This window comes from Delftia sp. S65 (assembly GCF_016516495.1).
GTDB classification, from domain to species: domain Bacteria; phylum Pseudomonadota; class Gammaproteobacteria; order Burkholderiales; family Burkholderiaceae_C; genus Comamonas; species Comamonas acidovorans.
The window spans coordinates 1-44,709 of record NZ_JACVUR010000049.1 but is presented as its reverse complement, the minus strand read 5'-3'; the positions used below and the strand labels follow the sequence as shown (position 1 = coordinate 44,709).

Below are 44,709 nucleotides of genomic sequence, written 5' to 3'. Positions count from 1 at the left end.
ATCCTGCTTGGCATAGGTCTCTTCGACCTGGCGCTGCATCTCGGGCGTGAACGCAGAGCCGAGCTTGCGCTTCCATTCCTCGACTTCCAGCGCAGCTTTCTGCGCCGCCGTGCCATATTTCTTGATCCAGTCTTCTGACTGGCCCAGCGGGATCTGCGTGCTGTTGGCAGCAGCTGCCACACCGGCAACCTGGTTAGCCACCTCCTCAACAGCTGGCTTTGCCGCGCCGGCGGCAGTTCGCAAGACATCCAGATGGTTCTTGATGCCGGCAATGCGCTCTTCGAGCTTGGCCGTCATCTGCCCCTTGGGGCCACCAGCGCGCGCAAGCAATGCCTCGGCCTGTGCCAGGCGCTCGGTCTGGAACTCAATTTCCTTGCTGAGCCGGTCGCCCACAGGGTCGCCCAGGTTCGACGCAATGGCCGCGCCCGTGGCCGCACCAATGCCCAGCAGCACCAGGGTGGCCGGGTTCGCCGCGAGGGCCAGGCTCAGCGCGATCACCGCGCCGCGCACCTTGGTCAATGCCCCCCAGACGCCGCCAGCGGCGCCGATGGCATTGGCAACCTGCAGCGCCCCGGCAGCCGTGGCCGTGCCGGCGATCATGCCCAGCACCACACCAATCTCGCCCTTGTGCTCAGCCACTGCCTGGCCCAGCTTGACGATGCCCGCCATGCTGCTGGCGGCAAAGCTGCCCACGTCGATCAGCCCGCTGATCAGCGTCTGGAAGCCGTTGCGCACGTCATCGCTGTTGAGCGTGTTGTTAAGCCCTTCGACGCTATCGCGCAGGCCTGGCAGGCTCGCGCTGTCCGCCGTCATGAGGCTGTTGATGGTGTTGCCGACTGCCGTCAGCGAACCGCCCAGCGTGTCGCGCGCCGCCTTGGCCGCGCCGCCATAGCTGGACTCCAGGGCCTGCAGGATGATGTCCTGCGCCTTGGCGGTCTGGCCCGTGCGCTCGAATTGCTTGACCAGCTCCTTTTGCGCATCGGTGAACCGAAAGCCCTGCTTTGACAGCGCCGTCAGCCCTTCGCTGGGCACGTCCAGCGCCTTGCCGATGGTCTCGGCCGAGGCCGTGACCTCGTAGCCCATGCGCTCGGACATATCGATCACGGCCTGCATGGCACGCGGGAACTGATCGCCCACCACGCCCGCATAGCTGAGCATGCGGGTCTGCGCCTGGTTGATCTGACCGGCACTGAAAGTGCTGGTTTTCTCCATGCTGTCGGCCATGGCGTTGAGCCGTTCAACGCTCCAGCCAGCCGCGCCACCTGTGGACTTGATCGCGGCCGCGAGCTGGGTCTGCTCCTTTTCGGCGTCGATGGTTTCCTGCTTGATCTTGGCGATGGCCGAGGTGATCCCGACCACGCTGATCGCGCCGCCGATGGCGCCCAGCACAGCGCCCTTGAGGCTGTCCATGCGGGCCGACACACCGGCGGCCATGTTGTCATAGGCATCCTGCACGCGCTTGGCGTGCTGCTTCACGTCCTGCTCAGAGGACTGCAGCCCCTGGCTGAATTGCGCGTACTCCAGCGCGAGCTTGACGACCAGCGATCCCAATGCAGACATTGCTAGTCCTCCTTGCTTTGTTCTCGGATTTCATTCAGGGCCGCGAGCGCGCCGCGCTCCATGACCATCAGGCCCACCATGACCTTGCGGCGCTGCCGCTGGGGCACGAACATGTCCAGCCAGGCAGAGGCGCAGCCGTAGTGCAGGCCCATGCGGGTGCCATCCATGCCCGCGAAATGCCACTGCGTTTCCAGCGCTCGCCAGGCCGTGACAACGGGCCAGTTATCCCGGTAGATCCCGAATTCCTCGGGGGGCTGCTCGACGGCCGCGCGCTGGTCGGCAATAGCCTGTGCCACGCGCTCGATGTCCCCTGCCGGCGCCCCCATCGCGCGCATGGCCTCCAGCATGGATTCCTGCGGCGCGAAGGGATCGACAGCCTGCGGGCGTATGCCCGCCCACCAGCGCGCGGCCTCAATCAGTTTTTTTCTTTGGCGCCCGCGTTGGTGCGCAGGTACGTGATGGCCGTTTCACGCACGGCGGCAGGGATCTGCAGAAACGCGGCCTTGTTCTCGGGCGTGAATCCCACGGGTTTGCGCTCCAGGTCCACCATGTCCCAGCCCACCAGGACTTCATCCACGACCTCGCCGAACGGCTTGTTGTGCAGTTCCTGGCGGCGCTCTTCTGCCGTGCGCTTGAAAACGGCGGTGAAGGACTCTTCGCGCCACAGGCCGCTTTCGGTCTTGGTCTGGATCTTGACGGTTTCCTTGAATGTTTCCGAGGGGGTGAGGTTGAACATGGATTAACTCCTGATGAGATGGGACAGAAAAAGAAAAAGGCCGCATAGAGCGGCCTCAGGTGAGGGAAAAAAGGGACTGGTCAGCGCACGATCAGCACCAATTCGTCATCGCCGACGATGGGCACCAGGTCGAAGGGCAAGGCCATCATTGCCACGCCCTGGTCATCGCTGAGCGTGAACGGGCCGGGCTGGATGTTGGGCATCTGCAGCTCAACGATGTTGCCGGGGTCTACACCGTGGACGATCACGGCAGCGCCGCGCTCGCTGTTGCGCACGATCTCGGTCCAGTCCTTTGTCGTGACCTTCGGAAACTCCATCGTGATGGAGCCCGTGGGCTGGCGGTCGGGGCTGGCGGCGCCTGCGCAGTTGATCAGCTCGCGCCAGTTCAACTGATTGGCCAGGTTGACCGAAAACGCGCTGGTGCAGGCGCTGTGCCCGAAGATCGTGAGCGTGGGCGTGTTGGTCTTGCCAACCACCTTGGGCTGCATGAACTTCGAGTAATCCACGCCTGTGGGCATGGCGCCCTCCTCCGGCTTGGAGTAAGCGCCCAGGAACTCGAATTTCATGACGGGGATGCCCTTGGGGTTCAGCTCGAAGCTGACCGTACCCTTGGCGTCCACGATCTTGAACAGTGTGCCATCCAGATAGCCATACAGCGTCAGCAGCGGCTCACCGCCGCTCACCAGCGTGTACTGCACATCGGTGCCGGCCGTGACGGTCTCCGCAAAGCCACAGGCCTGCAGCAGGTCGCCATAGGCAGGCGCCACGCCTGGCGTGCCGCTCCCGGCGATTTCCACTTCGCACGACAGTTTGCGATGCTCGCCGGCCGTGAGCTTGCCGCTGTTGCCCTTGTAGGGGCGGATCAGATCGCGCGCCACCTGGTCGGCCGTGATGGGCTCGGGCATCAGCGCGCGGCACAGGATGGCATTGGCCGCCGCCGTGGGCGTGGCCGCTGCGCCTGCCGCCGTCTGGACCATGGCCAGCAGCAGCATCTGTTTCATGGACTTTGCCATGGGGGTTCCTTTCAGAGGTTGAGGGATAGGGCCTGCTTTCAGTCCTGCGGCACCCGCAGGCCGGTGGCGGGGTCGCGCACGTAGCGGCCCGCCTTGCCGTGAAACTCATCCCGGGGCGGCAGCGCGGTGGCCTGGTGGTGCGCGGGCTTGGCCGGCTTGGCGTTCTGAGGGGCCGGTGCAGACGTGTGCACTGCCTCGTCCTTGTCTTTCTTTGCCGTCATGGCGTGTCCTTTGCTGTGATGAATCGGGGCGTGCGCAAGCGCACGATCAGGGCGCGGGCATAGACCTGCGGATCGTCTTCATAGTCCGCGTCCTCGCAGCCCACTTCCCATTGGTAGTGCTCCATGGCTTCGACAGCCGCGCGCACGCTGCCGCCGCCGCTGGTTGGCAGCAGGGTGTCCAGCTCGACCGCGCTGCGGCTGAGCACGATCACCGTCGCGTCATGGGCGTCATAGCCGCCGCCGGCGCACCATCCTGGCTCCGGTGCCGTCTCGACGCTGAAAACAGCCGCTGGCCAGGTCGGGTCTGCAGGAAGCTCTTTCCACCATGTATCCAGCGCCGTTTCCAGCACAGGCTGCAAGCGCTGGTGAATGCTTGGAGCTGCCGTCATGCGCCTCCCTTCTTTCTTTCGCTGGCCAGGTAGCGCTGCAGCGCCCGTTCCATGGCCGTGATGGCGTTGTCACGCTCCTGCTGCAGCGCGGGCTCGATGAACGGTTTGCGGCCGACCACGCCCTGCGATGCAGCACGCCGGCGAGCACGCAGACTTGAGGCCTCGTACTTGCGCGAGCGCACCACGACGCGGCCATTGCGCAGCCGCTGGGTGTACGTGGTGACGCCGGACTTGACCGAAGAGGGCACCACACGGCGGCCCGTCTCGACCCACTTCCAGTAAAACGGGTCGTTGTCGCGCCGCACCTTGATGCGTCCTCGGCTCACGACCAGGCGCTTTTGCCCCTTGGCCTGTACGCGCTTGCTCTGGTCGCGGCCGTGGCGCACCCCGATGTGGTACTGCGCCGTTCCGTCCGGGGCGTTGGGCTCACGCTTGATGGAGATGTTCTCGACCATGGCGCCGGTGATCACTGATCCGTTCGCCTTGGCAATCGCCTTCGCACGGTTGGTGATGACCTTGCCGCCGGCGACCACCATACGGCGCGAGACCTTCTGCGCCATGTCCTCGCGGACTTCGCGGAAGGCTGCGGTCAGGTCGGGAACGCCTGTGACATCGGGTTTGTTAGCCATCACGCACCCCCGTTTCGCAGGTCAGGATCAGCGTTTCATGGCGATCCGCCAGATCTTTGACATGTCGAATCTGGTAGTACAGACCACGACTGACCACGCGCATGCCGGCCTTGATGCCATCGCGCCACCGGAGTGTGAACACCTCCGAAGACACGGGCACCTCGCCCCCCGCTGCCTTCGTGGCGGGGCGCACTGTGCCCGAATCGCTGGTGTGCCCGGCATAGATGCCATCGGTCGGCGTGACCGGAGTCCACGCCCGCACAATGCCGCCTGATCCGTCTTTGCCCTGCTGGAGAGCCTCGATCACGATAAGGCGCCTGAGCCTTCCTGATTGCAGCATGGGCCACCTTTCAGAATCGGGGCGGCACGGCGATCTCCGCCAACATGCTGCCCAGGAATTTCAAGGGAAGTTCCGAAACAATGGTTCCGGTCACCAAGGCTTCCCGCTGCTGATACAGCGTCCCCGCCTGCAGCAGCAGCCAGGCGCGTACCGATGGATATGCGTCAAGATCGACCCCGGCCACGTACTCGATACGCAGACGACCAGGCGGTCGGCCACCCGCGAAAATGAGGCGGCCGACACGCTGATCTACCTCCAGCTCGAAGCCCTCAACCGGGATCGGATCTGCCCCAGCGCGCAGCACGTTCACGCTGCTGACGGCCCGCACCTGGCCGACATCCAGCACATTGCCCAAACGGTCTTGCGACCAGTCTTCGACATACTCCGCCGTACGGATGGCCGCCCCGGTTTCCGCCTCGCACATCTGCGTCACGCCCGGCACGATGATGTTTTCCACCAGCGAGCGCTGCAGGTCATCGATGTGCTCGCGGCACCATTGCGCGACCTCGGCGGCAGTCAGCACGGGATCGCCTGCGTAACGCTTGCGCCGGGCCATGGTCAGGGCCGGTCAGCGTTGAGGTTGCCCGTAGCGCCCGCGCCCGGCCCCGCCTCTGCGTTGGCAGTAGCAGCAGTTGCCGCTGCTGCAGAGGCAGCCGGAGTACCGTTACCCCCGCTTTCGCCGTCCGCCGTTTGGGCCGTGTCACGCGCTGCGGACTTGCCACCGCCACGGCCCGCCGCGCCGCGTGCACCCCGCCCGCTGGTTACCGCACCGCTCGCAGTGCCCGATTTCTCGGCCACCTCGCCCGCTTCCAGGCGGTCCGCCTGGTCCGCCGGGAATGCGGCGGTTTCGCCCGGGTTGTAGCCGCGCCAGTGCTTCAGGAACACCACCGCAACGATCTCTTGTTTGCCTGCCTCTTGCTTGCTCATCGCCTTGTCCTTTCGATTGGTTGCGCCCCGGCGCCTGCCGGGGCGTCATCTCACATGCCCGCGCCCCACTTCACCTTGGCGCCGACCGCAACGGACTCGACATGGCGCACGCCGAAATCGTTGTGCGCGATCACACGCACCAGGGTCTGATCTCGCTGGAAGGCGGACACCATGTTTCCGCCCGCGTCCTTGTAGGAGGCCTCGGTGCTGTAGGCGATGGACAGCTGCCCCGTTTCGCCGATGTAGCAATCGGAGAAGTCCACGAAGTAGATTTCCGACTCATCGCCGCCGGCGCCCAGGTTCACCGGGATCTGCGTGGACAGGCCGAAGCGGTAGCCCTTGAGCTGGCCCTGATCGATCTCGGGATAGGCCTTGTTGCCGTTGCCGTCGCGCAGCGACTGGAGCCAGCGGATGGTGCGCGGATGCATCAGCCAGCCGCAGTTGGCCATCGCGGCATTGGCGGCTTCCAGGCGCAGCATCAGGCCGCCCAGGAACAGGTCGATGGCCTTGAGGTCCGGATCGATGGGCGCGTCCACCACGTTGCCCGGCAGCGCCCAATATCGCAGGCCTTTGGGCAGCAGCGCACTGCCCGCAGAACGGATGTAGTGCAGATCCTCGGCCAGGCCGGTGCTGATCAGCAGGTCATTGGCCACGATGCTGTCCACGCGCGGATTGATGCCAGCAAACGACAGCAGGTCATTGCTGATCGGCACCAGGGCGCCCATCTTCTTGGCCTGCAGCTTCATGTCCGCGAAGGTCATGTCGGTCACCGGGATATCGGTTTCGGTGCCGATGTAGCCCACCACCGTGGAGTCCTTGATGCGCGGCAGCGTCATGTTGCCGTTGACCAGGGGCAGGCTGACCGCCCCCATGGACCGCACGACAGAACGAGGGCGCAGCGCCTCGATCACCGAGGCGGCCATGTTGGCGGGGATCAGCACGCCACCCGCACCTGGAGTGACCGTGCTCAGGGTCTGCACGATGTCTTGCCCGAAACCGCCCTCTTGCGCCATCTGGGCCGCATGCTGCTGGTTGCCACCAGCAGCGGCCAGCAGCCGGGCCACCTGGGCGACGGATGCGCCCGGCGGGGCGTTGTCGGTGACAGTGACGTGGGCGCCGGCAGGCGGGCCGTTGATGCCGCGCGCACTTTCGTTGACGGGCACCGCCGCTGCAGCATTGAGCCGCTCGGCGGATTCAGCGCGTGCAATCTTGGCGGACAGCTCGCCGATTTGGGTTTCCAGCGATGTGAACTGCTGCAGCTCTTCTGCAGACAGTTGCTCGCCGGCGGCATCCTTCTTTGCGAGGGCCTGCAGCGTTTCATTGAGCTGGGCGCGTTCGCTACGCAGTTGGGTCACAAGGGACATGGTTTTGCTTCCTAAAGAGCAATGAAAAAAGCCCGCCGAGGCGGGCCGGAAAACTGCCGCGAACGCGGTCAGATCTGGGCTTGCAGGTGGGCTGCAGCAGCACGCACAGCCAACCGGCCAGGCGCGGGGCGATTGGCGCGGCTTTCGGCCACGGCGCGGGTGATACCGTCCAGGGCATCGGTAGGGGTCTGCAGCCGGTCGGCCAGGCCGGCGGAGATAGCGGCCTGGCCACGGTAAAGACCGGCCTCGGTGGCGCGCACGACAGAGGCGCTCAGGCCCCGGTACTCGGCCACGGCATTCACGAACATGTCATAGCCTTCGTTGACCAGTTCCTGCAGGAACTTCATGGACTGTTCTGTCAGCGGCTCATGCGGCGACAGGTCGTTTTTATGCGCGCCGGCATACACGGTCGTGACCTTGATCCCTTCGCGCTCCAGCATGGCCGAGCGGTCCATGTGCTTGGCGATCACTCCGATGCTGCCCACGCCGCTGGTGCGGCTTACCACCAGTTCGGTACAGGCCGCGCCGATCAGGTAGCCGCCGCTGTAGGCCGAGAAATTGACCAGGCCGATGATTTGCTTTTGCGAAGCCATGGACCGCAGATCCGCCGCCAGCTCAAATGCGCCGGTGGCAGCGCCGCCAGGGCTGTCGATGTCCAGCACGATGCGCTCGACCAGGGGATCAGCCACCGCCTGGCGCAGCTGGCTGCGCAGATCCTCATAGCTGGTCATGGTTTCGCAGACATTGAGGTGCGCCGCACGGCTGACCAGCAGCCCATGGACCGGGATCACCTGCACGCCCGTGGCCTGCAGGTTGGCCCGGCGCCGTTCTTCCTCGCGGGCAATGCGCGACTCATAGTCGTCATCGTCGTGCCACATGCGGGGCTCGGCCACCGGCGCCATGTTGATGATGTTGAGGCTCATCACCTGATTGGCCCAGCGCACCGCCATATCCATGGCATCCGGGGTAGTGAGCAGCGGCTGATTGAACAGCAGGCCCGCTGCGCGAAGATAGCTTTTCATTGGGTCAGGAGCCTTTCGATTTCTTGCCGCTGGATCTCCAGCTGAGCCCGCACTGCGGGATTCTTCGGATCGGGCGCCGCAGCACCCGCCGCAACCATGTTGAGCGGCTGCAGGTAGGTATCGCCCCCGGCCACTGGCGGCAGGTTCTCCAGGCGCCGGATGTCGTTGACAGAGAGCCAGCCCCATTGCCGCCCGATGGCGTAGGCCTCATAGCGGCTCTTCTGATCACCCCGCATGAGGCCCGACAGGTTGAATTCGATGAAGTAGCGCGGCCGCTCATCGTCCAGCAGAAAGTCGCGCATCATGGCCTGCTCATGCCGCTTGGCCCAGGGCAACAGTGCGAACACCACGAAGTGAATCAGCAGTTGCTCAATCGTGTTGTAGTTGGCCTTGTCCAGGTCGTTGACCATGGGCAGTGGCACCTTGTAGATGCGCGCCGCATCCACGCCCGACAGCTTCAGGATGGCCGCCACATCCGCGTCCACATTGCTCATGGACACCGGCTTGAACGTCATGCCCTCCTGCAGCAATGCCACCTTCTTGGCGTTGTCCACGCCGCTGAATTTGCTGCCCCACTGGTTCACGATGGAGTCAATGGTGCCCTGCTCCTTGATCGCGGCCACCTCCTTCGGCCGCTCGATGACCCCTGACAGCGTGACGCCATTGGCGAACGATTTGCCGGTGTATTGGCGTACCGCCTGAGCCAGGCCGATGGAGTCGGCGTGCAGCTCGATAGGCGACAGCCCGACATAGCCATTGTGGGAATGCCATCGAACGTGATGGACCAAGCGCATAGGCAGAGGATCGGACACGCCGGCCACCTGGTAATACGGCAGCATGTCAGGCCCCTTGAGCACAGTCACCTTTGCCGTATCCAGGGGCCACAGCTGCGCCACCTGGCCGTCCTGCCCACGCTCGATGAACGTGTACGAATTGCCGCGCAGGCCTGCTGACATCTGCGACAGCTCCACCCGGTCATACGGTGTCTGGAACGGGTTGGGCGTGTAGCGCAGCACCCGATACAGCGGATGGCTGCTCGCCGACTCACGTTGCCCGCCGCCCTTGCGCTCATACAACTCCAGCGGCAACTGCGCCAGGCTTTCGGCCAGCAGCGTGACGCAGTTCTGAATGATCGGCAGGGCCAGCGCAGTTTCTGGCGTCACACGCATGCCGGAGCTGCTGCGAGCGGCCCCGATCAGTCCACGCCAAAAGCCGTTGGAGCCGTCAGAGACCAGGCCCTCATTGGCGCCAACCAAGGAAGAAAAGAACATGTCCTATCCCTCCCCTCGCGCAGCCGCCAACGCAGCCAAGCCAGATGCGGCGCGGTCAACTCGCCAAGCGTAAGCAACCAGGGCCACGCCCGCCACCACCATGGCCGTTGGCGGGTGCATGCGCCAGATGCCCGCCACCACCAAGCCGAAGCCCAGCAGGCCGCACAGCAGCGACAGCAGCACCAGTGCCACCCGAGAACTCGGCAGCTGAAACTTCATATCTTTATCCCCTTGTCATAGACGGATGGGCCGCCCAACTTGCGACCCTTTCCGCTGATGCCACAGGCCATGATCGAGGCCACAACGCCGTCAATCCGGCCCACGGACTTGGCTTTGTCCACCTTGCGGTTATTGGCCGGGTCATGGGTCAACACCGCATTGGCAGCGTTCCATGTCAGCACCGGGTTGCCGTCATGGCGCAGTTGCTCCACTTCGGCAAGCGGCTCGGCCGGCTCGTCTGGACCTCCCGAATCCACCGGCGCCCCCAGCAGCCGGCGTTCAAACTCATCGACGGCCGGCCCGAAAGACTCATAGCCCTGACCGAAGCCAATCAGGGGCGGCAGTGTTATCCCGTGCTCGGCCATCAGCTGAATCACGTCTTCGATTCGCCAGCGGTCGAAAGCGATGCGCTCCAGCCCCGTGAAATAGGTGCTGATGGCCTGCAGCCGCCGCAGCACAAACAACCGGCTCACCGCTCGGCCTGGCGTGGTCTCCAGCCAGCGCTCGGCAATCCACTGCCGGTAGGGCACCTTGTCGCGCTTCTCCCGCTCGTCCAGGTCGTGATCTGGAATCCAGAAGTACGGCATCAGCCGCCAATAAGGATCTTCCAGCGTCGGAAAGAACAGCAGCACGAATGCCGTCAAGTCGGTCGTACTGGACAGGTCCAGCGCGCCCACCGCCTTGCGATGTCGCAGCAGCTCCAGCGGCACCTTCCCCTCGGCCGCCGCCCATATCTCCCAGTCGAGCCATGGCGATTCGGCCTGCGTCCATACACAGAAATTGAGGCGCAAGACCTTGGCCAGCTTCGCCGGCATGCCGCGCGCGTTCTGCACCTGGGCACGCAGATACGGATACCCCGGGATGCCCTCGCGCTGCCCTGCCAGGCGAAAGCGCAGCGACGGGTTGACCTTCGGCCAACACCGTTCGTCTTTGAACGGGTCATCGCCTTTGTCCAGCGAGCAGATGAAGCCAAAGAAATGGTCATCCTGTGCACGCCCCGTGCACACGTCTGCACCGTAGTCGTGGTACTGGCCGCACGGCGTCGTCTTGTCGCTTCCGCTGTTAGTGATCATCACCACCATGGCACGCCGGCGGCTCTTCATGCCGGCCACCATCATGTCAATCACCGTCGCCGTCTTGTGCTCGTGCACCTCATCGATCAGCCCGACATGGGGACGCGGGCCAGACTGCCCTTCATCTGCAGAGATGCATTTGAAGAAACTGTTCGTCTCTGCATAGAAGAGGTTCCAAACCTTCTCATCACGCCCCGACTGCACCAGGCGCGATTGCAGATGCGGCGACTGGTTGACCATCGCCACGGCATCGCGGAACAGGATCTGTGCCTGGTCTTTCTTTGTCGCGGCAGCGTAGATCTCGGCGCGCTGTTCTTTGTCGGCCGTCAGCCCGTACAACCCGATTCCAGCGACAAGCGGGCTTTTGCCCGACCCCTTGCCGGTCTCGATGTAGACAACGCGGAAGCGCCGGTATCCATCCGCCGTGTACCAGCCATACAGGCTGCCCACGATGAAAGCCTGCCAGGGGGCCAGCAGGAAAGGCCTGCCTTCGTATTCGCCACCGTTGAGCTTGAGCACATCCTCGAAAAATCCGATGGCTCGATCTGCTGCCGACTGATCCCACACCAGGCCACGCTTGTGCCCCTGCTTCAGGTCCTGCAAATGGCGCTTGCACGCGGCCCGCACATACGGCCCCGCAATGATTCGCCCCTGCAGCACGCGGCGGGCGAACTTCTTCACTCGGCAGTCAGAAGTAGCGAGCGGCAGCATCCTTTTCGTCATTGCCGAACAACTCCCCTTGCGGCGCCGCTTGGGCCTTCATGTTTCGCCGCGCCAGGGGCGACATTCCGAACAACGCACCGGCGGCGTTTGCCCGCTTCTCGGCATCGTTGGCGAGTTGCCGCCACACGCTGATTTGCTTGGCGCCCGTCGCATAGGTCTGCACATCGCCGGCCTCGGCCTGCTCTGCATTCTTCTTGACGATCAGCGCGCGAAAGCGCCGCCAGTCCGCCACTGCCTCGCAGTACGACGAAAGCGCCATGACATCGATACGGTGCACCCAGCCCAGCAGCAGCAAGTCGGGCATCACGCGCTGCCACTCTTCACGGGCTTCCGGCGTGAGCACCTCGGGCATGTCAGGCTCGCTGGCGGAAACCGTGTTGGCCTCCTGCTCGCGCAGCAGTGCAGCCGCGTCTTTTTTTCCGGGGTTGCCACCCGCCAGATGCAGGAACGGCGGTTTTGCACTGCGCCCGGAATTGGCGTTTCCAGCCATTGGGGTGCCTCCTGTCGTATACCCCCCCCTCCCCATATTTCCCGCATTTTGCGTACGGAGAGGAACGGTCGGTCTCTTGCTAAAAAGGGCGAAAGTTTTTCACCCCCCTACCCCCTCGGAGCCAGTTTTGGGCCGGATCGGGCCAAAAACGCCGAAATCGTCGATGCGGCGGGCCGATTCCACGGGTGACGCGGGTCCAGCGGCCGACCATCAGGTGCACAGCCGGCAATGCGCCCGGACTTCTCAAGGCGCTGCTTGTCAGAGTCGTGGCACAGCTTGCACAGTGGCTGCCAGTTGGACCGACTCCAGAAAAGCCGCTGCGCTTCGCCCATACGCTCCGGGTCTCCAGATTCCCGGGCTTCAGCAAGGCGAGGCGCGACGATGTGATCCACGACCTGGGCCGGGATCGACTCGCCACGCTTTCCGTGCTCAGCACACAGCGGGTGATCCCGCAAGAACTGGTTCCGAGCAGCGCGCCATGCGGCACCGTAGCCACGCGACGAAGCGGAGCCTCGCCGCTCATCGTGGTCCTGGCGGCTGATGGCTCGGCGGGTCTCCGGCGTCATAGATGCTCCGAGGGGGACAAAAAGAAAGCCCCGCCGGGTCTGCACCGGGCGGGGCTGGCATGTGTTCAGCGGTTAGGGGCACTGAGCACTAGCTTGCCGCAAATGTAGCCCAACTCTCTATGGTGGAAAACTCCCCGCGCGTCGCATGTACTCACGGCCACGGGCCAGCGCCTCGCGCTCCTCCCTGATGCGCTGCTGCTCCTGCAGCCAGCGGTCAATGAACTGGTCGGCCTGGCCAAGTTGGGCATGGATGGTGCTCGGTCCCTTCCCCATGTTGCGGGCAATCTCCGACACACCCAGATCCAGCAGGTAGTAGTCGCAAACCGTTGCATAGAGATGGCGCTTTGCCTGCTCCATTTCCTGCACAGCCTTGTCCACCTCTTCGGCCTCCTGGTCGATGTGTGGAATCTGGCAACCGCCGTAGCTGTTGCGGCCCCAGACATCGACGGCCAGCACGCTGACCGAATGGAACCCGAGGCCAGTGCTGTTGAGCCGGGATTTCCACAACGCCCAGTTGTCCAGCTTGCGCTTGATGTGCTCGATGCGTGCCATCAATTCGCCCCCAGATCACCATGGCCGGCGATGATGCAGACGTGTGCACAGCCCATTCGCGAGATGAGGCGCGAGACCTCGACAGTCCGGCTCAGCTTGGTGAAGGGCGTACCTGCCACCTGCCCCGCCTCTGTGGCCCAAAAGCAGCCAGGCCGGCCAGCCAACCCCATCCGCACCAGACGCCACACCCTGGCGTCTTTCTCTGCATAGCGCTGGATTGTCCTGTAGACCTCGGGCATGAAGGACTTGATGCGCTGCTGCCCCGCTGCAATCAAGGCCTTCTCCTGCTCCGTCCATTCAGTCTGACCGCTCCCATTTGCTGCGGCCCCACCTGTCTTGTTCATCTGTTCACCCTGTTCAGTCAAGTAGATAGAGGGATTGCGAGTGGACTTGCGCACGCGCGCGCCAGCGCCCAGGTGCGCCCACCTACGCACATCCGGGCTTTGGGGTGAACGGTCAATGACCAGGCAATGCAGCGGCTTCAACCCTTGAAATCAAGGTTTGCTATTGCTGTAAGGCCCCAGGGGAAAGCCTGAACACCCTGAACAACTGAACAGATCAGCTCATGGGGGCATGGCAGGCCATCCCCGCCACTGCACCGCAGGCCGGGCGCACTGTCGCCCTGGCCACTGCATGGACGCGAATCACGCCTCCAGCCATGCAGGCAGTGCAGCGCGTTTCAGGCGCTGCCGTGTGGTTGCGAACGAAATCAGAAGGGCTCATCGTCACCCGGCCATGCGGAAGGCTGCTCGCCCAACCCATCGGGCAGGGGCGGCAGATCGCTGGGGCGCGGCCCCTCTGGCTCCGGCCTGGCATCGTCTTGCCGGGTCCAGTCTTCGGCCACTGTCTCCAGCTCAGGCGGCCAGACCTCAGGGCGGAAGTACACGCCCGACTCCAGCGCACCATGGACACGCTGCCTGCCCTTGAACTCCCACCCGTTGCTCTCAAGCCAGGCCTCAACTTGGCCCTTGAGCGCGGGCGTGACCTTGCCGATATCCACGCCAAGGGCCTTGATCAGTGCGTTGATCGGCACACGCTCTGCATTGACGTTGATGAACTGGGCATGCATCCCGGCTTCCCGGGTCAGCAGCTTGAACAGCTCACCATCCACTGCAGACTCCTGCAGGCGGCTTTCCTGCATGGGCACGAACAGGCGCTTTTCCTCGTCCTCGGACGGCGTGTAGACGATCCCGCCCTGCTGATACAGCGCATAGGCCTCGGCCATCAGCTGGCCCCGCATGCGCTCAAGCCATTCCGTCTTGATGACGTGACGCACGGGGATGGGCCAGAACCGGCGATTGCCCGTGCGGTCGCGCAGGTACTTCTTGTCATTGGTCGAGCCCACAAGCACGCACTGCCGGGGGAAGGCCTGCGCCTGCTCCCCGTAGGCCACACGGTAGTTATCGGTCTTGGACGAGATAAAGGCCTTGATGTCGTTGACATCCGCCTTGGAAAAACTCGACAACTCGCCCAGCTCGTACACCCATTTGCCGCGCACCTGCTCATATGCATCCTTGCCTCGGCTCAAGTCGAACTTGGTATCGCTGTACCACTCAGGGCGCACGGCCAGCACTTCCACCATGGTGGACTTGCGCAAGCCGCCCTTGCCCTCCAGCACCGGGCAATAGTCGAACTTGCAACCTGGCTGCATCACCCGCCAGATCATCCCCAACACCCAGTAGCGGCCGACGAGCTTGAGGTACTCGGCCATCGACGGAGACAGCGTTTCCGGGGACTCGCCCAGCACATGGATCAGCCACTTGTCCAGGCGCGGCTCCTGGTCCCACTCCTGCTCCTGCAGCCACTCCCGCACGGGATGGAAACGCTCGGTATAGGCCACCGTCGCAATGCCGTCTTTGATGTTCTGCGTTGACACGTCACCCACCTTGTAAACATCGTTGAGATACAAGCCGAGCAGCAGGGTGCTGTCGGCCTCCAGTTCGCCCGCTTGGGCATGAGCCCAGGGCCAGGCCTTGCGCACCTGAGTGCCCTTGGTCATTTCGTTGTAGGCAACGCATCCCTGCAGCTTGGGGTCGTTCTGCAGCGCGGCCACCACCAAGCTCCGGCGCAGATCCCAGCGCCGCTTTTTCTTGTCGTAGAACGGCCAAAGCCAACCCTGGTCCCCGGGCTCCTCGTCGGCCATTGGCGGGTCCAGTGGCGGCATCACCCCACCGCCGCCCGTGCCAACCGGGTCAAGGGGTTTGGGCGGCTTGTCGTCGCCAGCTGCAGCCCCTACAGGAGCGTCATCCGCCTGAGCCGCCGAGGCGGGCAAAGGCTGCGCGCGTCCGAAGAACGCGAGCACGTCCTCTGCCGTCCATCCGTCCTCGACAATCGCATCCTTGCAGTCCCAGCCGCTCACCTTCTCGCCCGGCTTGGGAATGGGGAGCAGTTGCACCGTGCATGCGTGCTCATCGCGCAGGATCTGGCCGATGCCCAGCATGGCTTTCATGCCTGGCTGCTTTTCCTCCGGGAGCAGGGGCTTGCGGGCCTGCAGCGCCTCCTTTGCGGCGTCGTCACCCTTGACGCTCTCCTGCTCCGCCCGCGTCAACCGCTCGCGCTGCGCATCACAGTCAGGCCACAGCAGCACCGTGCACCCGGCAAGCCAGACCCACAGGGCCTTCTGCCAGGCCTTGCTGCCACCGGGCCAGCTGGCAACGCAATAGATGCCCGGCGCCACCTGGTCGAGCAGTTGCTGCAGTACCTCGGCCTTTACCTCGCCCTCGACCAGCACCACGGTGCGGCCGCCTGGCAGCGCATGCCCAGGCAAGTACAGCGGGCGTGGCTCGTCCCACTGCTTCCATTTCCACTGCCCAGCACCATCGCGGGCTGACTGGCAGAACGTGTAGGGGAGCGTGTCCTTACCGCCAGCGCTGGTCATGAAACGCGCGACATAGCCGTGTCGCTCATCGCCGAGCCGGTAATCGGCCACATGCACCAGGTCGTCAGGCTGCCGGTGGTAGTGCTGAAACGTTGCAGCGGGCGCATAAGCGGGCACGGGCACCACAGTGCTCCATCCCTCCTGCTCCTTCTGGGGCTTGGGCGCCGGCTGCGGTCGTGGATTCGCAGCCGGCACAACCGCTGCCCCTGCAGCCGTCTTGACCAATCCCGCGATACTCTCAAGCCGCTCTTCACGCGCCACCTGCACCGCCGCCCTGGCGTTGCTCAGGCCATGGATTGCCGCATAGAGGCTGATGAGGTCTCGGCCCTGCTCATCCGATGCGGCGAAATCCGCCCATTGCCCGGTGATGAGATTGACGCTGCAGCTGTCGCCCCGACCTCCGCTCAGGTCCGCGCACTTGTACTCATGGCCGAGCACAGTCCCGCCTGGCAGCCAGCGCGGCACCAGGTTGTGAACATCCCTCAGAAGCGCCTCGGCCAGCGCCTCGAAATTGATGGGGGGCAGTGGTTCCCGGTGCTGGGTCATGCAGCACCCCACGCGCCCGCGAGCGGACCAAACACGCCGGCGTCCCTAACACCAGCGACGTGCACAAACTTCATTGACTATCCCCAGAGCTGCAGGGCCTGCGTGAGGCCGAAATTCGATTCATTGGCGGCGTGGACCTGGTGCGGCAGCGCATACTCGGCTGCAGGCCGATTGCGGCCCGGCACGGAGCGCTCACCACAGATGGCAAGCCGGTGATACCGGCGCATGTCCTTGATGGTTCGACTGGCGGCTGCCACACCCACACCAGCCGCCTCGGCGATCTCGCGCATGGTTGGCCCTTTGCCAGGAGTCCACAGACGTTCCACTGCCTGCAGCAAGGCCTTGCTGACTTCCCCCGCCGGCCTCATGTGAAGTCCTCCGACCGGCCAGCGGCGCGGCGAGCGTTGCGGCGCAGTCGAAACACCAGCTCGATGATTTCCATGCAGCCCGCTTCCAGCTCATCGCACTCACGGCTGTCGATCTGGTTGTCTTCCGTCACGCGGGAACAGATCTCGGCAAGCAAACCGTTTTTCGCTGTGATCTGCATGACCTTCTGCCTGATGGCCGAGGCCTCGCAGGCCCAGCCACCTTCAGGCGGGGGCGGCAGGTACGCCGCAGCCATCGAGAATCGCGCGTTGAAAGACTGGAGCCAGCGCCGGGCGTCAGGCCTGCCCATGTCGATCAGCCACTCGCTCAGCAGCTCAAGCATCTCGGTGCTAAGAGACTCGCCATCGGCGCCACGCAGGCGGCGGCGAAGGTCTTCCGGGTGAATGGCCTTCTCGCGCCGGTCCGTGAGAAACGCGGCCGCAGCAGTCACGCCCCCCGGCGCCTCGCGCACAGCGTTGTAGAAGATGTCACGCCAATCGGCAGTGGAATAGCGACGGGTCATCCCTGCCCCCTTTGGAAACTAAGAAACGCAGATAGATGCACGGCGTGGCCTTGGATACGATGGAGACCTCTCAGCCCATCACCGAATGCACACATGAACGAAGCAGACCTCAAACAGCTCTTCGCCGAGCTGATCAATGCACAAGGCGAGGCAATGGCGCTGCTCGTGACCGCCGCCTGCCAGCAGTTGGATGCAAAGCAGCTGCGAGACGACTTGAAAGCAGCGGCCCAGGCACAGAAGCGGCTCCCCAGCAGCAGCCCTTTGGCCGCTCGGCTCGCGGCGCACGCCGTGGCAGCAGCTGATGCGCAATGCGCGCTACAGGTCAACGCTCTGCCCGAACGGCCCACACTTGCTTGGCGCGCAGCGCGAATGCGGCACAAGCAAGCGGCTACAGATCTAGCCCTTGATGCGCTCATAGGGGTGCTGGCACCAGAGGTGCAGAAAAACTGGTGCTCAAACCTACGCACGCTTGCCCTCACTCAGAAGGCTGCCAATGAGGAGCTTGCCGACCTCTCGACGGATGACCAGCAGGAGGCAGAGGACACGCATGCAGCGGCTGTGGCCCGGTGGCATCGTCTGATTCGCAATCGCACCGACTCTCCAGAGTGAGACCACACCAATCTGCCAAGCGCGGCACTCCATCCCAGTCATCAAGGCCATAACTCGCAGACATACGCGCTCCCCTTGAGCAGTTGAAATTTCAGGATGGCGACAAGCCGCAGTGCGCAAGACACTGCGGGCATGACGAAAAGAAAGACCCACTCCAGCCAGCAACGCAAGCCGCACACGCCTTCCCGCGCGTGCGGCACCAAGTTGGGGAAGGAGACGAATCCCGGGCGACGTTGCCGGTTTGCTGGAGGGGGAAAAACGGCTATGCATTGGTATCCCCTGCAGCATCAGCACCACGGCGCAGCAGGACATCCCAACGGACTCTCGGCCTCAATTGCTCACAAAGAACACCCGTGCCCTCCTCAATGAGGGGGCAATACTCAGCCGGGACACCGTTCCCAGAGTCCAGCCAATAGGACACATGCCCCTGCTTCTTGCCAATAAGACGAGCAAGCGCGGCTTGACCGCCCGCCTTCTTGATGGCAGCAAGCAGAGCATCGTGAGGATTCAAAGCAGTTTGTCGAGTCATAACAAGCTGCTTTGTATCTTACTACAAAGAATTTTGCAACCAATAAAACAAAGAAATTTGTAGCATCACCCTCATGCCAGAACACAGCCCACAACTCGCAGAGCGCATCCGCATCGCCATGGAACTTGCACGCATGAGCAGCCAAAGCGAACTGGCGCGTGCCGTGGGCATCAAGCCGCAAGCAATCCAGTACTTGCTCGATCCAAAGAACAACGCCACTGGCAGCAAACATCTTGTGAAGATCGCTGAAGCGCTTCGCGTTAGCGCTGTCTGGCTTGCTACTGGCATCGGCAGGCCAACAGACATCACCACCCCCGCCAATGTGGAACCCGGCCCGGACATCAGACAAGGCGCCCTGTATCCGTTGATCACCTGGGTGCAAGCCGGGGCTTGGAACGGCAACTGCGAAGCCTTCACGCCCTACCAGGCCGAGCATTGGTACATGAGCCCGCATAACCTGGGGCCAAGGGGATATGTGCTGCGAGTGCGCGGCGAATCCATGACCAATCCACAGGGGCGTTACTCCTTCCCGGAGGGCATGCTGCTGTTCGTCAACCCCGACAAAGATCCCACGCCCGGCCAGTTCGTGATCGCACGAAGGGAAGCCGATAACGAAGCAACCTTCAAGCGCTACACGGTCATTGATGGGAAACCCTACCTTGAAGCCATCAATCCTGACTGGCCGCACAAGTACCTAGAAATGAAAGCCGGAGACACGTTCACCGGAATCGTCGTGGACGCCTCTTTCGGGACACTCCCTTGATCTACAAAGCACCTTGTTGACACAACCAACAAACTGATTTGTAATCCGCCTGCCTGAGTCATCGCTCAGGCGGGCGCACCGGCATGCAGGCCGAGCGCCCTCCACAGCACAGGAGGCCCGGCATGCAATGCAGCAGTACAGCAGACAGTGCACACGTCTGCACCCTCTCTCTCGCCGTAGACACGACGCCGCTGCAGCGGCAAATCCAGCAGCCTGAGTGCCTGCTCTGGCCGCATCGGCTCGCTGCCATGTGTGACGCCGCGCATGCACGGGTGCAGCAGGACATCCTGCAGTCCGCCAGCGCGGCATACATCGCCCTCGACGTCACGCCCCCGGACAGCCACGTCATCGACGTACTGATGTCCATCCCCGGCCTGGCAGGCGTCAAGCTGACGGCCGATGTAAGGGGCGAGCGATGACCCTCTACACCGTCACCTGCGGCCGGACTCGCCACACGATCCGCGCCACGGGCGCAGCGGATGCCATCGCCCGCGCCATGGTCCTCTTCGGCAACAGCCGCCCGATCAGCGCGAGGGCCGCACGATGAGCCGCCCACCGTTCGAGATGGATGGTCCCTACCGTCCGCGCCGCGTCCGCCGCACCGTGCTGCGCTGGCTGGTCCTGGCTATGTTCGGCGCCCTCGTTGCCATCAAGTTCGGGGGCGCGCCATGGCTCTGATCCTCATCACCGGCACCCTGGTGCAAGACGCCGAGGTACGCACGCTGCCCCAGGGCGTGGACAGCACACCCATGCCAGTCCTGTGCTTGCTGATCGACAGCGACGGCCCCGGCCAATTACCTGTCAAAGCCGAGCAGGTCTACCCGCCAGCAGCCCGCGCGCAAGCCCAGCAGCGCGCCAAGTCATTCAAGCGCGGCATGCGTGTGTCCATCACCGCGCCCGTCCACCAAATCCGCCACACCCTGGGCCACTGCAGCGACATCCAGCCCCTGCATGAGCCCGCCCCCGTCCAACCCCAAATGCAACTCCTGGAGGCCGCTCATGGCTAAAGCAATCGTCATCGAAATCAAGCATGTCGGCCCCGGTGCCGTCCAGGTCGAGTCGGATCTGCGCACACCCCGCGTGGGTGCGCCTCTGGCGCCCCAGGAATCCGCAGCACTGGAAATGATCCAGCACATCCAGCGGCAACCGGCCTGCCGGCGCGTGATCTATGACAGCCCCCGCGTCGATCCCGACACAGCCGCCTGCGTCGCCCTGGTGCGCGATCTGCTGGACCCGGAGGAGTTCGGCCACAGCGTCACAGCCGAGGTCCGCAACGCAGCGCGCCGCGCCTTTGGCATCAAGGGCCAGCAGGAGGGACTTGCAGCATGACCAGCACACACGACACCCAGACCGCCGCCATGCCCACCCCTGGCGCAGGCGCCCTGATGCTGCATGTGCCCGTCATGAGCATCGCCCGCAGCCTGCGCAACCCGCGCAAGCACTTCGACCAGGCCAAGCTGCAGGAGCTGGCCGAATCTATCAGGGCTACCGGCGTGCATCAGCCCATACTGCTGCGTCCGCTGCCCGAATCTCGCATTGCCGATGAGCAGGCATGGGCAAAGGCCGAAAAGCGCGAGCGCGCGCAGTATGAGCTGGTCGCGGGCGAGCGCCGGTGGCGCGCCAGCCAGATTGCTGGCATGGCAGAGATCCCCGCGATGATTCGCCCGATGTCCGACGCGGAGGCTTTGCGGGCCGCTGTCATAGAGAACCTGCAGCGCGAGGACGTGACAAAGCTGGAGGAAGCCGAGGGCTACCGCGAACTGCTGGATCTGGGCGAGACCACCGCCGAAAAAATCGCCGAGGACGTGGGTAAGAGCCGCACCTATATTTTTAACGTGATGAAGGTGCTCGACCTGTGCGAGGAAGGCCGTGATGCGCTGCGCCAGGGCAAGATCGATTTCAGCAAGGCGCAGTTGATCGCTCGCATTCCCGACGAGGGGCTGCAGCTCAAGGCGCTGAGCTACTGCACGGAGACCAACTACAGGGGCGACACCCCCAGCTATCGCTCCTGCGCCGAGCATGTCCAGCAAAACTACATGCTCAATCTGCACAGTGCCACGTTCAAGATGACGGATGAGGCACTGCTACCGGCGGCAGGAAGCTGCAAGGCCTGCCCCAAACGCACCGGCGCGAATCCCGACCTCTTCAACGATGTCAGTGCAGACATATGCACCGACCCCAAGTGCTACCGCGAGAAGGAAGAGGCCCACGCCATCGCCATCAAGCGCACAGCGGTAGTGCGCGGGCAGCACATCATCGAAGGCCGCGAAGCCAAGACCCTGATGCCAAGCGCCTGGTCCGGCGAAGTGGCCGGCTATCTGCGCCTCGATGACAAGCGCGACAGCCCCACCGAAAAGCCCCTGCGCAAGTTGATCGGCAAGGCCATGGAAAGGCAGGGCATCCTGCCAACCCTGATCGCAAACCCCCACAAGAACGGGGAACTGGTCGCGGTGATCACAGCAGACCAGGCACAACTACTGCTCAAGGAGGCGCAGCAGGAAGAGGCTGCCGCGAAGATCCAGCAAGAAGCCCAGCGCGAGCAGCAGCAAGCCAAGTATGCCGCCGACCAGAAGCGAAAGAGCGACTACGAAACCCAATGGCGCTGGGACGTGCTCACCGAAACCTGGACCGCGCTCAGCGAACTCGGCGGCGCACCGGTGTCCGATGAATTGCTGCGCTACTGCGCTCGCAACATCGCCAGAACCTACAGCCAGGACCGCGCGAAGAAGCTGTGCAAGCTGCTCGATCTGGGCAAGGTGGCGCCCGTTGAGGGCCTGTTGCAACACATCGCCGACAACGATGCGCCCGGCGATCTGCTGCAACTGCTGGTGATGTATGGAGACGTGGAATACCGCCACTGGCTCAATGACGACGCCGATGCAAACAAAGGCCTGCACCTGGTTGCTGCGCACTGGAGCGTAAACATCGCAGCCGTCAAAGCCAAGACCAAGGCCAATCAGCGCGCCGCCGAAGCACAGGCCCAGGCGAAAGCAGCCGCGAAGGCCTCCGAACCTGCAGCCCCGAAGGGTGATCTACCCCTGAACCCCGCTGCGCGCGCTGGCGAGAGTCGCGCGAAGGGCAAAGCCAAAAAATCCCCCGCTGCGCGTGCGAGCGCTGAGCCGAAGACGACTGCCGCTGAAGCCTCGGCCGCGATCGCGGCCGCGCTCCAAGACCAACAATCAGGCGCGGCCGCAGCCGCGCAAGGCGACGAGGGGGCGCCTGTCGCTGACGCGCAGGCACCCATTCAAGGTGCGGCTGCAGCCGCACAGGGCGACGATGCAGGCCCAGTCGCAGCTGACGCTGCGCAGGGCCTGCCGCCCTCCTCCACAGCCGCCGAAGTTGACCAGGCCGTGACCCCTGACGTGCTGCAGTCTGCGCCCGCGCAGACTGCCACCGCTGACGATAGCCAGGACAGTGCGAACGCCGGCACCGGGGCAGCAGATCAAGCAGCCACCAGCCAGGCGCCCACGTTCGTGGCCGGCGACCTGGTGCGCGTCAAAGTCGGCCTCAAAGGCCCGACGGGGAGGCCCCGCAAAGAGTGCGGCCGCGTAGGCGTGGTGCGGCCTGGTCATCTGTCGCTGATCGTTGAATTCGGCGCCGGCGTAGGCCAGCGCGCAGGCTTCGAGCCCGAGGAGCTGGAGCCCTACACCGCAGACCCTATCGTGCACAAGCGTGTGCGTGTGCTCAATCTGGAGAGCGCTTACCGCTGGCAAGAAGGCACCGTCACAGCATGCACAGCAGACGGCTGGCAAGTGGAGTTCTCGGGCAAGCCTGGCACCGTGGCCAAGACTGCTATTTTCGATACTAAGGAACTGGAGAGCCTGGCATGAACGGACGCCGCAAACCTTTCCGCAGTCGCTGGGCGGGCCGTCCCGACACCTTTGCCGTGATCAATCACCACGGCACCAAGCTGACCGCCGAAGAGGTCGCATCGATCATCGACCCTGTGCCCGAGTGCTTCGCGCAGATCCGCGCCGGCACGGCTACCGAGGTGAACGCGACGGTCATGCACAGCACCATCCAGGTCGCACAGGAGATCGAGCGCGGCGGCATCGTGCGGGGCCTGGCCGAGCACTTCGACAGTGCCCTGGCTGCTTGCGATGCGTACTATGCACGCGGCATGGCCAGCGGGGCATGGCGCCCCAGCGCAGTGCACTTTTACGAGCTGGACGCTCTCACGACAGCGATTGATCTGCACGTCTACCAGCTGCAGCAGCTCACGGCCGGCGAGATCCACGAAGTGACGCGGCGGCTTGTCGCCCGCACGCAGAGCAGCGGCGGCGAGATGCTGAAAGCGGAGACGGACCTCAGCGCAACCAGTCCCTACCACCCAAAGCGCAAGGAGGTGCATGCATGAGCGCGATCCCCGTCCTGCAATTCGCGCCGGCCGCGCTGGAACGCGACCAGGCCGCCGCCTATGTCTCGCTGGGCATCTCTACATTCGAGCGCTTGGTGCAAGCAAAGCACGCGCCACTGCCGCGCATGTTTCCCGACACGCGGCGTGTCGCCTGGCTGCGCTCCGAGCTGGACGCTTGGCTGCTGGGCCTGCCTCCCTCGAATTTGTTGCCGCCGGAGAACACAGGTGCGCCCAAGCGCGGCCGCAAGACCAAGGCGCAGATCATTGCGCAGCAAGTTGCTCCCAATGCGCCGACAGCGTAAGGAGCCAGGCACGTCGCTCCTGGTCGTACTGGTGCCTGTTGTACGTGGCCTCGGGCAAGATGTGCCCGAGCACACTCTCGCCCACGTCAGCCGGGCATTTCAGCGCTGCCAGCTGCGTGCGCACGGTTCGCCGCAAGTCATGAGGTGCCCAAGGCTCCATCTGCAGGCGCTGCCGCATGCTGTTCTCGTACGGAGTCGGCGTATCCGGCCGGGCAGCCCAGATCGCCACGCCCAGCACCTTTTGCTCGACATGTCGAACAGCGGCACCAGGCCGCGACGGGAAAAGAAAGCCTGTGCCGTGTTCCTCCCGGCGCCGGCGCACGACATCTAGGGCACGCCCAACCAGGGGCACGCGCAGATCCGTCAGATTCTCATTGCGCGCCATCTTGAGACGCTCACGCGGCACAGTCCACCAGACACCATCGGGCTCGTCCGTGATTTCTGCACCGCTCATCGCCACAATCTCCGCACCACGCGCCCCGGTCCAAAGATAGAGGATCAGCAGGTCGCTGATCAGCGTGGAGAAATTGGGAAGGAAACGAATCAGCTTCCCCACCTCTGCAGGTTGCAGCGCCCGCTTTTTTACGCCCTGGTGCTCTCCCTTGACGATCTTGCCCCGGCTACGCAGCTTGCCCCGCAGAATCTGGCGCCACCAGTTGGGCACATCCTCGGGAATACGGCCGGCATCGAGCGCGTACTCCCAAGCCGCCCCCAATTCTGTACGCAGCGTGTTTGCCAGCACGGGCGCGTGTGACGCCACGTTCTCCAGCAAACCAAAGGCCTGAGCGCGCGTGACCTGGCCAGGCTCCAGCGGCTGCAGCTTTGTTGTGTAATCCACCAGCAGCCGCCGAGCCTCTGCCGCCCCTTTCGGTTTGCGGTGGCGCTCGATGTGCCCTCGGAGATAGTCCTCGATGAGCTGGCCGACTGTATAGACACCCTCGGCCGCACGCGCGGCCGACTGGGCTGCGGCCACCTTTACGGACCGCTTTTTTTCCCTAGCCAAGTCCTCGCCTGAGTCCCGCCGGCGGCGCAGTTGGTCCCACACAACCAGCGCGGCCGGATACCCCATCTCAGGCCAATGGCCTATTGCCACCTGACGCATCCGCTCGTCCACCGGACTCTTATAGCGATACAGCCAGGTAGTACGGCTCGCCCTTGCCACCAAGCGAAGGCCCGGAGCGTCATCGACAATAATGTGCTCCCCTGGCTGTAGTGCTTTGGCTCTGCGCGCGTTGAAACTCATCCACTCCTCCAGCGGCGTAACATTCCCGATAATTCGGGAAATGATCGGCGTAACATTTCAGCCAAGGCAGGCAAAAAAGTTACGCCACGGCGCGAAGTGTAGCGGGGTTTCTTTGAGGTGTTGGCACACTGTATTTACGTACAGCAGCACAACCTAAGTTATTGATGAAAAAAGTTAAATCCGAGAATAGCGAATCCAATCAAGAACTTAGCGCAGTCGATTTGGCGCAACATACGCCGATGATGCAGCAGTACCTGGGCATCAAGATCAACTACCCCGACACGCTGGTTTTCTACCGCATGGGGGATTTCTACGAGCTGTTCTTCGGGGATGCGGAGAAGGTGGCGCGGCTGCTGGATATCACGCTGACCACGCGCGGGCAGACGGCGGGGCAGCCGATTCCTATGGCGGGCGTGCCCTTCCATGCGCTGGAGAACTACCTGGGCCGGCTGATCAAGCTGGGCGAGTCGGTGGCGATCTGCGAGCAGGTGGGCGAGGTGGGCGCCGCCAAGGGCCCGGTGGAGCGCAAGGTGGTGCGCGTGGTGACGCCAGGCACGCTGACCGACAGTGAGCTGCTGTCGGACAAGAGCGAGGCGATCTTGCTGTCCCTGCACACGGCCGGGCGCCAGCGCTGCGGCCTGGCCTGGATGGCGGTGACGCAGGGGCGCATCCACCTGGCCGAATGCTCCCACGACGAGCTGGGCGCCTGGATTTCGCGCATTGCGCCCAGCGAGCTGATCTACAGCGCAGGCGTGACCGAGCGTTTCGAGCAGAGCCTGTTCGCGCTGCGCCATGGCGGCTCCATTGCCTGCCCGCTGTCGCCGCGCCCCGACTGGCAGTTCGACGGCGGCCTGGGCGAGCGCAAGCTGCTGGAGCTGCTGGGCGCCGCCAGCCTCAAGGCCTGGGAGGCCGAGGACCTGCCGCTGGCCCATGGCGCCAGCGCCGCCCTGCTGTCGTATGCGGAGCACACGCAGGGCCGCAGCCTGTCGCACATCCACGCTCTGCAGGTGCAGCGCGACGATGAGCTGATTGCGCTGCCGCTGGCCACGCGCCGCAACCTGGAGCTGGTCAAGACGCTGCGCGGCGAGGATTCGCCCACATTGTTCTCTCTGCTGGACACCTGCATGACGGGCATGGGCAGCCGCCTGCTCAAGGCCTGGCTGCTGGAGCCGCGCCGCGACCGCACGCAGGCCATGGCGCGTCTGGAAGCCACGCGGGCGCTGCAGGGCGCCAGCGCAGGCGGCATGGCCGCTCCCTGGCAGCAGTTGCGCGAGCAGCTCAAGGGCGTGAGCGATGTGGAGCGCATCACGGCGCGCACCGCACTGCGCCAGGTGCGCCCGCGCGAGCTGGTGGGACTGGGCCGCACGCTGCACAAGGCGGCCGTGCTGGCCCAGGCCGGGCAGACGCCCTCGGCCCACCTGACCCAGCTGTTTGCCGACCTGCAGCCGCCCGAGGGCTGCGCCGAACTGCTGGTGCGCGCCATCATGGAAGAGCCGGCCGCCCTGGTGCGCGACGGCGGCGTGTTCGCCACGGGCTACGACGCCGAACTGGACGAGCTGCGCGCCATCCAGAACAACTGCGACGACTTCCTGCTGGAGCTGGAGGCCAAGGAAAAGCTGCTGACCGGCATTCCCAACCTGCGCGTGCAGTTCAACAAGGTGCACGGCTTCTATATAGAGATCACCAACAGCTACAAGGACGCGGTGCCCGAGCGCTACCGCCGCCGCCAGACGCTGAAGAATGCCGAGCGCTACATCACGCCCGAGCTCAAGGCCTTCGAGGACAAGGCCCTGTCCGCGCAGGAGCGTGCGCTGCAGCGCGAGAAATTCCTCTACGAGCAGTTGCTGGACCAGCTGCAGCCCCATGTGCCGGCGCTCACGCGCGTGGCCGGTGCCATTGCCGCCATCGACGTGCTGTGCACGCTGGCCGAGCGCTCGCTGACGCTGAACTGGTGCGCGCCCGAGTTCGTGAACCATCCCTGCATCGAGATCGAGGCCGGACGCCACCCGGTGGTGGAAGCGCGCATGGCCGAGACCTCCAGCGGCAGCTTCATCGCCAACCACACGCGCATGAACGCCAACACGCGCATGCAGGTCATCACCGGCCCCAACATGGGCGGCAAGTCGACCTATATGCGCCAGGTGGCGCTGATCGTGCTGCTGGCCAGCATGGGCTCGCATGTGCCGGCGTCCAGCTGCCGGCTGGGGCCCATCGATGCCATCCATACGCGCATCGGCGCGGCCGACGACCTGGCCAATGCCCAGTCCACCTTCATGATGGAGATGACCGAGGCCGCGCAGATCCTGCACTCAGCCACGCCGCACAGCCTGGTGCTGATGGACGAGATCGGCCGGGGCACCAGCACCTTCGACGGCCTGGCGCTGGCCAGCGGCATCGCCACCCAGCTGCACGACAGGACGCGCGCCTTCACGCTGTTTGCCACGCACTACTTCGAGCTGACCGAGCTGCCGGCCAAGGCACGCGCGGCCGTGAACATGCATGTGAGCGCGGCGGAGTCGGGCCAGGACATCGTCTTCCTGCACGAGATCCAGCCCGGCCCGGCCAGCCGCAGCTACGGTATCCAGGTGGCCAAGCTGGCGGGCATGCCGGCCGGCGTGCTGCACCACGCGCGCCATGCGCTGGAGGCACTGGAGGCCCATGCCGACGAGGGCCGCCTGCAGGTGGACCTGTTCGATGCGCCCGACATGCCCGAGCTCGAAAGCCGCCACGACCCGCTGGCCCAGGCGCTGGCCGCCATCAATCCCGACGCACTGAGCCCGCGCGAGGCGCTGGAAGCCCTTTACCAGCTCAAGAAGATCGCCGCCTGAACGCGGTCAATCGCCTCGCACTAAACTTGTCGATCCCGCAGTTTCGGATGTTCCCATGACTTATTGCGTTGCCATCAAGCTCAACGCCGGCCTGGTTTTCCTGGCCGACTCGCGCACCAATGCCGGCCTGGACCAGATCAGCTCGTTCCGCAAGCTCATGGTCTACGAGAACCCCGGCGACCGCTTCATGGTGCTGCTGTCGGCCGGCAACCTGTCCATCACCCAATCGGTGCGCGAGCTGCTGGAGAGCCAGCAACTGCGCGACGAGGCCACGGGCGACATGCTGACCATCTGGAACGTGCGCAGCATGTTCGACGCGGCCCGCGTCCTGGGCGCGGCCGTGCGCCATGTGTTCGAGCGCGACGGCGTGGCGCTGTCCCGGTCGGGCGTGGACTTCAATATCTCGCTGGTGCTGGGCGGCCAGATCCAGGGCGAGAACATGCGGCTGTTCCAGGTCTACTCGGCAGGCAACTTCATCGAGGCCACGAGTGAGACGCCCTACTTCCAGATCGGCGAATCCAAGTACGGCAAGCCTGTGCTGGACCGCGTGATCACGCCGCGCACGCCGCTGGACGAGGCCGCCAAGTGCGCCCTGGTGTCCATGGACAGCACGCTCAAGTCCAACCTCTCGGTGGGCCTGCCGCTGGACCTGATCGTGTACGAGAAGGACCGCTTCGCCTCCGACAAGATCGTCAGCATCGACGAGAGCAATCCGTATTTCCGCATGCTGCACGACAGCTGGGGCGAGCGCCTGCGCCATGTCTTCGACAGCATCGAAGACCCGGCCTGGGATGGCGGCGACTCCGCGGTGCCCATTCGCGTGCACAGCCGCCAGGCCCAGCCGCTGACCAAGGTCACCGCGCCGGCCGGCGCCCTGCGCTCCAACGCGCGCACCATGGGCCGGCTGCCGCCTGCGGCGCTGCGCCAGCCCTATCACAGCGGCACGGGTGCAGGCCTGGGCACCTCCACGGCCGACGGGCTGGCCACCTCGCCCATGACGCCCCTGCAGCCGGGCCCGGCATCGCCCATGCGGCCGGACGCCGGGCAACCCTCCGGCCACCAGCAAGGCATGCCGGATGCTCCGGACCGGACCGGCCAGGAGCCTCAGCCGTGAACGCGGCCCGGCCCGCGCTGCGGGCCGACAGCGATGCGGGCACGGAATCGGCACCGCTGCCCGTGGTCTTCTCGCATGCCAACAGCTTTGCGCTGCCCACCTACCGGCTGCTGTTCTCGCTGCTGGCCGAGCGCGGCATCGCGGCGCAGGGCGTGGAGCGCTTCGGCCATGACCCGCGCTTTCCCGTCACCAACAACTGGCCGCACCTGGTCGAACAACTGGCCGAGTTCACGCGTGCCGAGGTCGAGCGCGTGGGCGGTCCGGTCTTTCTGGTCGGGCATTCGCTGGGCGGTTTCCTGAGCGTGATGACGGCTGCGCGCCACCCCGAACTGGCGCGCGGCGTGCTGCTGATCGACTCGCCCCTGCTCAGCGGCTGGCGCGCCAATGCCGTGGGCGTGGCCAAGCGCACCCAGCTGGTGGGCTCGGTCTCGCCGGGCAAGATCAGCGCCCGCCGCCGCAATGCATGGGACAGCGATGACGAGGCCATGACCTACTTCCGCGCCAAGAAGGTGTTTGCGCAATGGCACCCGCAGGTGCTCCAGGACTATGTGCAGGGCGGCCTGGCCGATGTGGACGGCCGGCGCATGCTGAACTTCACGCGCGAGGTGGAGACCGCCATCTACAACACCTTGCCGCACAACCTGGCCTCGCTGCTGCACCACCATCCGCTGCGCTGCCCGGCGGCCTTCATCGGCGGGCGTGCCTCGGTGGAGATGCGCCAGGTGGGCATGGACCTGACGCGCCGCATCACGCGCGGGCGCGTGATGATGCTGGACGGCAGCCACCTGTTCCCCATGGAGCGGCCCCATGCCACGGCCGCCGCCATCGAGGCATCTCTGCTGAACCTGCTCGGCCCCGAGGGCTGAACCGGGCACCCCGAATGTGAAAAGGCCACCTTGCGGTGGCCTTCTGCGTTGGTGCCTGAGGAATGCCTGGGGCCCTTCGCCCAAGCCTGGGTCAAACCTCGCTCCAGCTCACGACCCCGGTGAAGGCCGTCACCAGCACGATGATGCCGAAGGCGATGCGGTACCAGGCAAACGGCACGAAGCTGTTGGTGGAGATGTAGCGCAGCAGCCAGCGCACGCACAGCCAGGCGCTGATGAAGGAGAACACCAGGCCCACGGCGAACATGGGGATGTCGGCCGCCGACAGCAGGGCGCGCTCCTTGTAGAGGCTGTAGACGCCGGCGCCGATCAGCGTGGGAATGGCCAGGAAGAACGAAAAGTCGGTGGCCGCCTTGCGCGACAGGCCCATCAGCATGCCGCCGATGATGGTGGCGCCGCTGCGGCTGGTGCCGGGAATCATGGCCAGGCACTGCACCAGGCCGACCTTGAGGGCGTCCAGCGGCGTCATCTCGTCCACGGTCTGCACGCGCATGGCCGATGCCGGCCGGCGCTCGGCCCACAGGATGACGAAGCCGCCCAGGATGAAGGTAGTGGCCACCACGGTGGGCGTGAACAGGTGCGCCTTGATGAACTTGCCGAAGATCAGCGCCAGCACCACGGCCGGCAGAAAGCCGATGATGACGTTCAGCGTGAGCCTTTGCGCCTGGCGGCTGGTGGGCAGGTCGACCACGGTGGAGCGGATCTTCTGCCAGTACACCAGCACCACGGCGAAGATGGCGCCGGTCTGGATGGCGATGTCGAAGACCTTGGCCTTGGCATCGTCGAAGCCCAGCAGCGAGCCTGCAAGGATGAGGTGCCCGGTGGAAGAGATGGGAAGGAACTCCGTCAGCCCTTCCACGATGCCCATGATGGCGGCCTTGACCAGCAAAAGAATGTCCACGGCAAGCGTCCTGTTGCAATGCAAAAGTGGGCCATTATCTGCGCTGGCCATGGCCTGCCGGTGTCCGCCTGCCCGCCTGTCAGCGGCAATCGCAAACTTTTACAACGCGCGGCCCGCAACGTTGCTGCGCGCCCGGCACTGTGCTGCAATGTGGGTGCGCTGGACTTCAGCGCGCCTTCAAAACCATTCCATCATGAAAAAAATCGTTGTTCTGGCAGTTGTCTCCCTGGCCTGCAGCATGGGCATGGCCGCAGGGGACAAGGCTCCCACGGCCCAGCAAAAGCTGATGGGCACCTGCAACACCGAAGCCACCGGCAAGAAAGGCGATGAACGCAAGGAGTTCATGAAGTCCTGCCTGTCCGACGGCAAGAAGCGCCAGCAGGAACGCATGAAGACCTGCAACGTGGACGCCACGGGCAAGAAGGGTGATGAGCGCAAGGCGTTCATGAGCGAATGCTTGAAGAAGGACTGACCCCCTGAGGCGCTGCGCGCCTTCCCCCTCTCGCTGCGCGGGGGGGACGACACCCTCGGTGCGGGGCGGCCCTTCCTCGGTGTCCCTCGCTTTGGGGCGCGCCAGTCGGGATGGCCTTGAGCCCGTCAAGCATTGCAAAAAGCCACCGTTTTCGGTGGCTTTGCTGTTTAGGCGGATAGTTTTCTGATTTGGCTATCAATGGAGCCGTGCACTACCGACAGCCGTTCAAACTCGCAGGGCTCAAGCGCGGGCAGCCGAGCAAGGGCCGCCCCGCAGTGAGGGCTGCGTCCCCCTCCGCGAAGCGAGAAGGGGGAAGCGGCGCAGCCGCTCAGGGGGTCATCTTCCTAGCTCTGCGTTTGCGCCACCAGATGATGACGCCGGTGATCGACAGGACGGCGACGAGCACGCCGACGAAGGACATGAGCACGCGGCCGGGGGTGCCGAGGATGCGGCCGCTGTGCAGGGGCAGCTGCAGCTGGACGAAGACGTCGGCTGCGGTGCCGTGCCAGGGGCGGTAGGTGCCCAGGACTTCGCCGTTGTCCGAGCTGACGTAGATGTTGGACAGGCCCATGCCCATGGCGCCGGTTTCGTCGTGCGGGTCGAAGAAGGAGATGTTGTAGAACGGGAAGTCCCCGCCCCACCAGATGCCGCCTGCGGGCTGGGCGAAGCCCAGGCGCTTGGCCTCGCTCTGGGCGATGGCGATGGCCTGGGCGAACGAGACCTGGGGCACGAGGAGCGTGCCCTGGGGCGCGGGCTTGAGGGTTTCGTAGGGGCCGGGCGTGGTGGTGGAGACGGTGCTCATCACCGGGTAGAAGACTTCGCGGTACAGGTTCAGCGAGAACGAGGTGAAGGCCACGATGACGATGACGGCCCAGACCCACAGGCCGCCCGCGCGGTGCAGGTCGAAGTTGAGCTTGTAGGCGCCGCCGCCCCAGCGCACGCGCCATGAGGGCAGCCAGCGCCGCCACCACGATCCCACGGCCGCCGTCAGGCGCGGGGCGCTTTTCCTGAGCTTGACGGGAAAGGTCAGCAGCAGCGCGACAAAGCTGTCGGCCACCCACAGCAGGGCCAGGCTGCCCATGAACCAGTAGCCCCAGCGGTCCGTGCCCCAAAAGCGCGGGGCCAGCAGGCTTTCGTGCAGGTGGCGCAGCCAGGGCATGAGGTTGCGCTGGCTGAGCGCAAAGCTGCGCCCGTTGCGCTGGCCCGTGATGTGGCCGCTGACCGGGTCGACAAAGACCGTGTCATAGCCCAGCGCAGGCGCCTGGCCCGTGGCCGGGTCGGGCCGGGGGCGCACCATGAACATGGCGGCTTCGCCCTCGACCAGGCCCAGGGTCATGTAGCTGATCTCGGCGCGCGGCTCGCTGGCCTGGACGGCGGCGGCCAGCTCCAGCGGGGTCTTCAGCGGGCCGCGTGCCGGGGTCTCCAGCATGTCGGCGTTGAGCCATTCGTCGATTTCATGGTCCCAGGACAGCACGGCCCCGGTGAGGCCGGCCATGGTGAGGAAACCGGCCAGCACCAGGCCGATCCAGCGGTGCACCACCGTCCACAACGCGCGCATGCTTCAGATCGCTCCGGCTCAGAAGTCCACCGATGCGCTCAGCGAGAAGGTGCGCGGCATGGACTGCACCAGGTAGTTGGCGCCCGGGTAGCCGCCCACGGACGACCAGTAGCCCTTGTCGAACAGGTTGTCGATGCGCGCGCGCAGGGTCAGCAGGCGGTTGTTGCCGATGTCCATGAGATAACGCGCGCCGATGTCGGTGCGCGTCCAGGAGGCCACCTTCAGCGTGTTGGCGCCGTTGGCGTACTGGCTGGAGGTGTGCATCACGCGCGCATTGAGGGCCAGGCCCGAGACGCCGGGCACATCCCAATCCACACCCAGGTTGAGCAGGCGCTTGGGCACGCCGATGGCGTAGTTGCCAATGGTGGTGGCATCGGCGGCCTCGCGGATCTTGGCTTCGCTGAAGGTCACGCCGCCCAGCACGCGCAGGCCCTTGACGGGCTCGCCGAAGACCGTGGCCTCCAGGCCGCTGTTGCGCTGCTTGCCGTACTGGCCGAAGACCTGGTTGGCCACATAGGCCGAAGGCATGTCCGTGGTGTACAGCGCCACCGTGGCGCCCAGCTGCTGGCCTTGCCACTTGAAGCCGATTTCCTTCTGGCGCGACTTGTAGGGCGCGAACACCTGGCCGCCGTTGGACACGGGCAGGTCGTTGGCCGTCTGCGGCGCCACGGCGCCCTTGGTCAGGCCTTCGATGTAGTTGGCGTAGACCGAGGTGTTCTCGCTGGTCTTGAACACCAGGCCCAGCATGGGCGTGGTGGCCGACTTCTTGTAGTTGTCGGTCTGCGCGCCCGTGTTGTAGTCGTAGCTGCTTTGCTCGATGCTCTGGCGGCGCACGCCCACGGTCAGGCGCAGGCGCTCGTCCAGCATCGTCAGCGTGTCGCCGATGGCAAAGCTGTTGAGTTGGGTTTCGCCCGCACGCGTGGGGTCGGCCAGATTGCCGCCGAACAGCGTCATGGCGGGGCGCGCGCTGCTCCAGGGGTTGTAGATGTTGTTGACCACGCCAAAGCCCATGCCCCAGGCATTGCGCTCGGTGGCCGAGTAGGTGCTGGCCGTGGCCACCAGCTCGTGGCCCACGCTGCCCGTGGCCAGGCGCGTGCGGATGCCGACCTCGCCCGTGCCCACGCTGTCCTTGCGCTTGTTGTCGAAGCGCGTGCCCGTGGTGTCGCCGGCCGCATTGCTCACGGTCACGCCGCTCAGGGAGTTGTCTTCCTTGCCGCGGCGCAGGCCGCCTGCGGCCCAGGCCGTGGTGGTGTCATTGATGTCCCATTCGGCGCGCAGCGTGGCGAACAGGTCGCGCTCGGTGGAGTACGACCAGTTCTGGCCGTAGTTGGTCTTGTTGTCGGGCACGGCCGGGATGAAGTTGCCGGGCGTCACGCTGGGGCGGCCGCCGTTATAGCTGTTGCGCTGGTAGCCCACGTCGCCCGACAGGCGCACGTTGCGGCTGCGCCAGTCCAGGCCCACGCCCAGGCCGGTGAGCGAGCGGTCTTCGCCATCCACGCCCGTGCCGCCGTCGCGGCGCACGGCGTTCAGGCGGATGCCGGTGCTCTGGTCAGGGCCGAAGCGGCGCGAGATGTCGGTGGAGACAAAGGCCTGGCCGCCCGTCTGGATGCCGGCGCCCACGCGCGTCAGCGCATCGTTGCCGGCGCGCTTGGGCAGCAGGCTGATGGTGCCGCCAATGCCGCTGCCGCCCGGTGCCGCGCCATTGAGGAAGGCATTGGCGCCGCGCAGCACCTCCACGCGCTCGAAGAACTCCGAGGCGATGTACTGGCGCGGCAGCAGGCCGTACAGGCCGTTGTAGGCGATGTCGTCCGAGTACACCGGGAAGCCGCGCAGCACATACAGCTCCTGGAAGTTGCCGAAGCCGCGCGCCTGGCGCACGCCCGGGTCGTTGAGCAGCACGTCGCCCACGCTCTTGGACTGGGTGTCCTCGATCAGCTGCTGCGTGTAGCTGGTGGTGGAGAACGAGGAGTTCTTCCAGTCCAGCGTGCCCAGCACGCCGTTGCGCGCGCCCGTGGCCACCTGGCCGCCTGCGAAGGGCTTGGACAGGCCCTGGGCCGATGCGTCGGCACTGGCCTCCACCGTCACGGCCTCCAGCACGGGGTCGCCGCCCCGGGTCTGGGCAATCAGGGCCTGCTGGCTGCACAGGCAGAGAACGGCCAGGGAAATCGGGCGGATGGAGGGCATGAGGATGATACTGAGAATGATTTACAGAATCCGTTAGCTTACCAACCACGTTAGGGCGCTGCTATGAATTTTCTCAATCTGTTGCATCGAAGCAATCCTCCAAGTGATTGAATTCAAAGGCCCTTCGCAATAGTTTGTGCGCACTCCCCATAGCCACAATCTTCCAACGACCACGGAGATCCCTGCAGCTCGCGGCGCCCCGATGCATCTGGCGCCCTGCCGGCGCCCGTCCGTCGCATGGCGCTGGCCCGGCCCGCGTCCAGCAGCGACAGTCCTGTCCCATACAGGCCCGCAGAGCCGGGCCGCACGCCAGGACACCGCCATGCAAATGACACCGCTGATCGCCATCCACATGAGCGCCGCCCTCGGGGCCACGGCCACGGGTGCCATCGCCCTGCTGGCACGCCGCCAGGCCGCCGTCCATCCCCGCCTGCACCGCGCGGCCGGCTACGCCTTCGTCACGCTCATGGTCTGCGCGGCGGTGTCCGCCTGCTTCATCCGCGACTACCGTCTGCCCAACTGGGCCGGCTACACGCCCGTCCACCTGCTGGTGCCGCTGACCGTTGCCGGCCTGGGCCGCTCGTTCTGGCACCTGTACCACGGCAATATCGCCGGCCACCGCAAGATCATGCGCAGCGTCTACATCGGCGCCTGCGTCGTGGCGGGCCTGTTCACCCTGCTGCCCGGCCGCTACCTGGGCGACCTGCTGTGGCAGCAGCTGGGCCTGGCCTGACGCCGCTTTCCTTCCCCCTGACGGAGAACTTCCCATGCGAACCCTCGATACCCTTGATCCCCGCGATCCCTCTGCCCGCCACGACGACGATGCCCTGGAGCGCATGGCGCGCCGCCGCGCAGGCGCCAAGATGGGCTGGATGATCCACGCCAGCGTCTATGTGCTGGTCAACCTCGGGCTGGCGGCGCTGTCGCTGTCCCAGGGCAGGCACTGGGCCATCTTCCCGGCCCTGGGCTGGGGCCTGGGGCTGGCCATCCACGGGGCCGTGGTCTGGCTGGCCCTGCCGGGCAACGGCTGGCACGGGCGCATGGTGGAGCGCGAGCGGCAGGCCCTGCAGTCACGCCAGGGCCGCGCCCGCTGAACGACGCCATGGGACTACCATTGCCCTCCATGCCCGACCCCGCATCCAACGCCACACGCCAGCCGGCCGCCCCTGGCCACATCGTGGAGCGGACCACGCTGCTGCGCCACGGCATCGCAACGACCTCGGCCTGCGCCCTGATTGCCGCCGCATTCAGCCTGAGCAACCATGGCCGCTGGGACGTGAACCTCATCTACTCGCTGTCGATCGGCCTGACCAGCTGGCTCACCATCGAACTGGGCCGCTGGCGCCTGACGCGGGGCCAGGACATTCCCTGGCCCGGCGGCTGGCGCGGCGCCGCGCTGGTGGTGGCCGGCATCGTGACGGGGTTCGTGATCGGGTCGCTGATCGGCACGGCCTACAGGCAGTGGGCCGATCCCGACGCCAGCACGGCCCTGATGCACCGTCTGTGGATACCTCTGGCCGTCACCATCGTCGCCAGCACGGTGATGTCGCTGGCCTTCTTCCTGCTGGGCTACTCGCGCCACCTGCAGATGCAGGCCGAGCAGGCCCGCCGCCAGGCGGCCGAGGCCAAACTCACCCTGCTGCAGGCCCAGCTGGAGCCGCACATGCTGTTCAACACCCTGGCCAACCTGCGCGTGCTGATGGCCAGCGACCCGCAGCGCGCCCAGGCCATGCTGGACCATCTGATCGCCTACCTGCGCGCCACGCTGGGCGGCTCGCGCAGCACCGAGCATGCGCTGGGCGAAGAGTTTGCACGCCTGCGCGACTACCTGGCGCTGATGTCCATCCGCATGGGCCCGCGCCTGCAATACACGCTGGACCTGCCCGAGGACCTGGCCCAGGTGCCCGTGCCGCCGCTGCTGCTGCAGCCCCTGGTGGAAAACTGCATACGCCACGGACTGGAGCCCAAGCTGGAAGGCGGGCATATCGCCGTGCGCGCGCGCCGCACCGCCGGCGGCCCGCTGGAGTTGACCGTGGCCGACAACGGCATGGGCCTGGATTCCGGAGCGCCCGCCCTGCCCGGCAGCCGCTTCGGCACGGCCCAGCTGCGCGAGCGCCTGGCCAGCCGCTATGGCGACGCCGCGCACTTCGAACTGGCCGCCCTGCCCGAAGGCGGCACGCTAGCCAGAATCACCCTCAAATGCACCCCCTGAGTCGCTTCGCGCCTTCCCCCTCTCGCTTCGCGGGGGGGACGACACCCTCGGTGCGGGGCGGCCCTTCCTCGGTGTCCCTGAGTTGGGCCGCGCCAGTTTCATACGCTGTCGGCAATGCGCAAGTGAAATAGAAGACTGAAATGACCTACGCCCCCCGCGCCCTGATCGCCGAAGACGAACCCCTGCTGGCCGAGGACCTGCGCCAGGCCCTGGCCCGCGCCTGGCCCGAGCTGCAGATTGCCGCCATGGTGGGCGACGGCCTGAGTGCCGCCCGGCAGGCGCTGGCGCTGCAGCCCGATGTGCTGTTCTTCGACATCCGCATGCCGGGCCAAAGCGGCCTGGAGGCCGCTGCCGAACTGGCCGACGCCTGGCCAGAGGCGCAGCCGTTTCCCATCCTGGTCTTCGTGACCGCCTATGACCAGTACGCCATGGACGCCTTCGAGGCCCAGGCCGTGGACTACCTGCTCAAGCCCGTGCAGCCCGAGCGGCTGGCGCGCAGCGTGCAGCGCCTGCGCGAGCTGCTGGCCCAGCGCACGGTGGCCCCGGCTGGCGCTGCCCTGGCGCAGGCGCTGGAGCAATTGCGGCACCTGGCCGGCGCCACGGCCCCCGCCGCCACCGCTACCGAGCCGCCGCTGCAGATGATCCAGGCCGGCGTGGGCACGCAGATCCAGATGGTGCCCGTGCACGACGTCGTCTACTTCGAGGCCGCCGACAAGTACGTGCGCGTGCTCACGGCCTCGCATGAGTACCTGGTGCGCACGCCGCTCAAGGAACTGCTGCCCCGGCTGGACGCCGAGGATTTCTGGCAGGTGCACCGCGGCACGGTGGTGCGCGCAGCCGCCATTGCCAGTGCCCAGCGCGACGAGGCCGGCCGGCTGTGGCTGCAGCTGCGCGAGCGAGCGGAAAAACTGGCCGTCAGCCGCCTCTACGCGCAGCGGTTCAAGGCGATGTAGGTGGCGATGTAGGTGGGCCGGCTCCGTCAGCGCAGCGGCGGCTGATCGGGCAGGTCCAGCACGTCGTCCCAGGCCACGCCCTGCATCTTGTCCCAGTGGGCGACGATCACGCAGCGGGGGCCATGCCCGGCCACGGGGGCCGATTGCTGGCCCGCACGGTTGAGCCCCGCCAGCGTGCGCTGCACATGGTCGATCGATCCCCGGTCCAGCGCGGCCAGCGGCTCGTCGATCAGCAGCAGCGGCACGCCGCTGGCCCAGCCCGCCGCCATCCACAGCTTGCGCAGGCTGCCCGTGGACAGGGCCAACAGGGGCTTGTGCAGGTGGGGCTCCAGGCCCAGGCCGTCGGCATGGGCCTGCCATGCCGCCTCGCTCCAGGCCGGGTGCAATTGCCGCTGGTCCTGCACCCATTCCTGCGCGGGCCGAGCGCGCTCGGCATTGGACAGCTCGGCGCGCGGGTCGCGCCAAAACAGTGCGGGGCGCTGCGAGGGGTCCGGCTGCTGCGGATACGCCAGGCGCCCGGCCTGCAAGGGCAACTGGCCGGCCAGCATTTGCAGCAGGCTGGTCTTGCCGCAGCCCTCGCCGCCGCGCACCAGGCACAGGCCCACGGGCCAGTCGTGCGAGGCGCCATCCCACAGCAGCAGGCCCGGCTGCCCGAAGCGCAGGGACTGCGCGCTCACCATCGGCGGCGCCATCGATTGCTGTGCGGTGTCCATCTGAATGTCTTTCCGGTTCTGCGATGCGGGCGATTGTGCACGCGGCACAATGCCGGGCTTTCCCTTTTCCAACCACGCACTACGCATGCGGACCGCCACCATGACCCTCGACTACCTGGATTTCGACTACAGCGAAGACGACGAAGGCACAGGCTGCTGGGACGCCATGGCCAGCGTGCCCGCCACGCGCGTGCCGGCGCTGGCGGCCGAGGTGGAGCAATTGCTGGCCTGGGCGCACCGCCGCTTCAAGGGCCGGCGCGGCCCCATCGAGGAAGGCGGCGACTGGGACTACGAGCTGCAGGCCCAGGACGATGGCGGCCAGCCGCTGGCCTGGCGCTTTGACGCAGCCACGGCGCGCCTGCAATCCGTGGCGGCGGGGGATGGCCGCACCACGGTGAACCTGTCGATCAGCGGCAGCGCGGCCTTCGGCGAAGCATTGCGCCAGGCCTTCGAGCTGCAGGACTGAACATCAGCGCGCGACAGCCTGCGGCCCCTGCACGGAGGCCGGCCCCAGCGGCTCCCAGCGCCCGGCCACGTTCTTGAGCAAGGTGTTGACGGCGGCCAGCCGCCGGTTGCGCACATCGATCAGGCTGCGCCGCGCCGACAGCACCGTGGTCTGGGCGCTGAGCACATTCAGATAGGCCACCGTGCCCGCGCGGTACTGGTTGTTGACGACATCCAGCGCCTTCTGCGCGGCGGCCACGGCCTCGATCTGCACCTGCTGCTCGCGCGCCAGGGCGGATGCGGTGACCAGGTTGTCCTCCACCTCCTGCAACGCCGTCAGCACGGTCTGGCGGTAGGTGGCGGCGGCCAGGTCCAGCGAGGCACGCGCCGACTCCACGGCCGCCGTACGCGCGCCGCCGTCGAACAACGCCAGCGCCAGCGACGGGCCCAGCGACCAGAACAGGTTGGGCGCACTCACCAGGTTGGACAGCGATGCACCCCGGTAGCCGGCCGTGGCCGACAGCGTGAGCGCCGGGAAGAAGGCCGCGCGCGCCACGCCCACCTGGGCGTTGGCGGCGGCCACGCGGCGCTCGGCCGCTGCAATGTCGGGGCGCTGCTCCAGCAGTTGGGACGACAGCATGGCCGGCACCTCGGGCGGCGGCGGCAGCTCGGCGCCGGCCTCCAGGCTGAAGGCGGCCGGCGGCAGGCCCAGCAGCGCGGCCAGGGCGTGCTCCAGCTGGGCGCGGCTGGTCTGCGCCTCGATGAGCTGGGCCTGGGTGCTTTTGTACTGCGCCTCGGCCTGGGCCACGTCGGCCGACGAGGCCACGCCCGCGCGGTAGCGGTTGTTGGTGAGCTTGAGGCTTTGCTCGTAGCTCTGCAGTGTTTCCTGCAGCAGCCGCACGCTGGCATCGGCCGCGCGCAGCGAGAAATAGGTCTGCGTGATCGATGCCTGGGCCGACAGGCGCGCGGCGGCCAGGTCGTCGCTGCTGGCCTGGGCGCTGGCCTGGCTGGCGCTGACCGTGCCCGACACGCGGCCCCACAGGTCCAGTTCCCAGCTGGCGTTCAGGCCCAGCGAGTAGTTGGTCGAGATGTTGCCGCTACTGCCGCTACTGCCGGTGTTGCCGCCCGTGCCTGATGCGCCCGATGCACCGGAGGCCCCGCCGCTGCGCGAGCGCGTGGCGCCGGCCGTGCTGCCCAGCGTGGGGAACAGCCCGGCCTGGCTGCTGGCCACGGCCGCCTGCGCGGCACGCAGGCGCGCGGCGGCCTGGGCAATGCTCTGGTTGCCGGTGGCGGCCTGCTGCTGCAGGCGGTTGAGCTGCTCGTCGCCGAACAGCTCCCACCAGTTGTCGGGCACTTGCGCGCGCGACGGATCTGCGGGCCGCCAGATGCCGGCCTCGGCCGCCTCGGGCGTGGCTTCCTTGAACTGGGCCGGCACCTCGAGTGCGGGGCGCTGGTAGGCGCTCTGCGTGGAGCAGCCGGCCAGCAGCGCGGCAGCCAGCCAGATCGCCGGGGTTTGGAGTGTCTTCAGCTGCATGGCCTTGGGCTTTCGGATTCGGTTCACTGGGGTGATGCGGCGGGCACAGGGGTGCCGCGGTCCTTGCCCTGCACGCGGGCACGCAGGCCCATGGCACGCTGGCGCAGCCTGTCCAGCAGCACATAGACCACGGGCGTGGTGTAGAGCGTGAGCAGCTGGCTCAGCATCAGGCCGCCCACGATGGCAATGCCCAGCGGCTGGCGCAGCTCGGCGCCATCGCCCCGGCCCAGGGCCAGCGGCAGTGCGCCGCAGATGGCCGCCAGGCTGGTCATGAGGATGGGGCGCAGCCGCAGCTCGCAGGCGCGGTAGATGGCCTGGGCGGCCGTGGCATGGCCGGCGCGCTGCCGCTCCAGCGCGAAGTCGATCATCATGATGGCGTTCTTCTTGACGATGCCGATCAGCAAAATCACCCCGATCAGCGCGATCAGCGAGAACTCCGTCTTGAACAGCATCAGCGCCATCAGCGCGCCCACGCCGGCCGAGGGCAGCGTGGACAGGATGGTCAGCGGATGCACCAGGCTCTCATAGAGCACGCCCAGCACCAGATAGATGGTGATGATGGCCGCCAGGATCAGCAGCGGCTGCCCGGACAGCGCCTGCTGGAAGGCCCCGGCCGTGCCGCTGAAGCTGCCGCGCACCGACACGGGCACGCCCAAATCAGCCACGGCCGCGCGGATGGCGTCGCTGGCATCCGACAGCGCCACGCCCTCGGCCAGGCTGAAGCTGATGGTGCTGGCCGGCGTGCCCCGGTCGTGGTTCACGGCCAGCGGCGTGTTGGTGGTGGTGATGCGCGCAAACGAGGTCAGCGGCACCTGCACGCCCTGGTTGTTCACGAAGAAGAAGCCGCGCAGCGTCTCGGGGCTTTGCAGGTAGCGGGGCGCGGCCTCCATCACCACGCGGTACTGGTTGAGCGGGTTGTAGATCACGCCCACCTGGCGCTGGCCGAAGGCGTTGTTGAGCGTGCCGTCGATCTGCGACACGGTCAGCCCCAGGCGCGTGGCCGCGTCGCGGTCGATCACCAGCGAGGTCTGCAGGCCGAAGTCGGACACATCGCTGTTCACGTCCGTGAGCTGGGGCAGTTGCGAAAGCACCTGGCGGATGCGCGGCTCCCAGGTGCGCAGGTCCTGGATGTCGTCGGCCTGCAGCGTGTAGTCATACGAGCCCGAGCTTTGCCGCCCGCCGATGCGGATATCGCTTTGCGTGACCATGAACAGCCGCGCGCCGGGCTCGTTCTTGAGCTTGTCGCGCAGGCGGTTGATCACCTCGTCGGACGATACCTTGCGCTCGGCCAGCGGCTTGAGCGACATGAACATGTTGGCCGCATTGCGCTGGCCGCCGCCCGTGAAGCCCGTCACGTACTCCACGGCCGGGTCTTCCTGCACGATGGACAGGAAGCGCTTGAGCCGCTGCTCCATGGCCTGGTAGGAGGTGGACTGATCGGCCCGGATGAAGCCCATCACGCGGCCCGTGTCCTGGCTGGGCATGAAACCCTTGTCGATGGCCATGTACAGGTGCACGTTCAGCGCCACCACGCCGGCCAGCACCAGCAGCACCAGCGGCTGGTGGCGCAGGCACCAGGCCAGGCTTGCGCGGTAGCCGGACATGGCACGCCGCTCGGCCCGGCCCACCCAGGCGCCGAAGCGGTCCCAGGCGCGCTGCAGGCCGTTGCGCGGCCGGCCCGGCTGAGCGACACGCTGCGGGCGCAGCAGCGCCGCGCACATCATGGGCGTGGTGGTCAGCGACACCACCATCGAGATCAGAATGGCCGCCGACATCACCACCGCGAACTCGCGGAAGAACCGCCCCACGATGCCGCCCATGAACAGGATGGGCACGAACACCGCGATCAGCGACAGGCTCATGGACACCACGGTGAACCCGATCTCGCGCGCCCCGTCCAGCGCCGCGCGCAGCGCGGTCTTGCCGCGCTCCATGTGGCGCATCACGTTCTCCAGCACCACGATGGCATCGTCCACCACAAAGCCCGTGGCCACGGTCAGCGCCATCAGCGACAGGTTGTCCAGCGTATAGCCGGCCAGGTACATCACGCCGAACGTGCCCGCCAGCGACACCGGCACGGCCACGGCCGGAATCAGCGTGGCCCGGCCATTGCGCAGGAACAGGAACACCACCAGGATCACCAGCGCCACGGCGATCAACAGCGCCCGTTCCACCTCCACCACCGAGGCGCGCAGCGTGGGCGTGCGGTCGGACACGATGGTCAGATCGATGGCCTCGGGAATGGACGCCTTGAGCTGCGGCAGCAAAGAGCGCACGCGCGCCACGGCCTCCAGGATGTTGGCATCGGGCTGCTTGAAGATCTGCAGCAGGATGGCGGGCTTGCCATTGGCCACGCCGTAGTTGCGCACGTCCTGCACCGAATCCGTGACATCGGCCACGTCCTGCAGCCGGATCGCATTGCCATTGCTCCAGCGCAGCACCAGCGGCGCATAGTCGGCCGCCACGCGCGCCTGGTCATTGGCGGTCACCTGCCAGTAATGGTCCTCGCGCTCCACCGCGCCCAGCGGCCGGTTGGCATTCGTGGCCGAAATGGCGGTACGCACCTGGTCCAGCGACACGCCATTGGCCGCCAGCTTCACCGGGTCCAGCTCCACGCGCACGGCCGGCAGCGCCCCCCCGCTGATGGACGCCTGGCCCACGCCCTCCACCTGCGAGAGCTTCTGCGCCAGCACGGTGGACGCCGCGTCATACATCTGCCCGCGCGTCAGTGCGCTGGACGTCAGCGCCAGGATCATGATCGGCGCATCGGCCGGATTCACCTTGCGATACGTCGGATTGCCCGGCATGCCCGAAGGCAGCAGCGTGCGCGCCGCATTGATGGCGGCCTGCACATCGCGCGCCGCGCTGTCCACCGTGCGCGACAGGTCGAACTGCAGCGTGATGCGCGTACTGCCCAGGCTGGAGCTGGACGTGATCTCATTGACCCCCGCAATCGCCCCCAGCGCCCGCTCCAGCGGCGTCGCCACCGTGGCAGCCATCGTGTCCGGGCTTGCACCCGGCAGGCTGGCCGACACCGAAATCGTCGGATAGTCCACCTGCGGCAGCGGCGCCACCGGCAACAGGAAATACGACACTGCCCCCGCCAGCGCCAGGCCGATGGTCATCAGCATGGTAGCAATGGGCCGGAAGATGAACGGCGCCGAGAGATTGGAAAGCTGGCTCATGATCCAGCCCCAAAAATCCCAGGCCGAGCGAAGCGATGGCCCGAGCAAACTCCCCTTCTGCCCGCGCCTGCGTCGTGGCGCTTGCGGGGTTGCAGTCCTGCCGAAGGACAGGACTGCTTCGTCCTCTGACTCGCCGTGATTGTCTGAACGCAGCGCGCCAGCGCGAAGTGAGTTTCACGGCGAACCCCGCAAGCGCCACGACGCAGGTGGCCCCGCAGCGAAGCGAAGGGGTCGCGGGCAGTGGGGCGCGTTTTTTTTCCTATTTTTTTGCCCCCCCAAAATAATGTCGCTCGGCCGCCGGGCCGAGCCCCGGCCAGCGGCGCCAGCCAAAAGCGCAGATCAAGCTCAAGCATGGGCCTGCTCCGAAGAAGCACCCCGACGATCCCGCCACCTCTGCGCCCACCCCTCAAACGTCAAATAAATCACAGGCGTAGTGAACAGAGTCAGCAACTGACTCACCAGCAAGCCCCCCACCAACGTCACCCCCAACGGATGCCGCAACTCACTGCCCACCCC

General features: G+C 65.9%; 48 protein-coding genes. 18 read left to right on the top strand and 30 right to left on the bottom strand.

Going from position 1 to position 44,709, the window contains the following annotated elements; genetic code table 11:
* From IAE24_RS26115 to IAE24_RS26015, 21 genes are all read right to left on the bottom strand, one after another.
* Positions 1-1,560, bottom strand: a 1,560-nt coding sequence (locus tag IAE24_RS26115; protein WP_199961493.1) for a phage tail length tape measure family protein, incomplete at its 3' end; no start/stop codon positions are given.
* Between the two features lie 2 nt (positions 1,561-1,562).
* Complete coding sequence (locus IAE24_RS26110; protein WP_199961492.1) at positions 1,563-1,907, bottom strand: DUF1799 domain-containing protein; 345 nt, start codon at positions 1,905-1,907, stop codon at positions 1,563-1,565.
* A gap of 68 nt (positions 1,908-1,975) precedes the next feature.
* A complete protein-coding gene (locus IAE24_RS26105; protein WP_199961491.1) occupies positions 1,976-2,296 on the bottom strand; it encodes a hypothetical protein in 321 nt (106 codons plus the stop codon).
* A gap of 80 nt (positions 2,297-2,376) precedes the next feature.
* Complete coding sequence (locus IAE24_RS26100; RefSeq protein ID WP_160852665.1) at positions 2,377-3,309, bottom strand: phage tail tube protein; 933 nt, start codon at positions 3,307-3,309, stop codon at positions 2,377-2,379.
* A gap of 38 nt (positions 3,310-3,347) precedes the next feature.
* Positions 3,348-3,530: a hypothetical protein gene (locus tag IAE24_RS26095; protein ID WP_199961490.1), complete on the bottom strand. Its 183-nt coding sequence runs from the start codon at positions 3,528-3,530 to the stop codon at positions 3,348-3,350.
* Positions 3,527-3,919 carry a hypothetical protein gene (locus IAE24_RS26090; protein WP_199961489.1) on the bottom strand — a complete coding sequence of 131 codons (393 nt, stop codon included), beginning with the start codon at positions 3,917-3,919 and terminating at the stop codon, positions 3,527-3,529. The genes IAE24_RS26095 and IAE24_RS26090 overlap by 4 nt, the downstream gene beginning before the upstream one ends.
* Complete coding sequence (locus IAE24_RS26085; RefSeq protein WP_199961488.1) at positions 3,916-4,548, bottom strand: HK97-gp10 family putative phage morphogenesis protein; 633 nt, start codon at positions 4,546-4,548, stop codon at positions 3,916-3,918. The genes IAE24_RS26090 and IAE24_RS26085 overlap by 4 nt, the downstream gene beginning before the upstream one ends.
* Positions 4,541-4,888, bottom strand: coding sequence for a head-tail adaptor protein (locus tag IAE24_RS26080; RefSeq protein ID WP_233626292.1), 348 nt, complete (start codon positions 4,886-4,888; stop codon positions 4,541-4,543). The genes IAE24_RS26085 and IAE24_RS26080 overlap by 8 nt, the downstream gene beginning before the upstream one ends.
* Before the next feature lie 10 nt (positions 4,889-4,898).
* Complete coding sequence (locus IAE24_RS26075) at positions 4,899-5,444, bottom strand: hypothetical protein (protein WP_199961486.1); 546 nt, start codon at positions 5,442-5,444, stop codon at positions 4,899-4,901.
* A gap of 2 nt (positions 5,445-5,446) precedes the next feature.
* Entirely contained in the window at positions 5,447-5,815 is a 369-nt protein-coding gene (locus tag IAE24_RS26070; RefSeq protein ID WP_199961485.1) for a hypothetical protein, read from the bottom strand.
* A gap of 50 nt (positions 5,816-5,865) precedes the next feature.
* Positions 5,866-7,179, bottom strand: a complete 1,314-nt coding sequence (locus IAE24_RS26065; RefSeq protein WP_199961484.1) for a phage major capsid protein — start codon at positions 7,177-7,179, stop codon at positions 5,866-5,868.
* Positions 7,180-7,247: 68 nt separating this feature from the next.
* A complete protein-coding gene (locus IAE24_RS26060; protein WP_199961483.1) occupies positions 7,248-8,201 on the bottom strand; it encodes a S49 family peptidase in 954 nt (317 codons plus the stop codon).
* Positions 8,198-9,472: a phage portal protein gene (locus IAE24_RS26055; RefSeq protein ID WP_199961482.1), complete on the bottom strand. Its 1,275-nt coding sequence runs from the start codon at positions 9,470-9,472 to the stop codon at positions 8,198-8,200. Before IAE24_RS26055 ends, IAE24_RS26060 begins: the two co-directional genes overlap by 4 nt.
* 3 nt (positions 9,473-9,475) lie before the next feature.
* Positions 9,476-9,691 (bottom strand): hypothetical protein, encoded by a 216-nt coding sequence (locus IAE24_RS26050; RefSeq protein ID WP_199961481.1) that lies wholly within the window; start codon positions 9,689-9,691, stop codon positions 9,476-9,478.
* Complete coding sequence (locus IAE24_RS26045; protein WP_325100570.1) at positions 9,688-11,445, bottom strand: terminase large subunit; 1,758 nt, start codon at positions 11,443-11,445, stop codon at positions 9,688-9,690. The genes IAE24_RS26050 and IAE24_RS26045 overlap by 4 nt, the downstream gene beginning before the upstream one ends.
* 7 nt (positions 11,446-11,452) lie before the next feature.
* A complete protein-coding gene (locus IAE24_RS26040) occupies positions 11,453-11,977 on the bottom strand; it encodes a P27 family phage terminase small subunit (RefSeq protein ID WP_199961479.1) in 525 nt (174 codons plus the stop codon).
* Between the two features lie 683 nt (positions 11,978-12,660).
* Positions 12,661-13,095, bottom strand: coding sequence for an antiterminator Q family protein (locus tag IAE24_RS26035; RefSeq protein ID WP_061288462.1), 435 nt, complete (start codon positions 13,093-13,095; stop codon positions 12,661-12,663).
* Positions 13,095-13,439, bottom strand: a complete 345-nt coding sequence (locus IAE24_RS26030) for a hypothetical protein (RefSeq protein ID WP_233626290.1) — start codon at positions 13,437-13,439, stop codon at positions 13,095-13,097. Before IAE24_RS26030 ends, IAE24_RS26035 begins: the two co-directional genes overlap by 1 nt.
* A gap of 365 nt (positions 13,440-13,804) precedes the next feature.
* On the bottom strand, positions 13,805-16,519 hold the full coding sequence (locus IAE24_RS26025) for a VapE domain-containing protein (protein ID WP_199961478.1): 2,715 nt from the start codon (positions 16,517-16,519) through the stop codon (positions 13,805-13,807).
* A 77-nt stretch (positions 16,520-16,596) separates the two neighbouring features.
* Positions 16,597-16,809 (bottom strand): LacI family DNA-binding transcriptional regulator, encoded by a 213-nt coding sequence (locus IAE24_RS26020; protein ID WP_233626289.1) that lies wholly within the window; start codon positions 16,807-16,809, stop codon positions 16,597-16,599.
* Between the two features lie 74 nt (positions 16,810-16,883).
* Positions 16,884-17,408, bottom strand: coding sequence for a hypothetical protein (locus tag IAE24_RS26015; protein WP_199961476.1), 525 nt, complete (start codon positions 17,406-17,408; stop codon positions 16,884-16,886).
* Positions 17,409-17,501: 93 nt separating this feature from the next.
* Between IAE24_RS26015 and IAE24_RS26010 the strand changes: the two genes are divergently transcribed.
* Positions 17,502-18,017 (top strand): hypothetical protein, encoded by a 516-nt coding sequence (locus IAE24_RS26010; RefSeq protein WP_199961475.1) that lies wholly within the window; start codon positions 17,502-17,504, stop codon positions 18,015-18,017.
* 262 nt (positions 18,018-18,279) lie between these two features.
* Here the strand turns inward: IAE24_RS26010 and IAE24_RS30765 are convergent, their stop codons facing one another.
* Positions 18,280-18,546 carry a YdaS family helix-turn-helix protein gene (locus IAE24_RS30765; RefSeq protein ID WP_199961474.1) on the bottom strand — a complete coding sequence of 89 codons (267 nt, stop codon included), beginning with the start codon at positions 18,544-18,546 and terminating at the stop codon, positions 18,280-18,282.
* 73 nt (positions 18,547-18,619) lie between these two features.
* Between IAE24_RS30765 and IAE24_RS30415 the strand changes: the two genes are divergently transcribed.
* The 8 genes from IAE24_RS30415 to IAE24_RS25970 all read left to right on the top strand — a co-directional run bounded on the left by IAE24_RS30415 (position 18,620) and on the right by IAE24_RS25970 (position 23,968).
* Positions 18,620-19,309 (top strand): LexA family protein, encoded by a 690-nt coding sequence (locus IAE24_RS30415; RefSeq protein WP_233626288.1) that lies wholly within the window; start codon positions 18,620-18,622, stop codon positions 19,307-19,309.
* Between the two features lie 248 nt (positions 19,310-19,557).
* Complete coding sequence (locus tag IAE24_RS25995; RefSeq protein ID WP_199961473.1) at positions 19,558-19,728, top strand: hypothetical protein; 171 nt, start codon at positions 19,558-19,560, stop codon at positions 19,726-19,728.
* The gene (locus IAE24_RS30625; RefSeq protein ID WP_267908932.1) at positions 19,725-19,856 is read left to right on the top strand and encodes a hypothetical protein; all 132 of its coding nucleotides are present in this window, start codon (positions 19,725-19,727) and stop codon (positions 19,854-19,856) included. The genes IAE24_RS25995 and IAE24_RS30625 overlap by 4 nt, the downstream gene beginning before the upstream one ends.
* A 121-nt stretch (positions 19,857-19,977) precedes the next feature.
* Positions 19,978-20,316, top strand: a complete 339-nt coding sequence (locus tag IAE24_RS25990; RefSeq protein ID WP_180317521.1) for a hypothetical protein — start codon at positions 19,978-19,980, stop codon at positions 20,314-20,316.
* Positions 20,309-20,638, top strand: a complete 330-nt coding sequence (locus IAE24_RS25985) for a hypothetical protein (protein WP_139223855.1) — start codon at positions 20,309-20,311, stop codon at positions 20,636-20,638. Before IAE24_RS25990 ends, IAE24_RS25985 begins: the two co-directional genes overlap by 8 nt.
* Positions 20,635-23,139, top strand: coding sequence for a ParB/RepB/Spo0J family partition protein (locus IAE24_RS25980; protein ID WP_199961472.1), 2,505 nt, complete (start codon positions 20,635-20,637; stop codon positions 23,137-23,139). The genes IAE24_RS25985 and IAE24_RS25980 overlap by 4 nt, the downstream gene beginning before the upstream one ends.
* A complete protein-coding gene (locus IAE24_RS25975) occupies positions 23,136-23,666 on the top strand; it encodes a hypothetical protein (RefSeq protein ID WP_199961471.1) in 531 nt (176 codons plus the stop codon). The genes IAE24_RS25980 and IAE24_RS25975 overlap by 4 nt, the downstream gene beginning before the upstream one ends.
* Positions 23,663-23,968 carry a helix-turn-helix transcriptional regulator gene (locus tag IAE24_RS25970; protein ID WP_199961470.1) on the top strand — a complete coding sequence of 102 codons (306 nt, stop codon included), beginning with the start codon at positions 23,663-23,665 and terminating at the stop codon, positions 23,966-23,968. Before IAE24_RS25975 ends, IAE24_RS25970 begins: the two co-directional genes overlap by 4 nt.
* Here the strand turns inward: IAE24_RS25970 and IAE24_RS25965 are convergent.
* Positions 23,928-25,211 carry a tyrosine-type recombinase/integrase gene (locus IAE24_RS25965; protein ID WP_199961469.1) on the bottom strand — a complete coding sequence of 428 codons (1,284 nt, stop codon included), beginning with the start codon at positions 25,209-25,211 and terminating at the stop codon, positions 23,928-23,930. The genes IAE24_RS25970 and IAE24_RS25965 overlap by 41 nt on opposite strands.
* A gap of 239 nt (positions 25,212-25,450) precedes the next feature.
* Here IAE24_RS25965 and mutS point away from each other — a divergent pair, with 239 nt between their 5' ends.
* Genes mutS through IAE24_RS25950 form a run of 3 tightly spaced genes read left to right on the top strand, consistent with a single transcriptional unit; the run spans position 25,451 to position 30,019 of the window.
* Positions 25,451-28,039, top strand: coding sequence for a DNA mismatch repair protein MutS (mutS, locus tag IAE24_RS25960; protein WP_199961468.1), 2,589 nt, complete (start codon positions 25,451-25,453; stop codon positions 28,037-28,039).
* Between the two features lie 55 nt (positions 28,040-28,094).
* On the top strand, positions 28,095-29,153 hold the full coding sequence (locus IAE24_RS25955; protein WP_013803590.1) for a proteasome-type protease: 1,059 nt from the start codon (positions 28,095-28,097) through the stop codon (positions 29,151-29,153).
* Positions 29,150-30,019 (top strand): alpha/beta fold hydrolase, encoded by an 870-nt coding sequence (locus IAE24_RS25950; protein ID WP_199961467.1) that lies wholly within the window; start codon positions 29,150-29,152, stop codon positions 30,017-30,019. Before IAE24_RS25955 ends, IAE24_RS25950 begins: the two co-directional genes overlap by 4 nt.
* 91 nt (positions 30,020-30,110) lie before the next feature.
* Here IAE24_RS25950 and IAE24_RS25945 read toward each other — a convergent pair whose 3' ends face one another.
* On the bottom strand, positions 30,111-30,938 hold the full coding sequence (locus IAE24_RS25945; RefSeq protein WP_013803592.1) for an undecaprenyl-diphosphate phosphatase: 828 nt from the start codon (positions 30,936-30,938) through the stop codon (positions 30,111-30,113).
* 193 nt (positions 30,939-31,131) lie between these two features.
* On the opposite strand from IAE24_RS25945, the gene IAE24_RS25940 reads away from it, so the two are divergent.
* Positions 31,132-31,410 carry a PsiF family protein gene (locus IAE24_RS25940; protein ID WP_043781210.1) on the top strand — a complete coding sequence of 93 codons (279 nt, stop codon included), beginning with the start codon at positions 31,132-31,134 and terminating at the stop codon, positions 31,408-31,410.
* Between the two features lie 328 nt (positions 31,411-31,738).
* On the opposite strand, the gene IAE24_RS25935 is transcribed toward IAE24_RS25940, so the two are convergent.
* Both IAE24_RS25935 and IAE24_RS25930 read right to left on the bottom strand, forming a co-directional pair.
* Positions 31,739-32,968 (bottom strand): PepSY-associated TM helix domain-containing protein, encoded by a 1,230-nt coding sequence (locus tag IAE24_RS25935; RefSeq protein ID WP_013803594.1) that lies wholly within the window; start codon positions 32,966-32,968, stop codon positions 31,739-31,741.
* A gap of 18 nt (positions 32,969-32,986) precedes the next feature.
* Complete coding sequence (locus IAE24_RS25930; RefSeq protein WP_199961466.1) at positions 32,987-35,152, bottom strand: TonB-dependent receptor; 2,166 nt, start codon at positions 35,150-35,152, stop codon at positions 32,987-32,989.
* 322 nt (positions 35,153-35,474) lie between these two features.
* Here IAE24_RS25930 and IAE24_RS25925 point away from each other — a divergent pair, with 322 nt between their 5' ends.
* The 4 genes from IAE24_RS25925 (at position 35,475) to IAE24_RS25910 (ending at position 38,317) form a co-directional block, all read left to right on the top strand.
* Positions 35,475-35,885 carry a DUF2306 domain-containing protein gene (locus tag IAE24_RS25925; RefSeq protein WP_199961465.1) on the top strand — a complete coding sequence of 137 codons (411 nt, stop codon included), beginning with the start codon at positions 35,475-35,477 and terminating at the stop codon, positions 35,883-35,885.
* A gap of 34 nt (positions 35,886-35,919) precedes the next feature.
* A complete protein-coding gene (locus IAE24_RS25920) occupies positions 35,920-36,246 on the top strand; it encodes a 2TM domain-containing protein (RefSeq protein WP_099734335.1) in 327 nt (108 codons plus the stop codon).
* 29 nt (positions 36,247-36,275) lie between these two features.
* On the top strand, positions 36,276-37,364 hold the full coding sequence (locus IAE24_RS25915) for a sensor histidine kinase (protein WP_199961494.1): 1,089 nt from the start codon (positions 36,276-36,278) through the stop codon (positions 37,362-37,364).
* Positions 37,365-37,504: 140 nt separating this feature from the next.
* Entirely contained in the window at positions 37,505-38,317 is an 813-nt protein-coding gene (locus tag IAE24_RS25910) for a LytR/AlgR family response regulator transcription factor (RefSeq protein ID WP_199961464.1), read from the top strand.
* A 26-nt stretch (positions 38,318-38,343) separates the two neighbouring features.
* Here the strand turns inward: IAE24_RS25910 and IAE24_RS25905 are convergent, their stop codons facing one another.
* Positions 38,344-39,117, bottom strand: coding sequence for an ABC transporter ATP-binding protein (locus IAE24_RS25905; protein WP_199961463.1), 774 nt, complete (start codon positions 39,115-39,117; stop codon positions 38,344-38,346).
* Between the two features lie 13 nt (positions 39,118-39,130).
* On the opposite strand from IAE24_RS25905, the gene IAE24_RS25900 reads away from it, so the two are divergent.
* Positions 39,131-39,496 carry a hypothetical protein gene (locus IAE24_RS25900; RefSeq protein ID WP_012204183.1) on the top strand — a complete coding sequence of 122 codons (366 nt, stop codon included), beginning with the start codon at positions 39,131-39,133 and terminating at the stop codon, positions 39,494-39,496.
* A gap of 3 nt (positions 39,497-39,499) precedes the next feature.
* Here IAE24_RS25900 and IAE24_RS25895 read toward each other — a convergent pair whose 3' ends face one another.
* From IAE24_RS25895 to IAE24_RS25885, 3 genes are all read right to left on the bottom strand, one after another.
* The gene (locus IAE24_RS25895; RefSeq protein WP_199961462.1) at positions 39,500-41,008 is read right to left on the bottom strand and encodes an efflux transporter outer membrane subunit; all 1,509 of its coding nucleotides are present in this window, start codon (positions 41,006-41,008) and stop codon (positions 39,500-39,502) included.
* Between the two features lie 23 nt (positions 41,009-41,031).
* Positions 41,032-44,193 (bottom strand): multidrug efflux RND transporter permease subunit, encoded by a 3,162-nt coding sequence (locus IAE24_RS25890; RefSeq protein ID WP_199961461.1) that lies wholly within the window; start codon positions 44,191-44,193, stop codon positions 41,032-41,034.
* A gap of 345 nt (positions 44,194-44,538) precedes the next feature.
* Positions 44,539-44,709 (bottom strand): efflux RND transporter permease subunit (locus IAE24_RS25885; RefSeq protein ID WP_200016401.1); only part of this gene is annotated, 171 nt, incomplete at its 5' end.

Coding starts and splice junctions, on each gene's coding strand:
- IAE24_RS25955 (WP_013803590.1), top strand. CDS start 28,095: ATGACTTATTGCGTTGCCATCAAGCTCAACGCCGGCCTGGTTTTCCTG.
- IAE24_RS25990 (WP_180317521.1), top strand. CDS start 19,978: ATGGCTCTGATCCTCATCACCGGCACCCTGGTGCAAGACGCCGAGGTA.
- IAE24_RS26035 (WP_061288462.1), bottom strand. CDS start 13,095: ATGGCACGCATCGAGCACATCAAGCGCAAGCTGGACAACTGGGCGTTG.
- IAE24_RS25975 (WP_199961471.1), top strand. CDS start 23,136: ATGAACGGACGCCGCAAACCTTTCCGCAGTCGCTGGGCGGGCCGTCCC.
- IAE24_RS25920 (WP_099734335.1), top strand. CDS start 35,920: ATGCGAACCCTCGATACCCTTGATCCCCGCGATCCCTCTGCCCGCCAC.
- IAE24_RS25980 (WP_199961472.1), top strand. CDS start 20,635: ATGACCAGCACACACGACACCCAGACCGCCGCCATGCCCACCCCTGGC.
- IAE24_RS25940 (WP_043781210.1), top strand. CDS start 31,132: ATGAAAAAAATCGTTGTTCTGGCAGTTGTCTCCCTGGCCTGCAGCATG.
- IAE24_RS26015 (WP_199961476.1), bottom strand. CDS start 17,408: ATGACCCGTCGCTATTCCACTGCCGATTGGCGTGACATCTTCTACAAC.
- IAE24_RS25910 (WP_199961464.1), top strand. CDS start 37,505: ATGACCTACGCCCCCCGCGCCCTGATCGCCGAAGACGAACCCCTGCTG.
- IAE24_RS25965 (WP_199961469.1), bottom strand. CDS start 25,211: ATGAGTTTCAACGCGCGCAGAGCCAAAGCACTACAGCCAGGGGAGCAC.
- IAE24_RS25925 (WP_199961465.1), top strand. CDS start 35,475: ATGCAAATGACACCGCTGATCGCCATCCACATGAGCGCCGCCCTCGGG.
- IAE24_RS26040 (WP_199961479.1), bottom strand. CDS start 11,977: ATGGCTGGAAACGCCAATTCCGGGCGCAGTGCAAAACCGCCGTTCCTG.
- IAE24_RS25985 (WP_139223855.1), top strand. CDS start 20,309: ATGGCTAAAGCAATCGTCATCGAAATCAAGCATGTCGGCCCCGGTGCC.
- IAE24_RS26010 (WP_199961475.1), top strand. CDS start 17,502: ATGAACGAAGCAGACCTCAAACAGCTCTTCGCCGAGCTGATCAATGCA.
- IAE24_RS25970 (WP_199961470.1), top strand. CDS start 23,663: ATGAGCGCGATCCCCGTCCTGCAATTCGCGCCGGCCGCGCTGGAACGC.
- IAE24_RS26080 (WP_233626292.1), bottom strand. CDS start 4,888: ATGCTGCAATCAGGAAGGCTCAGGCGCCTTATCGTGATCGAGGCTCTC.
- mutS (WP_199961468.1), top strand. CDS start 25,451: ATGATGCAGCAGTACCTGGGCATCAAGATCAACTACCCCGACACGCTG.
- IAE24_RS26090 (WP_199961489.1), bottom strand. CDS start 3,919: ATGACGGCAGCTCCAAGCATTCACCAGCGCTTGCAGCCTGTGCTGGAA.
- IAE24_RS30765 (WP_199961474.1), bottom strand. CDS start 18,546: ATGACTCGACAAACTGCTTTGAATCCTCACGATGCTCTGCTTGCTGCC.
- IAE24_RS25900 (WP_012204183.1), top strand. CDS start 39,131: ATGACCCTCGACTACCTGGATTTCGACTACAGCGAAGACGACGAAGGC.
- IAE24_RS26060 (WP_199961483.1), bottom strand. CDS start 8,201: ATGAAAAGCTATCTTCGCGCAGCGGGCCTGCTGTTCAATCAGCCGCTG.
- IAE24_RS25895 (WP_199961462.1), bottom strand. CDS start 41,008: ATGCAGCTGAAGACACTCCAAACCCCGGCGATCTGGCTGGCTGCCGCG.
- IAE24_RS25935 (WP_013803594.1), bottom strand. CDS start 32,968: ATGCGCGCGTTGTGGACGGTGGTGCACCGCTGGATCGGCCTGGTGCTG.
- IAE24_RS26050 (WP_199961481.1), bottom strand. CDS start 9,691: ATGAAGTTTCAGCTGCCGAGTTCTCGGGTGGCACTGGTGCTGCTGTCG.
- IAE24_RS26110 (WP_199961492.1), bottom strand. CDS start 1,907: ATGCTGGAGGCCATGCGCGCGATGGGGGCGCCGGCAGGGGACATCGAG.
- IAE24_RS26055 (WP_199961482.1), bottom strand. CDS start 9,472: ATGTTCTTTTCTTCCTTGGTTGGCGCCAATGAGGGCCTGGTCTCTGAC.
- IAE24_RS26095 (WP_199961490.1), bottom strand. CDS start 3,530: ATGACGGCAAAGAAAGACAAGGACGAGGCAGTGCACACGTCTGCACCG.
- IAE24_RS26075 (WP_199961486.1), bottom strand. CDS start 5,444: ATGGCCCGGCGCAAGCGTTACGCAGGCGATCCCGTGCTGACTGCCGCC.
- IAE24_RS26065 (WP_199961484.1), bottom strand. CDS start 7,179: ATGTCCCTTGTGACCCAACTGCGTAGCGAACGCGCCCAGCTCAATGAA.
- IAE24_RS26105 (WP_199961491.1), bottom strand. CDS start 2,296: ATGTTCAACCTCACCCCCTCGGAAACATTCAAGGAAACCGTCAAGATC.
- IAE24_RS25915 (WP_199961494.1), top strand. CDS start 36,276: ATGCCCGACCCCGCATCCAACGCCACACGCCAGCCGGCCGCCCCTGGC.
- IAE24_RS25890 (WP_199961461.1), bottom strand. CDS start 44,193: ATGAGCCAGCTTTCCAATCTCTCGGCGCCGTTCATCTTCCGGCCCATT.
- IAE24_RS26030 (WP_233626290.1), bottom strand. CDS start 13,439: ATGAACAAGACAGGTGGGGCCGCAGCAAATGGGAGCGGTCAGACTGAA.
- IAE24_RS26025 (WP_199961478.1), bottom strand. CDS start 16,519: ATGACCCAGCACCGGGAACCACTGCCCCCCATCAATTTCGAGGCGCTG.
- IAE24_RS26070 (WP_199961485.1), bottom strand. CDS start 5,815: ATGAGCAAGCAAGAGGCAGGCAAACAAGAGATCGTTGCGGTGGTGTTC.
- IAE24_RS30415 (WP_233626288.1), top strand. CDS start 18,620: ATGCCAGAACACAGCCCACAACTCGCAGAGCGCATCCGCATCGCCATG.
- IAE24_RS25930 (WP_199961466.1), bottom strand. CDS start 35,152: ATGCCCTCCATCCGCCCGATTTCCCTGGCCGTTCTCTGCCTGTGCAGC.
- IAE24_RS25995 (WP_199961473.1), top strand. CDS start 19,558: ATGTGTGACGCCGCGCATGCACGGGTGCAGCAGGACATCCTGCAGTCC.
- IAE24_RS26085 (WP_199961488.1), bottom strand. CDS start 4,548: ATGGCTAACAAACCCGATGTCACAGGCGTTCCCGACCTGACCGCAGCC.
- IAE24_RS30625 (WP_267908932.1), top strand. CDS start 19,725: ATGACCCTCTACACCGTCACCTGCGGCCGGACTCGCCACACGATCCGC.
- IAE24_RS26020 (WP_233626289.1), bottom strand. CDS start 16,809: ATGCGCGAGATCGCCGAGGCGGCTGGTGTGGGTGTGGCAGCCGCCAGT.
- IAE24_RS26100 (WP_160852665.1), bottom strand. CDS start 3,309: ATGGCAAAGTCCATGAAACAGATGCTGCTGCTGGCCATGGTCCAGACG.
- IAE24_RS25905 (WP_199961463.1), bottom strand. CDS start 39,117: ATGCGTAGTGCGTGGTTGGAAAAGGGAAAGCCCGGCATTGTGCCGCGT.